Genomic DNA, 43,510 nt, shown 5'->3' with positions numbered 1-43,510 from the left:
TGACCAGGGCCGAAGGCTCCTTTCACCGCATTAGACGCGGCGAAGGGAGCCTTCATCCCATCATCGGGCCGCCCGAGAACACGCCACGTTTGACCTTCGGCTCAAATAACCCTCATTACCACTCACGACCCCGGCCAGGATCGTACATATAGACATGAACCGGACACCGCACAGTCGGAAACTGTCCCTTGTGGACACTCAGCGGCGCTTGGACGTCAGCAGAGAGGGCCCACGCCACGTTTGACCTACCCGTCAATAAGTCAGTTGATTGACTTATGCCAACAAGCCGGGCACTGTGTGAATCACCGAACCCCGCCACGCTGAAGGAGCTTCGATGACGGAGCGTCTGCCGAGTTTCCCGTTCCCGACCGAGGCCGCCCTCGAACCGCCCGCCGAATGGGCCGAGTTCCGCGCGAAATGCCCGGTCGCCAAGGTCACCCTCGCGAGCGGCGACGAGGCGACGCTGATCACCCGTTACGCGGACGTCAAACGCGTCCTTTCCGACCCTCGGTTCACCAGGCCGACTCCCGCGGACAAAGCGGCGCGGGTCGCGGACACCGAATCGGGCGGGGTCTTCAACAGCGAGATGGCGGGCGTGATCCCGCAACACGGCGAAGCGCACCTGAAATGGCGCCGAATGCTCGGAAAGTGGTTCACCGCCAAGCGGATGAACGCGCTGCGGCCGCGCATGGAGGCGATGGCCGTCCAGCTGATCGACGAGATGGTCGCGAAGGGCGAACCCGCGGACCTCAAGGCGTGCCTGGCGTTTCCGCTCCCGGTCTGGGTCATCTGCGACATGCTCGGCGTCCCGGACACCGATCGGGAGCGCTTCGCCCACTGGTCCGACGTGATGCTCAGCATGACCCGCTACACCCAGGCCGAATTCGACGTGGCGCAGGCGGAATTCGGCCGGTACATGGGCGGGCACATCGCGGCGAAGCGAGCCGAGCCCGGCGAGGACATCCTGAGCGCGCTCATCACCGACACCGATGTCGACGGGGAACGCTGGTCCGACGCATTGCTCGTCGCGACCGGGATCGGCCTGCTGATCGCCGGGCACGAGACCACCGCGAACATGATCGCCAAGATGGTGGCGATGCTGCTGGAGGACCGGAGCCGCTGGGAAGCGCTGCTCGCGGACCGGTCGCTGATCCGCACCGCCGTCGAGGAATCCCTGCGCATGGACGCGAACGCGGGTATCGGCATGTCGCGGTACATCACCGAGGATTTCGAGGTCGGCGACACGACGTTGCCTGCGGGCACCACCGCGATGTGCAGCATGGCCGCGGCGAACCGGGACGAGAACGCGTTCGAGGCCTCCGCCGACCTGACACTCGACCGGAGCCCGAACCCGCATCTGGCGTTCGGCGCCGGCGCGCACGCGTGCCTCGGACAGCCGCTCGCCCGTACCGAACTGCAGGTCGTCCTCGGTGTCCTGCTGGAAAAACTGCCCACGCTGGAACTCGCCGTCGCGGCGGCGGACCTGCGCAAGGTCGAAGGGCTCGCCGTCGGCGGACTGCGGGAACTGCCCGTGCGATGGTGATGCCCATGACGAGCGAGATCACCGGTGCCCGCGCCGAACGGGCGCACGCGACGCGGGAACTGATCCTGACCGCGGCAGAACGGCTGTTCGCCGAACACGGCGTGTACGCGGTGTCCAACCGCCAGGTCAGCGAAGCGGCGGGACAGGGCAACAACACCGCGGTCGGCTACCACTTCGGCACCAAGGCCGATCTGGTGCGCGCGATCGCCCGGCGGCACTCGGGGCAGATCGAAGAGATCCGCCGCCGGATGCTCGCCGACATCGGTGACAGCACGGCCTTGCGGGACTGGATCGGCTGCCTGGTCACCCCGGTGGCCGAGCATCTCGCGACGCTCGGGAGCCCCACCTGGTTCGCGCGGTTCGGCGCGCAGGTCATGACCGACCCCGCGCTCCGCCCGATCATGGTCGAAGAATCGCTGACCTCGCCGTCGCTGGTGCGGATCGTCGAAGGACTCCACCGCTGCCTGCCCGATCTGCCCGCCGACGTCCGCTCCGAACGCGGCGACATGGCCCGCCAGCTGCTGGTGCACATGGTCGCCGAACGCGAACGCGCCCTCGCCGAGGGCACCCCCACTCCCCGGTCCACCTGGCAGGACGCCGCGACCGGGCTCATCGACGCACTCGCCGGGATCTGGCTGGCACCGGTCACTCCCGGCCCGGACGAAGGAAAAGGACCATGAAGATCACCGTCGACCAGGACAAATGCTGCGGCGCCGGAACCTGCGTCCTGCTCGCCCCCGACGTTTTCGACCAGCGGGAGGAGGACGGCATCGTGCTCCTGCTCCAGGAAACGCCCGGCCCGGACACGCACGACATCGTCCGCGAAGCCGCCGACGTCTGCCCCGGCGCCGCCATCACGGTGAGCGAGTGACCCTGCTCGTGGCCGGCGCCTCCGCCGCCGGGACGGCTCGGTCCACGGGGTGTACGAACTGCCCGTAGCCTGGTGACATGAGCGCTGAGCAGGACGCCATCGACGAGCGGATCCAGGACGCCGGCGAGCGCGGCGACCTGGACGAACTGCGGCGGCTGGCCGACGGTGGCAGCAGTGACGCGGCGGATCAGCTGATCGAAACGGCGACCGAATTGGGCGCGCTGGACGAACTGCGGCGGCTGGCCGCAGGTGGAAACCGGGACGCCGCGGATCAGCTGGCCGAACTCACCGAGGAGTAGGCCGGTCCCGCATCGCCGGGATCAGCACCGGAAGCGCGGCCAGGAGCGCGAGGCCGCGCGCTACACCCGCGACCGGGTAGGGAACGCGAAGCCCGAACCTGTGCGCGAGCAGCCCGCCGGTCAGCGCGCCGAGCGGCATCAGTCCCCAGCCGAGCAGCCGGTAAACGCTGTTGACCCGGCCGAGCAGAGCCGACGGCACCTCCCGCTGCCGGACGCCGACAGTGACGACATTCCAGATCGTCGTCACGAAACCGCTCAACGCCAAGAACGCACCGAGTACGGCGACGTTCGGGCTGAATCCCATTCCGACGAAAACGACGGCGTTCACGGCGAGCGAGACGAGCAACGCGCGGAGGTCACCGAGCCAGGCGACCAGCCGCGTGATCACCAGTCCGCCCACGACGCCTCCGATCGCCGCACCGGCGAGCAGCAGGCCGAACACCCCCGCGCCGAGATGCAGCACGTCGGTCACGAACAGGACGAGGGTCGCGTTCCCGAGCTGACCGCAGAAGGTGTTGATGCCCAACAGGAACGCAAGAGTACGAAGCAAGCGATGGTTCCTCAGCCAGCGGAGTCCATCGAGGACCTTCACGCTTTCCGCCTTGCCACCTCGTCTGGGCAGCTTCGCCAGAAGCACGGCGGCGAGGACGAACGACACGGCGTCGACGGCGAAGGGCAACGTCCAGGCGAGTGCGAAGAAGAGGCTCCCGAGAGGCGGACCCAGGAACTGCCTGCCGACGATCATCGCCACCTGCTGACTGCCGTTCGCCTGGTGCAGCAAGCCTTTCGGGACGAGATCCGGAACCGCCGTTTGCGCCGCGTTGTCGTAGAAGACATCGCACGCCCCCAGAGCGAACGCGAGTAGGACGAGCACGGGCACGGTGACGGCCCCCGCCGCGACGAGCACGGTGAGCACGCCGACGATCAGCGCTTGGAGCGTCTGCGTTCGCCACATGAGCGTTGTCCGGTCGACCCTGTCGACCACGGAACCGGCGGTGAGCGACAACAGAAGCCACGGTAGGTACGTCGCGGCGGAGACCAGGGCGACGTCTCTGGCGTCATGGCTCACCGTCACGACAAGCAGGGGCAGCGCCGCCGTGAAGACGCCGTTGCCGAGGCTGTCGATCCCGGTGGCCCACCAGAGTCGCCGGTAGACGCCGGGTAGTTCGGGCATGGTCGGATCGTGGCGACGTCCGGGGTTCCGGAGACACCATTTAGCTCATGCCTACATACTCGGGCGATGCCGATGACCATCGAGCTGGGCGTCGCCGAACTGGCCGCGACCCGGTTCGCGATCTCGCCGCTGTCCGAGACCGTCGCCTGCCTTCTGCAGCTCGCCGGCCTCGACCGGAATCCGGTCAATCTGCCCTGGCTGCGGTGGGCGCGGGAAGAACTCGATCGCGAACCCCTCGATCTTTCCTGGACGTGGCCACTGCTCGTCAACGGCAGGCTCAGCTGGCCGGAGTTCCTTGTGCCGGCTCCGCGGGACTCAGGAGCTTCCCTCGAAAATGACCTCGACGCGGTGCGGCGAACCCCCGAAGCACGAGTAAGGGCCAGTCTCGACCGGGTCTTCGGCGCGAAACTTCCCAGCACCGCCGCGGCACTGGCCGACGATCCCGGATCCGGTCTGCGGAAGATCGCCGGCGAACTGCGCGAAGCCCACGACCGCCTCGTCGCTCCACACTGGCCGCGGATGCGGGCGGTGCTGGATGCCGACGTCGGGTTCCGCGCGCGGCAACTGGCCGCGGGCGGTACCGAGCGATTGTTCACGGATCTGCATCCGGATCTGCGCTGGCGCGCCGACCGGGTGACGCTGGCCGGCGAGCGCTGGCGGAATCGGCACGGTGTCGTCACGCGAGGACCTGGCGGTCTCGTGTTGATGCCTGTCGTCCTTGGCTCGCCCTATGTCTTGATCAAGAAGAACACTTCCACCCAGACCACGATCCGCTATCCGGCACGCGGAACCGGCGCGCTGTGGACGACGGGGACCCGCTCACCCGGGCCTGGCACGGTGCGGCTCCTGGGCCGGATGCGAGCCACTCTCCTGACGGCGTTGTCCTCCCCCGCGACCACGACCGACCTGGCGCGAGCCTTGGGTGTGACACCGAGCGCCGTCTCCCAGCACCTCAAGGTCCTGCGGGACAGCGGACTCGTCGCGCGTGAACGCTCCGGCCGCGGCGTCCTCTATCTGACGACGCCGCTCGGTGAGCGCCTGCTCTGATGGTCAGAGGTCGATCAGCTCGACGGTCACTTTCGCGATATCACCCTCCTCGATCCCTTCGGCCTTCCTGACCGCTTTCTTGACCGGCAACACGTAGGCGCCCCGTTTGGAGTCCGGGAAGATCGACGTCTTCCATTTGCTGCCGCCGATACCGACCTGGACGCGGACCGCACCGAACCCGCGGCGCGGGCCATCGGTGATCTCGCGGATCTCCTCGGAGATGTCCTGGGGCAGGCTGACGAAGGTCCAGGTCTCCCCGCGGCGGGCGTCCCAGACCCAGAGTTCGGCATCGAACACGACGATCATCGGTGAAGCGTCGCACAAGGGACCGACAGTTCCGCGCTGCCTGGGTAGCCGAGACCACCGCTACCGTGGCCGAGTGGACTTCGTCGTGATCTTCGGACCACCCGCCGTCGGCAAGATGACCGTCGGCGAGGAACTGTGCAAGCTCACCGGCTTCAAGCTGTTCCACAACCACATGGCCGTCGAGCCGGTGCTCGGCATCTTCCCGTTCGGCTCGCCGCCGTTCGGCAGGCTCGTCAACGAGTTCCGCCGCCGCGTCATCGAGGAGGCGGCCGACGCCGGGCTGCCCGGCCTCGTCTACACGAACGTCTGGGGGCTGGACCTCCCCGAGGACGCCGAGCTCATCGGCTCGTACGTCGACATCGTCCAGTCGCGGGGCGGCCGGGCGCGGTTCGTGGAGCTGTATGCGGATCTCGACGAACGCCTCGAGCGGAACACCACCGAGCTGCGCCTCGACCGCAAGCCCAGCAAGCGCGACCTCGACTTCTCCCGCGCCAATCTGCTCGAACTCGACCGCGACTACGTCATGAACACCGACGGCACGCGGCGCACCCACGCCCAGGACCTGATCGAGCGGCACGATCACGTGCGCATCGACAACACCCGCTTGAGCCCGGCGGCGACCGCGGCCTTAATTCTGCGAAGGATGCCGCAGTGAACGGGTCGTCGTCGCGCCGAGCACCCGCGAAGCCATCCATGCCAGGGCGTCGGCCGTGCGCGCCGGGGTGTCCGACGGCTGCATGATGTGACTCAGCACGGTCCGGACCACGACGTCGATCGCCACATCCAGCTGCGAGGCGTCCAGCGGCGGTCCGTAGGCGCGGACACGGCCGCGCAGCATGACCGTCGCTTCGCTCAGCAGGCTCCCGGCCCGCGACGTCAGCAGCGGCAGCAACTCGGTGTCGGCGCCGTGCGTGGCAGAGACGATGGCGCGCAACAGGAGATTGTCGTCGGCGAGTTCGAGGACACCGCGGACGGCGTCGTGGATCGCCTCGACCAAGTCCACGGGGTGCCGCTCGAAGGCTTCCCGGACAACCGAAAGAAATCGGGCGAGTTCGTGCGAGATCATCGCTTCGGCCAGCCGGCTCTTCGAGCCGAGTTCGTTGTAGACGGTCTGGCGGCTGACGCCGACGATCTCCGCGAGTTTGCTCATCGTCACCGAGGACCAGCCGGAGCGCACGGTCAGCTCGATCGCCGCCGCGACGATCGGTTGACGGTACGGACCTCCCGTAACCGGTGCCTCACTCATGATCGTCATTCTAAGCTGTGCCTTTCCCAGCGCGCTTTCGGATTTTCGTAGCCGGGCCGCGACATTCGCCGGTCACTCACTCAGCCACATCGGCGGCCCGCCTCCGGAAATCCGAGACCTTCGGCCGAAAGAAGACGCGCGCGCGTTCCCGCCGCGAACGCCAGCGCCTCCGGCCACGGCGCCCGCCCGGCGATGTGGCGACGGTACTTCATGATCTCGCGCGGCCGGTCGACGGTGAGCGCCCCGACGATCCGGTCCCCGCGCCGGTACAGCGCGGTGAAGCCGCTGGACTCCGGGACGGCGGCCACCACCTCGTCCGCGCGCGGGGTGCCGACGAATTGGATCCGGTGGTCGTACCAGTCCGACCAGAAGTACGGCACCGGCGAAAGCGCCCGCGCCGCTTCCGGGGCGAGCGCGTGACGAGCGGCCGCGGCACCCTGCTCCGCGGCGTTCGTCCAGTGCTCCAGCCGCATCAGTTCGCCGTCGAACAACGGATTCGAGGCATGTGCGACATCTCCGGCGGCGTACACGCCGGGCACCCCGGTCGCGAGCGTGGCGTCGCACACCACGCCGCCGTCGCGCTCGTGCAGCGGCACCCCGCTTCCGGCCAGCCAGCCGGTGGCCGGGACGACACCGATGCCGACGACCACCAAGTCCGCGGGCAGCACCTCGCCGGTCGAAAGCCGGACACCGGTCACCACACCACCGGCGGACTCCAGGCCGGTGACCGTGGTGGACAGCCGCAGTTCCGTGCCCGCCTCCCGGTGCAGAGAGGCGCACACCGCACCGGCCTCGGCGCCGACGGACCGGACGAGCGGGACGTCGAGCGCCTCGACGATCGTCGACGGCAGCCCGCGCTTCCGTGCCGCGGCGGCGACCTCCGAACCGATGAAACCCGCCCCGATCACGACCGTGCGCGCCCCGTCGTCGAGCGCGGCACGGACGGCCAGCGCGTCTTCGGCGGTCCTCAGCGTGTGGACGCCGGCGATCCCCTCGCTTCCAGGTAGTCGCCGCGCGGTGGCGCCGGTCGCGATCACGAGTGCCTCGTAGGGAACCGTCGTCCCCGCCACCGACACCTCGCGGGCGGCGGTGTCGAGCCCGTCCGCGGGCGCGCCGAGCATCAGCTCGACGCCGAACTCGTCGCACAACGCGTCCTCGCCGTGGAACGGCTCGATTTTCCCGGGACCTTCCGCGTCGAGGAACGACTTCGACAGCGGGAGCCGGTCGTACGGCGGGTGGTCCTCCGCGCCGATCAGCACGATCCGCCCTCGGTATCCGTCCCGGCGCGCCGCCTCCACCGCGCGCAACCCGGCCAGCGACGCTCCCACGACGACCAGTGTCATGGTCAGTCCCGCAGCTTCAGGGCGAGGACCGGGCAGGCGTCGACGGCGGCCGACAGGTCCTGGCGGTGTTCCTCACCGGGTCGCTCGTCGAGCACCACGACCGTTCCGTCGTCGCCCACCTCGAAGAAGTCGGGCGCCATCGCCTCGCACATGCCCAGCCCGTCGCATTTCGCGCGGTCCGCCTCGATCTTCATCATGCTCCGACCCTTCCCGCTGCCACGAAATCGACCTTCTCCCGCACCCCGCAGTCCGGGCAGCACCACGAATCCGGGATCGCCGACCACGGCGTTCCGGCCGGGAATCCCTCGCGCGGGTCGCCGAGTTTCTCGTCGTACACATAGCCGCAGCCGGGGCACATCCCACCCTCGGTCGCGTCGCCGTGCGTGTCGGCGACGTGCCGCGACGCCGGGGTGACACGCGTTCCGTGGCGCGCGAGGATCTTGGCCCGCTTCGACGGCTGGATGTTGGCGCGGGAGATGTCACCGTCGAAATGCGCGAGCACCCGCGGATCCATCACGCGGCGCCACACCGGCGGGACCAGCGCCAGCACGATCATCCCGGCGTAACCCGTCGGGAGGACCGGCGATTCCGCGAAATCACGCAGCGTCTGGTAGCGGCGGGTCGGGTTGGCGTGGTGATCGCTGTGCCGCTGCAGGTGGTAGAGCAGCACGTTGGTGGCGATGTTGTTGGAGTTCCAGCTGTGGCTGGGATCGACCCGTTCGTAGCGGCGCCGGTTCGGCGGGCCGACCTTCTGCCGTCGCATGCCGTAGTGCTCCATGTAGTTCACGACCTCCAGCAGCGAGAAGCCGATCACGGCCTGGATCACCAGGTACGGCAGAATCCCCGGGCCCAGCCACACGGTCATCGCCGCCCACAGCACGGCCGACATCAGCCAGGCGTTGAGCACGTCGTTGCCGATCCGGAACGGATGCCGGTCGCGGCGGGCGTACCGCTTGCGCTCCAGCCCCCATGCCGATTTCAGCGAGCCGAACACGGTGCGCGGCCAGAACCGGTAGAAGCTCTCCCCCACCCGGCTGCTGGCCGGGTCCTCGGGAGTGGCCACCCGGACGTGGTGGCCGCGGTTGTGCTCGATGTAGAAGTGGCCGTAGAAGCTCTGCGCCAGCGCGATCTTCGACAGCCAGCGCTCGTGGCTCTCCTTCTTGTGCCCGAGTTCGTGCGCGGTGTTGATACCGATGCCGCCGATGCAGCCGATCGAGATCGCCAGGCCGATCTTGTCCGCGACGGACAGGTCACCGCGGGCGATCAGCCAGAACGCGACCACGAAACCCGCGTACTGGATCGGCAGGAACGCGAAGGTGATCCACCGGTAGTAGCGATCCTTCTCCAGCCGCTCGATCACGTCGTCGGGCGGATTGCCGCGATCCAGCCCGGCCACCAGGTCGATCAGCGGCACGATCACCAGGATCACGATCGGCCCGATCCAGAACCACACCCCCCAGCCGGTGGCCGCGTGCAGCCCGATGGCCAGGAACGCGAGCGAAGGCACCACCAGTCCGATCAGCCACAGATATCGCTTGCCGTCGGTCCAGCGTTCGGTCGAGCCCGCCGGGATCGTGCCCGTCATCTCGCTCATCGCACCCTCCTCCGTTGGCTGGGTTTACAAAACAGTAGGTGATGTACACCGGGTTTGACAAGAGTCCACCTTTTGTAAATCCGACGTTGCTTCATTTCGTGAGAACTTGGCGATATCTTGTGTTCGTAAGGAAACTTACTTAACTTGTGACGACACGCCGCGACCCACTTCGTCCGCCCCGAAGGAGCGCGAATGCCCCGATCACCTCGCCGGATCCGACCCGCCGCCGTGGCCACCGTCGCCGCGGCCCTGCTGGTCCTGCCCGCCGCCACCGCCACCGCGACCACGACGGCGAACAGCCCGTGGCCGGGCGCTTCCGCCGTCACGAACGCCGACGGTTCGAACGTCCTCGGCGGCAACATGAGCGGCCTGTCGTTCGGTGACCCGAACGTCCTCTGGGCGGTCAAGAACGGCCCCGGCACGCTGTACCGCCTCGTGCGCAACGGCACGAAGTGGCAGCCGGACACCGCCAACGGCTGGTCGTCGGGCAAGCAGCTGCGCTACCGAAGCGGCAAGGGCGACCCCGACGCCGAAGCCGTCGTGGCCACCCCCGACGGCGTGGTCGCGGCCACCGAACGCGACGGCGACAACGGCAAGACGAGCGCGCTCAAGGTGCTCCGGTACGACGTCTCCGGCACGGCCAAGACCCTCAGCGCCAAGGCCGAATGGGATCTGACGGCCGACCTGCCGAAGGTCTCGGCCAACGACGGTCTCGAAGCCGTCTCGTGGATCCCGGACAGCGCCCTCACCGCCAAGGGGTTCGTGGATCAGCGCACGAAGGCGGCGTACGACCCGGCCGCCTACCCCGGCCACGGGACCGGGCTCTACCTCGTCGGCCTCGAGAGCAACGGGATGATCTACGCCTACGCGCTCGACCAGGCGGGCGGCAAGTACACCCGGGTCGCGAGTTTCGCGAGCGGGCTCAGCTCGATCATGGAACTCGAGTACGAGGCTTCCAGCGGCAAGCTGTGGGCGGTCTGCGACGACAACTGCGGCGGTGACTCGACGACGCTCGCCGTCGACACGCAGGGCAAGTTCGCCGTCACGGCCACCTACGACCGTCCGAGCGGGATGCCGGACTACAACAACGAAGGCTTCGCGATCTCACCCACGTGCTCATCCGGGAGCAAGCAGGTCGTCTGGGCCGACGACGGGAACGAAGGCGGCCACGCGCTCCGCGCCGGCACCCTCTCCTGCGGCTGAATGGGTCGCGCCATGAAATCAGCCTCACTCGCGATTCTTCCCGCACTGGCCATTCCCCTGCTCCTGCCGTCCGCGGCGCTCGCCGGCGACGGCTGGGCATCCATCGGCACCGGGATGACCTCGGGCGCCAGCGGCCTCGCCGTCCTCGACCGGGACGACGAGCGGATCGACGCGCTCGTCTTGCGGGACAGCAAGAAACCCGGCCAGAACCGGGCGGCCCGGGTCCGGCTCGAGCACGGCCAGGTGTCCGAAGTGGACTCGATCGACTGGCCAGGTGAACTCCCGGTCGATCTGGAAGCGGCCGAAGGCGTGCCGGGAAAGGCCGGCGAATTCGTCGCGCTGGCCAGCGACGGCAAGGGCTTTCACTTCACGCTGAAGGACCGGCGGCTGAAAGTACTCGGTACTTTCCAGGTACCGAAAGGCGACCCGGAAGACAATTACGAGGGTTTCGCGCTGAAGAAGCTGAATGACCGGTTGTTCGCGGTCTGGGCGGACCGCGGGCAGGACGCCCGCCCGGCCACGCTCTACTCCGCGGAGTTCTCGGTCTCGAAGCTGTCGTTCAAGCAGCCGAAGTCGATTCCCTTCCGGGTCCCGTACCCCGCGACCGACGTCCGGCACACCTCGGACGTCGAGATCGCCGCGGACGACCGCGTCCTGGTGTCGGCCGCCTCCGACCCCGGTGACGAAGGCCCGTTCGACTCGGCCGTGTACGCGGCGGGGAAGCTCCGCCCCGACGGTTCGATCGCCCTCTCCCCCGTTCCGGTGAAGATCGGCGACTTCCCCGGACACAAGATCGAGGCCATGACCTGCCTCTCGCGCTCGTGCGGCAGCCTGCTCTACGGGACCGACGACGAGGCCGCGGGCGGTAGTCTCCGGATCGCGACCAGGAACGACCCGGAGGACCAGTGATCAGCGAAGACCTGCGCGAGCGCCGCCACAAGATCATCGAAGAGCATATGGACACCGAGGTGGCCCACGAGTTCGACCGCACGCTGGGCACCTTCAACGGTCATCCGCACTACGAGATCATGGCGACCGGGCAGATCTTCGACGGCGACGAAGAGGTCATGGCGTACTACCGCATGACCCGCACGGCCTTCCCGGACCAGCGGCACGACAACGTCCGGTACCACTTCGCCGACGAGTCGGTCATCGTCGAATTCGACCTGCTCGGCACCAACCTCGGCGAGTTCTACGGCCGTCCGCCGACCGGCAAGGCGTTCCGGGTGCCGATCATCGCGGTGTTCTTCTTCGACGAGGACAGGATCACCAACGAGCGCATCTACTTCGACGCCGCCAGCCTGATCACCCAGGCCGGCCACGCCGAGCTGCTGACGCTGCTGGCGTCGGGCGAGGTCTGAAAGAAGTCCGGGCCCGCCGCGGAAGCGACGGGCCCGGACTTGTCAGACCTGGATCACGCCACGTCGTAGCGGTCGAGGTTCATGACCTTGTCCCACGCCGCCACGAAGTCGCGGACGAACTTCTCCTTGGCGTCGTCGCTGGCGTAGACCTCCGCCACCGCGCGAAGCTCGGAGTTCGACCCGAACACGAGGTCGGCACGGGTACCGGTCCACTTGACCTCGCCGGTCGCGGAGTCCCGGCCTTCGAAGACCTCGGCGTCGGCGGACGTTGCCGTCCACTGCACGCCCATGTCGAGCAGGTTCGCGAAGAAGTCGTTGGTCAGCGACCCCGGCTTCTCGGTGAACACGCCGTGCTGGGACTGCTGGGCGTTGGCGCCGAGGACACGCAGGCCGCCGACGAGGACGGTCATCTCGGGCGCGCTCAGGTTCAGCAGGTTCGCGCGGTCGAGGAGCAGGTACTCCGTCGGGAGACGGTGTCCCTTGCCGCGGTAGTTGCGGAACCCGTCCACGGTCGGCTCCAGCGGGGCGAACGACTCGACGTCGGTCTGCTCCGCCGTCGCGTCGGTGCGGCCCGGCGTGAACGGCACGGTGACCTCGTGGCCGCCGTCCTTGGCTGCCTGCTCGACGGCGGCGACGCCGCCCAGCACGATCAGGTCGGCGAGCGAGACCTTCTTGCCGCCGGTCTGGGCGCTGTTGAACGCCTCCTGGACCCCTTCGAGGGTCCGCAGCACCTGAGACAGCGTCTGCGGGTCGTTGACCTCCCAGTCACGCTGCGGCTCGAGGCGGATGCGGGCACCGTTCGCGCCACCGCGCTTGTCGCTGCCGCGGAAGGTCGAGGCCGACGCCCAAGCGGTGGAGACCAGCTGCGAGACCGACAGGCCCGAAGCGAGCAGCTTCTCCTTGAGGGCGGCGATGTCGGCGTCGTCGATCAGCTCGTGGTCGACGGCGGGCACCGGGTCCTGCCAGATCAGCGTCTCCTGCGGCACCAGCGGACCGAGGTAACGCTGGATCGGGCCCATGTCGCGGTGGGTCAGCTTGAACCAGGCACGGGCGAAGGCGTCCGCGAACTGGTCCGGGTTCTCGTAGAACCGGCGCGAGATCTGCTCGTAGACCGGGTCGAAACGCAGCGCCAGGTCGGTGGTGAGCATGCCGGGCGCGCGGTTGAGCTTGCCGTCCTCGGGATCCGGCACGGTGTTCTTCGCCTTGCCGTCCTTCGGGACCCACTGGTGGGCGCCGGCCGGGCTCTTTGTCAGCTCCCAGTCGTACTCGAAGAGGTTGTGGAAGAACCAGTTGCTCCACCGGGTCGGGGTCGGCGTCCAGGTGACCTCGAGGCCACTGGTGATCGCGTCGCGCCCCTTGCCGCTGCCGAAGCTGTTCTTCCAGCCCAGGCCCTGCTCCTCGATCGAAGCGCCCTCGGGCTCGGCCCCGACGTACTTGTCCGGGTCGGCCGCGCCGTGCGTCTTGCCGAAGGTGTGACCGCCGGCGATGAGCGCGACGGTCTCCTCGTCGTTCATCGCCATGCGGCCGAACGTCTCGCGGATGTCGCGGGCCGCGGCCAGCGGGTCCGGGTTACCGTTCGGGCCTTCCGGGTTCACGTAGATGAGACCCATCTGCACGGCGGCCAGCGGGCCCTCGAGCTGGCGGTCACCGCTGTAGCGCTCGTCGCCGAGCCAGGTGCGCTCGGGACCCCAGTACACGTCCTCGTCCGGCTCCCAGACGTCCGCGCGGCCACCGGCGAAGCCGAAGGTCTTGAAGCCCATGGTCTCCAGCGCGCGGTTGCCGGTGAAGATCATCAGGTCGGCCCACGAGATCTTGCGGCCGTACTTCTTCTTGACCGGCCAGAGCAGGCGCCGGGCCTTGTCCAGGTTGCCGTTGTCCGGCCAGCTGTTGAGCGGGGCGAACCGCTGCATGCCCGCGCCCGCGCCACCGCGGCCGTCCTCGATCCGGTAGGTGCCCGCGCTGTGCCACGCCATGCGGATCATGAAGCCGCCGTAGTGGCCGAAGTCCGCGGGCCACCAGTCCTGCGAAGTCGTGAGGACGGCGTCGACGTCCTTGGCGAGTTCGCCGAGGTCGAGGGTCTTGAACTCGGCGGCGTAGTCGAACCCGGCGTCCATCGGGTCGGAAGCGGCGGAGTGCTTCCGGAGGATCTTCAGGTTGAGCTGGTTCGGCCACCAGTCGCGGTTGCCCGCGCCTTCGGTCGGGTGATTGCGGCGGCCCGACGAGACGGGGCAGCCGCCCGCGCTCTCTTCGTTCATTTCGCCGATGACGGCGTCCGGGCTGTCAGACACGGGAATCCTTCCGGGAATCAGAACTGCAGGGCTCAGGAACGGGGTTCGATCGCGCAGTCGGGGCACAGGCCCCAGTAGATGACCTCGGCCTCTTCGATCAGGAAGCCTTGGTCGTTCGACGCGGTCAGGCAGGGTGCGGGACCGACGGCGCAGTCGACGTCGGCGATGGCACCACAGGATCGACACACGACGTGGTGATGGTTGTCCCCGACCCGGGACTCGTAGCGTGCCACGGAGCCCGACGGCTGGATCCGCCGAACGAGACCCGCGGCGGTCAGTGCCCGCAACACGTCGTAAATGGCCTGGTGAGAGACCTCGCCGAGCTCCGTACGCACGGCACCGATGATCGAATCGGTGTCGGCGTGCGGGTGGTCGCGTACCGCTGTCAGCACGGCCACCCTGGGACGCGTCACGCGCAGGGAGGCCCCGCGCAGCATCCGCTCGAACTCCTGGGTCGTGGGCACGGCCGCAGTCTGGCTCATTTTCTGGAATGAATCAAGTTCTTGCATCCCGGGCGTGTCTCCGCCCCGACGGAGGCCCTGCCCCGGCGTGCCCGTGCACGGCACACGCGTGACCAGAGCCGGATCTCGCGTGTCTGGAGCCGGAACTCGCGAGTCAGGGAAGGGCGGTCACCCTTGCCGACGTCGTCGCCGTGGCTTTTGTTACGGATTCTCGTGAAGAATTTCACTCTTCGCGATAACCGCGAACTGGTCTGGACCGCCCACACACCCGAAGGTGCGAAATTCGGATGAAACTTGCACCCACGAAAAGGAATATCCATCGTCGCGGCAGGTTTTCCGCGACTCCAAACACAAACCGGTGCCCCCGCGATACCCTGGACGAGTGAGGGACCGCGCCGGAGCGTTGCCGAAACGACCACGCCGACCCTCTTCCGAGGGGCGCAACCCGTTGCCAGAGCACGATTCTCCGAATTTCCGCTGCTCCGACGCCATCCGCACACGTGCCCACGCGGTGCTTCCACCGTGGTAGCGTCTGCGCCCTGTTCCCCACAGTCCGGCTTCACCCATCGTGCATCCAGCAAGGGAAAAACCATGCCCGAACAAGGCCTCGGCACCGTCGTCGCGGTGGACGGTCCTGCGGCGGCGGGCAAGACCACCACCTGCCTGGCACTGGCGAGATCGTTCGACCTGCGTTATCTCGAAAGCGGCAGAACTTATCGCATCATCGCCTTCGAAGCGCTTGAACGCCGCATTCCCGTCGACAATGCCACGAAAGTCACCTGGCTCTGCGATGAATTGATCACGGCGAGCCGTTCCGTGAGCCTGTTGACTTCCGACCGCTACGCACCGGACAACCTGCGCGCGGCCCCGGTCAACGTCGCCGTTTCGACCGTCGCCAAGATCGCGGCCGTCCGTCAGCGGGTCACCAGCCTCATCAGGCTTTGGGCTGGCGCACAGCCCCGGTGCGTCATCGAAGGCCGGGACATCGGGACCACCATCTTTCCCGCCGCGACCGTGAAGTTCTACTTGACCGCCAAGGCCGAAGTCCGGGCGATGCGGCGAGTACGCCAAGAGCGGGCGGCATCCTATGAGAAAGTCCTCGACGACGTGATCCGCCGCGACAAGGCCGATATGTCCCGGACGACCTCGCCGTTGGTCCCCGCCGAGGACGCGATCAGAATCGACACCTCCGAGCTCACCCTCGAGCAGGTGCTGCGGTTGATGACGTCGGCGTGTCGCGACAGAGGCTTAGAGCTCGACCGTTAGTGCGAGTACGCTTCTGCTTTGTCTGCGACGAAGCTAAGTTGACCTTGGGTATGACTTCAGGTGATCGATCAATGACGAGGAGTATTGGCCATGAAACCGGCTATGGCGAAGGAAAACGAAGCCGAACCGGTGACCGCCGATTGCCTATTCTGTCATTTCGATGACACCTCGGTGAATGACTTACTGTTCACCGGAGACGAGATCTATGTCCGCTGGGACAACTTCCCGGCCGCCAAGGGGCATGTCGAGGTCGTCCCGAAAAGACACGTGGAGTCCTACTTCGCGCTCACGCCGAGCGAGCACGCCGAAGTCTATGTGCTGATCAAGCGTGCATGGCGCCGGATCCAGGACCAGTTCCAGCCGGACGGTTACACCATCGGCGTGAACGAAGGACAAGCGGCGGGCAGGACGATCGACCACCTGCACATCCACCTGATCCCACGCTACGAGGGCGACGTGGCGGATCCGCGAGGCGGTATCCGTCATGTCCTGCCAGGGACCAATCCCGACGAATGGCTCGGTCGCTGATTCTTCCTCGCCTCCACCACGAACCAGCTGCCGCGTCCGCTCGGCCACACCCGGGCCGAAACGAAGCCGACGGCTGCCAGCTCGTCCACCACGGCTTCGGGCCTGCGCAACGAAAACCAGCGCGGGGACGGCAGATGGACGCCTCGCGTCCACCCTTCGCCATCCCCTTCCTTGAGGCTGATCGCCGTGACACCACCGGGCGCGAGGACTCGATGGATCTCGGAGAAGGCGTGCGGGTGTGTGTCGCTCGGCAGATGCAGGACGCTGGCACACGCCCAGACGCCGTCGAACACCCCGGCGGCCAGCGGTAAGGCCAGGAGATCGCAGAGCACCGCGCCGGCTACCCCGCAACGACATCGTGTGTGCCGGAGCAACTCCTCGCTCAGGTCGCCCGCCACCACGGTCGCGCCACGTCCGATCAGATACTCCGCATCACGACCCGAGCCACAGCCGAGGTCCAGCACCGAACCACCAGGCAGGGCATCGAAGAATCGGTCCAGCTCATGGTCGAGGCCGGGAAACAGGTCGAGCGTGCCGGTGGTCCGGACGTAGGCCGCGGCGCTCTCGTCGTAGGTTCGACGAGTACGCGCTACCAAGGCGCGCAGGTTCGCGTCGCTCAGGTGCATTCGAAGTCCTCGCGACCGATGGCCATGCCCAGATTGGTCATCTCCTCCAGCAGTTCCCGCCGGTCGAGCACCTCGTAGCCGCGGCCGGCATCGACGCTCACGCAGCCGACGAACTTGTTGCGCCCGCTTCTGATCGGCGTGACGAAGAGCGCGGTCCGGTGCTTGAGAGCCTGGAACTCCTCCCATTTCAGATTCATCACCGATTCCGACCCGTGCTGTGCCACGTGATCGTCGTACTTCGCCTTGTCGGTGAGGCGATCCGCCAGCGGCGCGACATCGAACGTCACCTCACGATCGTGTTGCCAGCACAATCCCACCGCGCCAATCCCGCGCACCGGCGCGAAACTCCGGGTCGCCGGAAAGGATGACATCCGATAGGAGGACAGTCGTTTCAGCACGCCGTGAATCGGATGTCTCAGCGTGCGCGTCTTCCGCCACACGTGGAGCGCGAGATCGCCGGTGTCCAGCGGAGGATCGATCTTCGCACTGATGTCGAGCAATCGGCCGAACGTGGACAACACGCGACGGCGCATCATGACGTTCCGGTCCACGAAGGCACGTCGTTGCCAGCTTTCGAACGGCGCGAAAGCACCGAACACCCCGGCCGCGACGAGGACGACCAGCAGCAGATACGGGCGGCCGTTCAGGAGGCCGTCCCAGAAGGCCTTCGACGGTACGTTGTACGCCTTGCCCGCCAGGAACAGGGTGGCCGACAGCAGGATCGCCTTGTCCGCGATCTTGGCCGTCCTCCGGCTCATGCCTTTCCGTCGCGCTGGTGCCGCCACGCTTTGCCCGGCAGGCCCGTCCGCTCGCCGTTCTTCCCGCTCAGGACCACCTCGGGATTCTCGGTGACCACGCCGATCCGGTGGAAGCTCACCGCTTCGGCGAGATCGTCCACCTGGGCGGGCGGCACGGTGAAGACGAGTTCGAAGTCGACGGAGTCGCCCATGACGAGGCTCAACGGCTCCACCTCCACGTGAGCGGCCACGGCGGCCACCGCCTTGGGAACGGGGATGGACCACTCGTCGACGTCGATCCCGACACCGCTCGACTCGGCGATGCTCAGCAAGGTGGCCTTCAGCCCGTCCGAGGTGTCCTGGCAACTCGTGACCACCCCGCTGGCGCCGAGCGCGAGCCCTTCGTCCACTCTGGCCACCGGCCGCTTCCAGTTGGCGAGCAGCGAAGGAAGCATGCTGTCGATGACCAGGTCCGGGACGCCGGAACGCAGATACGCCATCGCCGCGCCCGCGGGTCCGGTCGGGGCCGTGAGACATACGACGTCGCCGGGTCGCGCGCCGGACCGCAGCAGTGCCCGGCCGGCCGGGCACACCCCCAGAGCCGACGCCGAGAGGATCAGGCGTTCCGCGCCGCCGATGTCCCCACCCACGTTGAGGCAGCCGAAGGCGGCACACGCGTCCCGGATGCCGCGCATGACGAGGCCGAACAGCGCATCGTCCATATCGGACGGATACCGCACGACGGAAAGCAACCCGATCGGCTTCGCACCCATCGCCGCGATGTCGCTCAGATTCGCGGCGACCAGGTAGTAGCCCAGGTCGTATTCGTCCAGATGCCCCATCTCGTAGAGCCTGAACTTGGGACCTCGGACGTAATCGGTGCCCACCACGAGATCCTGCTCCCCGGCCAGCCGGAAGACCGCGCAGTCGTCTTGGGCATCGGCTCCCGCGGTCAGTTCCACCCGGCCGCCGTCCGGAGACGAAACCGGGACGAACTCGCCCGCCTGCCGGGCGAACAACGGCACGATCATCCGAGCCAGTCTCGTCGGTTCGTCCGAGAATTTCTCACTCACCACAGGACAGCTCCACCTCGGCGGCCGTGACGTCGCCACTCAGTTTTCCCGGCCAGTAATCCACCCTTCGCACGGTCTCGCGAAGATCCCTTTTCCGCATCACCACCGCGTAGTCCCATTCGGGGTCCTCGATCGCCAGCACGGTTCCGACGATCGAGCGAAGATACTGTCTTTTCTGCCCACCTGTCGGCAGGTATACCCGGACTTTCCCCCGGTACACCCGGAGGAAATACGCGGAAGACGTCCATGGCGGGAGCGCGAGTTCGCCGAGCGAATCCAGATCCCGATAGCCGAGGTCGTCTCGGATCAGGAGATCGTCCACGGCGTCACCATCGACGGGGAGAAAGTGCAGATGCGCGTGCGTGATGCACGCGTGGCTCTCCTGCCCGGCACTCGAACCGTGCTCGAGGATCAGCGGCTCGCCGAAGGTCTCCCGGTACAGCGGGATGAAGTCGTCGACAAGACCGCACACCTCCTCCTGATGGAGAGAAAGCACCTGAGCGAACGACAAGTGATGATTCGACGGAAGGAGCAGGAGATGTCCGAGCACAAGCGGCGACATATCGGCCAACAGGGTCAAGTTTTCTGTTGAATGTATTCGTCGAGACGGTGGGTCGCCTTCGTAGAAACGGGCGAAGGAAGTGTCACTCGAGCCCGAAAGCTCTTCGCAGAAGTCCGCACCCGCGCACTGCATGGTTTCGATCATGTCTCCCCCTGCCGCCTCGCTTCGTCCTGGTCTTCGCCGAGCAGAGCACCTGGATTTTTGCGCACGGTCATGGCCGAATTGAACGGCCGATGCGGAGGTTAACTCGAACGTCGTAACCCGCTCACGGATTCGTGACGACGGAAATTTGGACAAAAGCAGGACACATCATGGCCGATACATACCCGCCTGCCTCACGACGTGAAAAAGCGCCCGCCACCCGATGGATGACGGACGCTTTCCGGCGGTCACTATCCGTTCGAATTCACGGCGATTTCGGCGAAATCCGCACTCACCGGCCTTCGCGCGCCAAGAGTTCCCGGACCCGTTCCTGCAGCGCCTCCCTCGGGTACGCGTTCACCTGGGCGCCCGCCATCCGCACCGGGTCGCCGAAGAAGAAGTACTCGTACAACGACTCCCGCCCGGCGAAGCTCGACACCGACGCGTCGAACGCCAGCTTGAACAGCCGCGCGCGGTCCTTGGCCGGCAGGGTGGCCGACTGGAGGTAGGTGTCGATATCGGGACGACCTTCGGCCTCGAAGTCCGCCTCGCCCGGCAGCGCCATGAGCCCGGAGGCGGAGAACTTCCGGATGATCTCGGTCAACCGCGGCGAGACCTTCGTGGGATACCAGTTCCGGGCGGCGTTGAGGACTTCCCACTTGGGCAGGAAGACGCCGTCCTCGCTCAGCTTCCCGTCGGCCTCCGCGGCGCGCAGCACGGCCTTCTCGATCTCGACGTAGGAGATCAGCTCCGAGAGATCCTGCTGGATGTGCTGGAAACCGCCGATGCCGATCGCGGCGGCGATCTCGCTGGCGAGCCCGAGGTAGAACTCCGTCTTGGCCAGTGTCCGGGTGACGACCTGGTGGGTCATGAGCGCGCCGGCGCCGGTCTCGGAGTACCAGGCGTTGCACAGTTCCGGATGTCCCAGCAGGAAGACCCGCTCGTTCGGGACGAAGACGTCGTCGAACACCACGACCGCGTCCATCTCCTCGAACCGGGAGGCGAGCGGTTCGTCGAAATGCGAGCGGCCGTGGTCGAGGCCGGCGCGGCAGAAGTACTTCAGTCCGGGCGCGTCGTTCGGGACGGCGAAAGCGTAGGAGTACGGGGCGTCCTCGGGGGTGCCGCGCAGGACGGTCGACGGGAAGACCAGGAGCTCGTCGGCGATCGGCGCGATGGTGGCGAGCATCCGCGCACCGCGGACGACGATGCCGTCCTCCCGTTCCTCGACCACCTTCGCCGACAGGTTGCCCCCGCCCTGCTGACTGCCCGACACCGAACGGTTGACCTGCGGCGGGATCAGGGTGTGCGTCGCGAGCAGATCGTTCTCGCGCGCCATCTCGTAGTACTTCTCGATGCGCTCGCCGTAGACGGGATCGGCCTGGGAGAAGAACTTCTTCGCGGTCGAGAGCGCGGTGAGCGACGAGTTCATGTAGTCGCCGGTGCGGCCGAGGAAGCCGTTGGAGTACTCGGCCCACACGGAGAACGCGGCACGGCGGCGCTTGAGGTCTTCTTCGCTGCGCGGCACCAGGAACGACGTGCCGACCCGCTCCCCCGTGGTCGGCGACTCGTAGGTCAGGACGTCACGGTGCGCCGGGTCGTGCTGGAGGTCGAACAGCTTCGCGTAGGTCAGCGCGTTGTCGCGGAACGCCGGGTGCTCGGCGACCTTCGAAGTCACCTTCTCGCCGTCGACGTACAACTCCGGCGTCATCGCGTTGAGCTTGTCGAGGTACTGCTGTCCGGTACGGGCTCCCATGTCGTGCTCCTTCTCGGGGTGGACGTCGTTGTCAGAACAGGGATTCGTGGCCTTGCGCGGATTCGTGGATGGTCGAGAACTGCCCGTTGACGAAGCCCAGCGCGTCGCCGGAGCGGTAGTCGAACTCCCGCACCTCGCCGAGGAACAGGGTGTGGTCGCCGCCGTCGTAGGCGGCCCACGGCGTGCAGTCGAACCAGCTCAGCACGCCGCCGAGCCTGGGCGCGTGCCCGCCTTCGACCCACGTCGGCGCGCCTTCCGGACTCGGGCGGCCGGCGAAGTTCATCGCCAGTGCCTCCTGCTCGGCGCCGAGCACGTTGACCGCGAACGGGCGGCCTGCCAGCAGGTCGTGACTCTTGACCGTGCGCTGGATCGAGACGAGCACGAGCGGCGGATCCATCGAGACCGCGGTGAAGGAGTTCACCGTCAGGCCGTGCCGTTTGGTCGCGGCGTCGAAGGTCACCACCGCGACACCGGTCGCGAACCGGCCGAGGCAACCGCGGAAGAACTGCGCGGGCGGCCGATAGAGGCTCGATCCCGGCGAGAAACTGGTTTCGCGTGACATCATCGTCTGTTCCTGTTCTATAATCGAACAGCCAGTTCAACTATCGAAATGGATCGTATACGATGGTTTCGGACTCCCGCAAGACCGCGAGCACGTCCCAGACGCTCAGCCGCGGCATCCGCGTCCTCGAAGTCCTTGCCGACGCCCAAGAACCGCTCAGCGTCGACGGGATCGCCGAACGGCTCGGCGTGCACCGGTCGATCGCGTACCGGCTCATCCGCACCCTTGAAGAGCACGGGCTCATCAGCCGGGAACCCGCCGGGAAATACGAACTCGGCGCGCGGCTGGCCGCACTGGCAGCCGGGATCAAACACGATCTGCAGGCCGCGGCGCTGCCCGAACTGACCGCGGTCGCGAACGAGCTCGGCATGACGTGTTTCGTGGCGGTGATGGACCGCGAGGAATGCGTGACCCTGGTCAGCGTCGAACCCCGGCACGCCGTCGCGTCGGTCGCGCAGCGCCCGGGGTCCAGGCATCCGTTCACCGCGGGCGCACCGGGCCGCGCGATTCTTTCCCAGCTGCCACAAGAGGAACGGCCGGTGGACGTACAGGAAGTGGCCGACCGCGGTTACGCGGACAGCCATGGCGAGGTGATCGAGAACCTCAGCTCCGTCGCGGTGCCGCTCCCCCTGCGCGGCCAGACCCCTGCGGCACTCGCGGTCGTCTATCTGTCGAGCACGCGAACCCCCGCCGAGCTCGCCGAGCGGCTCAAGGCGGCGGCGAAGGCCGTCCGTGACGCCCTCGGCGGATGAGCGTCACGGACGGCTGGATCACTTCGAGAAGCGGAGCGGGCTCACCGCTTGCTCGTCTTCGTGGTCAGGACCGAGCGGGATCCCCGACCGGTCTCGCAGCAGCAAGGTGGCGATGAGGCCGACGACGGTCATCCCGGCCAGGTAGACGGCCACGGACACCGACGTGCCGGTCGCGTCGACCAGCGCGGTGGCGATGGTCGGCGCGAACGCACCACCGAGGATCGCGCCCAGCGCGTACGAGATCGAGACCCCGGAGAACCGGATGGACGCGGGGAACAGCTCCGCGTAGAACGCCGCCTGCTGGCCGTAGGTGAACCCGAGCCCGACGCTGAGGATGATCAGGCCCAGCGCCAGCAACACGATGTTCCCGGTGTCCACCAAGGGAAAGAGCACCGCGACGCCGGCGAGCTGGGCGATCCAGCCGACCACGTACGTACGCCGCCTGCCGATCCGGTCGGACACCGCGCCCGCCGCCCACGTCGAGATCAGCCAGGTCGCCGCCGACGCGGTCACGGCCCACAGCACCGGGCCGCGGTCGAGCCCGATCGGGCCCTTCGGGTTGGTCGCGTAGTTCTGGATGTAGCCGCCGGTCGTCATGTAGCCGACGGCGTTGTTGCCCGCGAACACCAGCGCGGCCACCACGACGAGCACGGCGTGCTTGCGGAACAGCTGGATGATCGGGGTCCGGGTCTGCTCACGGCGTTCGGCGATCTCGCGGAAGACCGGGCTCTCCTCGACCCGGCGGCGCACGTAGTGACCGACCAGGATCAGCCCGACGCTGAGCAGGAACGGGATCCGCCAGCCCCAGTCGAGGAACGCCTGTCCCGGGACGAGCAGGCTGGTCAGCGCCAGCACGCCGGAGGCCAGCAGCAGGCCGAGCGGGACGCCGATCTGTGGTGAGGCTCCGAAGAGTCCCCGTCGCTTGGACGGCGCGTGCTCGACGGCCATCAGGACGGCTCCGCCCCATTCCCCGCCCGCCGAAACACCCTGCAGGACCCGCAGCAGGATCAGCAGTACCGGTGCGAGGACACCGATCTGGCCGAACGTCGGGAGCACGCCGATCAGCGTGGTCGCGGCGCCCATCAGGATCAGGGTGAGCACCAGGACCACCCGGCGGCCGTACTTGTCACCGAAGTGCCCGGCGAGGAACGCGCCGAGCGGGCGGAAGAGGAAGCTCACGCCCACCGTGGCGAACGAAACGAGAGTGCTGTTCGCGCCGAGGCCGGAGAAGAACAGCTTGCCGAAGACGAGACCGGCGGCGGACGCGTAAACGAAGAAGTCGTACCACTCGACCGTGGTACCGACGACGGTCGCGAAGGCGACCCGCCGCCGGTCGGAGGACGGTGGGGCGGTCCGACCGGTCGTGCGTTCATCCTGGGCTGGGTTCGACACGTGGACTCCTTTGTCGTCGGCCACCTTGCCACTGTGGCACGGAATCATATACGTTATTAGATACGAAGCAAGGGTCGAGGATTCAGGGGAACATGGGCACTTACGAGGCATCAGCGCCTTCCGGCCGCACGTCCGGTCCGTTGGACACCCGGCCGGGCAAGATCATCGCCGTCCATCTCAGCTACGCGTCACGCGCGGAGCAGCGCGGGCGGCGTCCGGCGAACCCGTCGTACTTCTTCAAGCCGTCGAGCTCGATCGGCACGTCCGGCGGCACGGTCGAACGCCCGGCGGGCACCGAACTGCTGGCCTTCGAAGGTGAGATCGCGCTGGTCATCGGCACCACCGCCCGGTGGGTCAAGCCCGACAAGGCGTGGGAGCACGTCGCCGCGGTCACCGCCGCGAACGACTTCGGCCTCTACGACCTGCGTGCGGCGGACAAGGGCTCCAACGTCCGGTCCAAGGGCGGTGACGGCTACACCCCGCTCGGCCCAGGCCTCATCGACGCGCGCGACATCGATCCGTCCTCGCTGCGCGTCCGCACCTGGGTGAACGGCGACCTGGTGCAGGAGGACACCACGGCCGGACTGCTGTTCCCGTTGCGGCAGTTCGTTTCCGATCTCTCCCAGCACTTCACCCTCGAACCGGGCGACGTCATCCTCACCGGCACCCCCGCCGGTTCGACGGTGGTCTCCCCCGGCGACGTCGTCGTGGTCGAAGTGGACGTTCCCGGCACCTCCGCCAGCAGCGGGCGGCTTCACACCACGGTCACCCAGGGGATCCGGTCCTTTTCGGACATCGGCAGCCTTCCCGAGGTCGACGACAAGCAGCGCGCCGAGGCTTGGGGCACGCCGGTCGAGGAACCTGCCGAAGAGGACGCTCCCGCGCTCAGCGAGGAACTACGCACCAAGCTCCTTCGTGCCCCCGTCGCGGGCTTGTCCGCCCAGCTGCGCAAACGCGGGCTGAACAACGTCGCGATCGACGGTGTGCGGCCCAATCTGCCCGGCTCGAAGGTCGTCGGCACGGCACGGACCCTGCGTTTCGTCCCGAACCGCGAGGACCTCTTCAAATCCCACGGTGGCGGTTACAACGCGCAGAAGCGCCTTTTCGACTCGGTCGGTGCCGACGAGGTGATCGTCATCGAAGCACGCGGTGACAAGGGTTCCGGAACGCTCGGCGACATCCTGGCGCTGCGGGCGCGGTACCTCGGCGCCGCCGGGGTGATCACCGACGGCGGGGTCCGCGACTTCGACGCCGTCGCCGCCACCGGGCTCCCGGTGTTCTCGCAGGGCCCGCATCCGGCGGTCCTCGGCCGCAAGCACGTGCCGTGGGACACCGACGTCGCGGTCGCCTGCGGCGGGGCCACCGTGCTGCCCGGCGACATCATCGTCGGCGATGACGACGGCGTGGTCGTCATCCCGCCGTCGCTGGCCGAAGAGATCGCCGACGCGGCGCTCGTCCAGGAAGACGAAGACTCCTGGATCGCCGAGCAGGTCGGACAGGGCCGCCCGATCGAGGGGCTCTTCCCGCTGAACCCGTTGTGGCGGGAAAGGTATGAGGCATGGCAGAAGAAGCAGTGAAGACGGCCAGCAAGTCCGAACTCGCCTACGAATGGCTGCGTGAGCGGATCGCCCGGCACGAGTACGGACCCGGCTACCGGCTGGTGCTCGCCGAGATCGCCGGCGCGCTCGACATGAGCGTGGTCCCGGTGCGCGAGGCGATCCGGCGGCTGGAGGCCGAACGGCTCGTGACCTTCGAACGCAACGTCGGCGCGCGCGTGGCGATGGTGGACCAGAACGAGTACGTCCACGCGATGCAGACCCTCGGCGTGGTGGAAGGGGTCGCCACCGCGCTGTCCGCGCCGGGACTGACCGAAGCGGACATCGCGAAGGCGCGCAGGGTGAACGAGCGCATGATCGCGCTCCTGGACCACTTCGACGCGCACGAGTTCACCGCGCTGAACCAGCAGTTCCACTCGCTGCTCTTCGAATGCTGCCCCAACCCGCAGATCCTCGATCTCGTGCACCAGGGCTGGACCAGGCTGTCCGGGCTGCGCGATTCCACGTTCGCGTTCGTCCCCGACCGCGCGCACCGGTCGGTCGAGGAACACGAAGAGATCCTCCGGCTGATCTCCGAGAAGGCCGATCCGCTCGACATCGAATTCGCCGCGCGCAATCACCGCTGGGCCACCATGCAGGCCTTTTTGGACGCTCGAGAGCGCGCTAAGCGTTGACTGAGGAGGAATCTTGACCAGCACGACTCCCCGGCCGATCCCGGACGGTGTCCCGGAGCGGATCCGGCACTACATCGGCGGCGAACTCGTCGATTCGGCCGACGGCGCCGTCTTCGACGTGCTCGACCCGGTGACCAACGACGTCTACGTCCAGGCCGCCGCGGGCAAGAAGGCCGATATCGACCGCGCCGTCGCCGCCGCGCGGAAAGCGTTCACCGAAGGACCGTGGCCGAAGCTGCTGCCGCGTGAGCGATCCCGCGTGCTGAACCGCATCGCCGATCTCGTCGAGTCGCGGGACAAGCGGCTGGCCGCCCTGGAAAGTTTCGACTCGGGCCTGCCGATCTCGCAGGCGCTCGGCCAGGCGCGCCGGGCGGCGGAGAACTTCCGGTTCTTCGCCGACCTGATCGTCGCGCAGGCCGACGACACCTACAAGGTGCCCGGCCGCCAGGTGAACTACGTCAACCGCAAGCCGATCGGCGTCGCCGGGCTGATCACGCCGTGGAACACGCCGTTCATGCTGGAGTCGTGGAAACTCGCGCCCGCGCTGGCGACCGGCAACACCGTCGTGCTCAAGCCCGCGGAGTTCACCCCGCTTTCCGCGTCGCTGTGGGCGGAGATCTTCGAGGAGGCCGGGCTGCCGGCGGGCGTGTTCAACCTCGTCAACGGCTTCGGCGAGGACGCCGGTGACGCGCTGGTGAAGCACCCGGACGTCCCGCTGATCTCGTTCACCGGCGAGAGCGGCACCGGCAGCCTGATCTTCGGCAACGCCGCGCCGTTCCTCAAAGGACTGTCGATGGAGCTGGGCGGCAAGTCGCCCGCGATCGTCTTCGCCGACGCCGATCTGGAGACCGCGATCGACGCGACGATCTTCGGCGTGTTCTCGCTCAACGGCGAACGCTGCACCGCGGGCAGCCGGATCCTGGTCGAGCGCGCGATCTACGACGAGTTCGTCGAGCGCTACGCCGCACAGGCCAAGCGGGTCAAGGTGGGCGACCCGAGCGACCCCGCGACCGAGGTCGGCGCGCTGGTGCACCCCGAGCACTACGACAAGGTCATGAAGTACATCGAGATCGGCAAGACCGAAGGCAGGCTGGTCGCCGGCGGCGGCCGTCCGGACGGCTTCCCGACCGGGAACTACGTGGCGCCCACGGTGTTCGCCGACGTCAAACCGGACGCCCGGATCTTCCAGGAGGAGATCTTCGGCCCGGTCGTCGCGATCACGCCGTTCGACAGTGAGGAAGAGGCGCTCGAGCTCGCGAACAACACGAAGTACGGGCTCGCGGCCTACGTCTGGACCAACGACCTCAAGCGGGCGCACAACTTCGCGCAGTCCGTCGAGGCGGGCATGGTGTGGCTCAACTCGAACAACGTCCGCGATCTGCGCACGCCCTTCGGTGGGGTGAAGGCGTCCGGACTGGGGCACGAGGGCGGCTACCGCTCGATCGACTTCTACACCGACCAGCAGGCGGTGCACATCAATCTCGGCGAGGTGCACAACCCCGCCTTCGGCAAGGGCTGACCTCGGTCCCCCGTCCACAAAGGATGCTGTCATGAACAAGATCCCCACCCCGTCCTCGCCGCCACCGGACGTCCTGCGCTGCGCGTACATGGAACTCGTCGTCACCGATCTGGCGCGTTCGCGCGCGTTCTACGCCGACGTCCTCGGACTGACGGTGACCGAAGAGGACGAAACGACGGTCAGCCTCCGCACGATCGACGAGTTCATCCACCACAACCTCGTGCTGCGCCAAGGACCGGTCGCCGCGGTCGCCGCTTTCTCGTACCGGGTGCGGTCGCCGGAAGACCTGGACAAGGCGGTCGCGTTCTACACGGAGCTGGGCTGCCGGGTCGAGCGCAACGAGAACGGGTTCACCAACGGCATCGGCGACTCGGTGCGGGTGCAGGACCCCCTCGGCTTCCCGCTCGAGTTCTTCCACGACGTCCAGCACGTCGACAGACTCAGCTGGCGCTACGACCTGCACGTCCCGGGCGCGCTGGTCCGGCTCGACCACTTCAACCAGGTCACCCCGGACGTCCCGCTCGCGGTCAAGCATATGGAAGACCTCAACTTCCGTGTCACCGAAGACATCCAGGACGACCAGGGCGTCACGTACGCGGCCTGGATGCGGCGCAAGCCGACCGTGCACGACACCGCGATGACCGGCGGCGACGGGCCGCGGATGCACCACGTCGCGTTCGCCACGCACGAGAAGCACAACATCCTGTCCATTTGCGACAAACTCGGCTCGCTGCGGATGTCGGACCACATCGAGCGCGGACCCGGCAGGCACGGCGTCTCGAACGCGTTCTACCTGTACCTGCGCGACCCGGACGGGCACCGCGTCGAGATCTACACGCAGGACTACTACACCGGCGACCCCGACAACCCGGTGGTCACCTGGGACGTGCACGACAACCAGCGCCGCGACTGGTGGGGCACGCCGGTGGTCCCGTCGTGGTACACCGACGCCTCCCTCGTGCTCGACCTCGACGGCAAACCGCAGCCGGTGGCCGCGAGGACCGAGGACAGCGAGTTGGAGGTCACCATCGGCGCCGACGGCTTCTCCTACACCCGCAAGGGTGACGACGAAGGCGAACTGCCGGCCTGGAAACAGGGCGAGTACAAACTCGGCAACCAGCTCTGAGGCGGGGACGATGCTCGAACAGGAAACGATCACCGCGATCGCCGACGAGCTGGCGGCCGCGGAGGAAGCCCGGGAGACGATCCCGCTGCTGACGGCGCGCTATCCGGACATGACCGTCGAGGACTCGTACGCCGTGCAGAACGAATGGCGGCGGCGGGGTATCGCGGCGGGTCGTCGTCCGGTCGGCCGCAAGATCGGGCTCACCTCGAAGGTCATGCAGGCCGCCACCGGGATCACCGAACCCGACTACGGCGCCATCTTCGCGGACATGGTGTTCGAGAACGGTTCCGTGATCGAGCACAGCCGGTTCTCGAACGTGCGCATCGAGGTCGAGCTGGCCTTCGTGCTCCGTGATTCCCTCGCCGGCCCGGACACCACGGTGTTCGACGTGCTGCGGGCGACCGAATACGTCGTGCCCGCGCTGGAGATCCTGTCGTCGCGGATCGAGATGGCGGGGCGGACCATCGTGGACACGATCAGCGACAACGCGGCCATGGGCGGGATGGTCTACGGCGGCAACCCGGTCGCCGTGGACGCCATCGACCTGCGCTGGGTTTCGGCACTGTTGTACCGCAACGAAACCATCGAGGAATCCGGCGTCGCCGCCGCGGTGCTGAACCATCCCGCGAACGGTGTCGCCTGGCTGGCGAACAAACTCGCTCAGCACGGCGACAAGCTCGACCCGGGCGACATCGTGCTGGCAGGCTCGTTCACGCGGCCGATGTGGGTGCACCCCGGCGACACCGTGACCGCCGACTACCGGAACCTGGGGGCGATCACATGCCGCTTCGTCTAGACCCGCCGTTCCGGGCACAGTTAGCCGAGCGGCCGCGGATCGGCATGTGGGTCACGTCGGGAAGCCCGGTCGTCGCCGAGATCTGCGCGGGATCCGGGCTCGACTGGCTGCTCGTCGACACCGAGCACTCCCCTGCCGGGCTCGAGACCGTGCAGTCGTTGTTGCAGACGATCGCCGCGTATCCGATCACCCCGATGGTGCGCGCTCCGTCCGGCGATGCGGTCGCCCTCAAGCAGCTGCTCGACCTGGGCGCGCAGAACCTGCTGGTGCCCATGGTCGACAGCGCGGAGGAGGCCGAGGCCGTCGTGCGGGCCGTCCGCTATCCGCCGCGAGGCGTACGCGGTGTCGGCAGTGCTCTCTCCCGGTCCGCGCGCTGGAACCGGGTCGAGGACTACCTCGCGAAGGCAGAGGAGTTCACGTCGCTGTTCGTCCAGATCGAGTCGACGGCGGGGGTCGCGGCCGCCGCCGAGATCGCCGCTGTCGACGGCGTCGACGGGGTGTTCGTCGGACCGTCCGATCTGGCCGCCTCGATGGGCCTGCTCGGAAAACAGACGCACCCCGATGTCACCGCGGCCGTCCTGAGCACCTTCGAGGCCGTCCGCGCCCAGGGAAAACCGGTCGGCGTCAACGCTTTCGACCCGGCACAGGCTCAGCGCTACCTCGACGCCGGCGCTTCGTTCGTACTGGTCGGCGCCGATGTCACGCTGCTCGCTCAAGGTTCGGAGGCGCTTGCGCGGCGGCATCAGGCCTGAGGTTTCGGAACACCCTTCGCGAGTCGGGCATGAACGCCGCGGCCCTGCGCGGGACCGCCGAACTCCTCGCCGAGAACAGCCGGTGGGAGTACGACGATCTCCCGTACCGGGGTGGCGAGGTCGATTGCTGCATCAACGCGGCGTTCGTCCGTGCACTCGACCCTGAACTCGCTCAAGGGCCTCCTCGCCTTCGAGTCCGCGACCGGCGGCACGCCGGCTTCGCGGGCCGCGCGGCGCTCGGGTGAGGAGTATCTGCTGGAGCGAGGCTTGTTCCGGCGGCTGTCGACCGGCTCGGTCATCGCGCCGTGGATCACGGTCTTCGCTTACCCGTTCCGCTGGTTCTACGACGTGCTGAACGCGGCCGACTACTTCCGCGAGGCTTCGCTGCACGACGGCACGGCTCCGGACCGTCGGATGGCCGAAGCCGTCGAACGCATCCGTGCCGCGCGGCAGCCGGACGGGACCTGGCTGCAAGCCCACCGGCATGCCGGGCGGGTGTGGTTCGTGGTCGACGTCGCGGCGGGCGAGCCTTCGAAGTGGCTGACGCTCTATGGCACCCGGGTGCTGAACTGGTGGGATTCCGCTGCTTAGGTCGCAGTTGGCGATTCGGTCGCCAGCCGAGGGGTTCTTCGGTATCTACCGGATTTGGCTGCGGTCGGCCGCGAGGGCGTCAGTACCGAGTCGGTCGTGAGGGCGATTCGGGTTATTTGAGCCGAAAGTCAAACGTGTCGTGGCGCGGGGTCAGTGTCGCTCCTGCGTACGCGTTCTCCTGGTGGTGAAGGCCTCCTTGCCTACTCTGACGGTAGTGAAGGTGGCTTTCGCTACCGTCGGATGTGATTCCTGGTGACAGTGGGGCGGCTGTGACCTCGGCGGCCGGTCGTGAAGTAAGGCGTGACTCGCGTGCTTGGGGACGTGACTCGCGTGTCTGGATGCCGCACTCGAGAGTGCGGAGTCTGAACACGCGAGTTCCGTCTACGAACACGCGAGATCCGGGTCTGAGCACGCGAGTGCGGTGTCACGTCACCCCAGCCCACCGTCTCGCCCAAGACACGACACGTTTGCCTTACCCCTCAAGAGAAGACGAATCGCCACTCATGACCCTTGTGTTGTCCGTTGGGCATGCCGAGGGGCCCGTCGCCGATGTGGCTGGCGGGCTCCTCGGTGGTCAGACGTGATGCAGGGTGTTGCGCCGGGGTTTTCGCAGCGGGTCCCGGTATTGGGGTGGGATGAACTCCGGTAATCCATCGGCCGCCATCCGTACTTCCCAGTCACCGTGATGAATCAACCTATGGTGGAAACCGCACAGCAGCACGAGATTCCGCAGATCCGTGGGCCCACCGTCCACCCAGTGATGAATGTGATGGGCGTGGCAGTTCTTCGGCTTCCGATGACACCCGGGGAACGCACAACCCCCGTCCCGGATGTTCAACGCGCGTCTCTGGCCCGGGGTGACGAACCGTCGCAGGCGACCCACGTCCAGCGGTTCACCCGCCGCGCTCATCACGACCGGCAACATCAGGCAGTCGCAGGCGGCGAGCCGTGCTTCCCGGGCGGTCATCGTCCCGACGAAGTCGAGGCACGCTGTCCCGAGACCCGATTTCAGTTCCTCAAGCCCGATAGTGACATGCAGGAGGGTGCGGTAGCCGTTGGTGCCGGGCTGGTCCGGGCAGGCGATCGCCAGGTCGAGGATGTCGACCCACGCGTCGCCCATACGTTCGCATTTCATCCGCAGATCGGCTTGCCCGAATTCGTCGACGGGGCGTGGCCGGGCGTAGGCCTCGAGGACGGCGGCGGTGCGGGCACCGGTCTCGTCATCGAGCAGGCCGGTCAGCTTCCAGAAGCCGTCCTTGCGGCGTTCCAGGGTGATCTCGCGGCGCGGCTCTTTGGGCTCGGGATCCTTGGGCTCCTTGCCGTCCGGGTCGAGCCAGCCCAGCAGGTTCGCTTCGGCGTCGGCGAGCTGACGGGGACCGGCATTCGGAGCCAGGTTCGCCAGGATCTTCTCAGCACTCTCTCGATCCTCAGTAGAGGTGTCGGCGGGGAGTCTCTTCAAGATCTCCAGGATCTGATCGATCCGCTCATCCCCGACCAACCCCTCCGCAGCTACCGCAGCGGTCGCAGGAGCGACAGGCGGAAGCTCCGTGCCGTCCAATGCCCGCGTCGGATTCAGGGCAAGGGCCCGCTTCACCACCACACTCGCCTCACCGGCCGACAACCCCGCTATATCGGCGAACCAAGCAGCCGTCCGCCCGTAGCCGTACAAGTCTTTCGCGCCCCGAGCCTCGATCTCCGCCAGAAACTGCCCCAACCCGGCGGTCGCCATCCGAATCACCTGCAAGGACTGCTGCACACCCTGGGCAAGCTCCAGCTTGCCAGCGCGCCACAACTCCTGCGGCAACTCGGGGAGGAAGGTCTCGGACACACCCCCATAATACCGCAAACCTGCCGAACATGTGTTCGCACTTTTAAGCGACATTCAAAGCGTGCATTTACCACTAAAGGGTGCTTTAAATCAGTTCGCGGCGACCTCCGCGGTCACCCTTACGTTCCGCGAAAGTCGTAGCACAGCCACAACACCAAACCCAGCGCCGGTCGCCGCCACGTGTTCGAATCAGTCCGCCGCGACCGGCTCGATCACCCCACGTTTCCCGGAAGCCGAAGCGCCGCCACAAGACCCCCAACCGCAACAAGGCCAACGGTCCCGAACACAACGCCAAAACCCAACGCCGGCCTTGCTTCGAGTCCCGCCAGGATCGCGCCGGTCACCGCCACCCCGGCCACCGCGCCCACCTGCCTGACCGTGTTGAACAGGCCGGAGGCGCCTCCGGCCGCATCCGGATCGACGGACGCCATCGCGATCGCGGACAACGGCGACCACGCCATCGCGTTGGCGGCGCCCAGCAGCGCGGCCCCCACCGAGATCCACCAAGGATTCAGACTCAGAACCACGACCAGCCCGATGAGCAGCAGGCTCACCGCGAGCAGGCCCATGCCGAGGATCGCCGGCCGGCGCCCGCCCACCCGGTCGACCCAGCGACCCGCCGGTGGCGACAGCAGGATCGCGACGACGGCGTCCGGCGCGAGGACCATCGCGGCCTCGACCGGCCCGAAGCCACGCATTTCTTGGATGTAGAGCATGATGGGAAGTGCCATCGCGAGGACTGTTGCGCCGAGCGACGCCATCGCGAGGCTCGCGAACAAGTATCCGGATGAGCAATAGAGGCGTAGGGGCGCGAGCGCGTCCGCGCCTTGCCCGCGTTCTCGGAACCAGAAACCGACCAGCAAAACGACGGCGAGAGCGGCCGCGGGCAACGAAAGCGGGCTCCAGGACAGCAACGCCCAGACGAGGAGGCTCAAACCCGCCGTACTCGACGCGGCGCCGAGCAGGTCGAAGCGGGTGGCGCCGCCCCGGCTTCCCGGTATCAGGCGAACGCCCATGGCGACGGCGATGACACAGAGCGGCACGTTGACCCAAAAGATCCAGCGCCAATCCAGGCTCGCCGTCAGCAGTCCACCCAAGATGGGGCCGAGCAACGTCGCGGCGGCCGCGACCGACCCCCAGATACCGAACGCACGACCTCGCTCGTCGTCCGCGAACAGCCGCCGGATCAACGTCAGCGGTTGCGGGGACATCGCGGCCGCCGCCAGGCCTTGCAGGATCCGGAACACGATGAGCCAGCCGATCGACGGCGCGAGCCCGCACAGCGCGGAGGCGACCCCGAAGCCTCCCATCCCGAAAAGGTAGACCCGCTTGGGGTCGAGGAGGTCGCCGAGCCGCCCGGCGACCAGCAGCGGGACCGAGAAGGCGAGCAGGTAGCCCGCCGTCACCCAGAACAGCGCGGCGACGTCGCCGCCGAGATCGGCTTGAATGCTCGGGCTCGCCACCGCGACAATGGTCGTGTCGAGCAGGAGCACGAAGAAGCCCGCGAGCAGAGCGGCGAGCCCACCCCATTTCGACGGACCCATAGCGCACACCTTAACGACGATCGCGGTTTAGGGTTTTGCCATGACCGCACTTCCGCGCGGCGGAGCACCCGCCGAGGCCTTGGCCGCCGTCGAAGCGAGCATCGAGGACCGGTGGCGGTCGTTCCTCGCGGAATACGGCGTCGCAGCCGGATCGGAAGAGGAGACCGGCCTCGCCGAATCGGTCGTCGCCGACACTTCCGTTTTCGAGTGGCGGGTGGTCGACGCCGCTTACGACAGGTTGACCTGCGCCGGCTGCGGCAGCCGCCTCGGCTCGGGTCCCGTCGGCTGCGAGAAATGCGACCAGGCCGACGGATTCCGCTTCGCGGCCATCGAAACCGACCGCCCCGCGACTCCGCCGGGCACCGAGCACGGGCTCCGCGTCGCCACCGCGGTCGCCCGTGCCCGGCATCGATACGGAGCTCGCGCCCGTTGCGGTTTCGAACTCGGGCTTCCGTCCCTCCTCGGCGGAGAGCTGCCCGGCACGGCTCGAGCGCAGGCGTACCGGGCAGCGATCAACAAGCTCACCGAAGAGGAATGCGAATGGGTGACCTCCTTCGAGGAGGTCACCCGGATCAGTAGTCGTCGCGTCCGGTGAACTGCTGTTCCAGCAGCTCCGCCGAACCCGCGACGAGTTCGAGCGGGTCGGTGAATTCGTTGATGTCGAGATTCACCAACGGCAGGGAATGCCGCAGCACCAGGTGCTCTCCCATGACCACCAGCCCGCCGACGACGATGGTGTTGCCGATCTCGGTCAGCACGGTCGCCAGGTCGACCTCGTCGACCCGGGCGAAAGGCGTCGCGATCTGCACCCAGTCCTCGCGACGGTCGAAGATCTCCCGCGCGATGACGACGGTCTGGGCCCGCTCCTCGTAATCGTCGTCGCCGTAGGACAACCGGATGCGAATTTCGTCCGGTTCATCCTTTACCACCCGATATTCGTGCCGTACGAACGCGACCAGATCGGCCCATTCCGCCATGAATTCCTTCTCCCTCGCAGTCGAAAATCAAGACTATCGACTGCCGCAACTCGTGAGTGGTAAGGACGGTTCCAACCGTCCTTACCACTCACGAGGCCCGAGGGTCAGCCGCCGGTCGGCAGCCCCGCCCGCGCTTCCTGCTGCGTCAACGGCCGAAGCGACAGCGTGTACTCGTAAGTGCTGTCCGGCTGGACCTGGCTGCGCTCCCGCACCGGGTTGGGCGTGTCCCCGACGCCGGTCACCGCGTGGCTCGCGTGCAGCGTGAACCAGCCTTTGTTGCGCCGCAGCTGGAACGGGTACGCCGCCCGATCGAGATCGTCGAACGGCGTCACGCTGACGTCGCTCGCGCCTCCGACCAGCAGGCCACCGGTCCGGCCGTCGGTGAGCAGCGCCCACCGGCTGTCGGTGTGGTTGCCATGATCCTGCGGCCGGTGGTACTCGACGTACTGCTCGTCCACCGTGCTCGACTGCACGCCGATCGGCGTCCCGTCCTTGCGGTCGACGTAACTCTCGGCTTTCCTTCCGTACCAGGCGAACCGGTCATATCGGTCCGGCACCGCCAGGGACACACCGATCCGCGGCAGATACGGCAGAGTGCGCACGCTCCCCTGCGGAATCACCCGATTGCCGAGGCTCAGCGTCCCGGTCCGGTCGACGGCGTAGGTCATCGTCTGGTCGAACCACGCCCCGGCGACGTCCGGCGCCGCGACCCTGCTGTCGACGATCACCCGGACGCCGCGCGAGCCGTCCTTCTCGACCCGGACACCCGTGACCGTGGTCTTCAACCGGTCCAGCCCGGCCTTGCGCCAGTCCTCGCCCTCGGCCCGGCCCCAGGCGAAGGTCTCATTGCTGATGGGTGCCCGCCACGCGTCGAGCTTCGGCCCGCCGCTCAGCAGTTCCTTGCCCTGGTGCCGGATCGACGTCAGCGTGCCGGTCGCCTTGTCCACCCGGTACGTGACGCCGGCCGCCGACGCGGTGACCGAACCCGCGTCCTCGACGACGCCCACGGACTTCCCGTCGAGCGGCGTCCGGTCCAGGCCCGGAACCCGTTTCCCGCCCAGGGAGAACTGGTCGTGCGCCAGGACATGTCCCCGCGCGAGCATCGGCTCGCCCTGGGTCGTCACCGCCTCGACGGTGAGGAACCGTTCACGGTCCGCGGGATTCGGCGGCACCGGGACGGCGACGGTTCCGGTCGACGCGGCGCCGACCCGCAACGGCTGCTCGCCGCGCGCGACGACCCGTGAGCCTTCCTGGATCCGCCACCGCAGGTTCAGCTCGTCGGTGCCCTTGAATTGCCGCTCATTGGTCACCGAAACCGTGCCGCCGGCGTAGGCGAACCGGAGTGGCTGGTGCGCCCACGCCATCTGAGCGGTTTCCGGCTGTACCGAACGGTCCGAGCCGATCAGACCGTCCACACCGGACAGACTGGAGCCGTACGACAGGTGGCTCCCCTGATCCTTGACACTGTCGAAATCCAGTGCCAGAAGGGCCCCGCCCGCCGGAGTGGCGCCGGACAGCTCCTCTGCGGACAACGGCTTGTCGTAGATGCGGACGTCGTCGACGGCGCCGCGGCCCATCCAGCCGATGCTCGACGGGTCGTTCCACGACGTCTCGAAGTCGCGGCCGACGTTGACCTCCGCCGAAGACGAGTCGATCGCGCCGGTGAACGGTTTGCTGCCGACCTCCTTGCCGTCGAGGTAGAGCCGCAGGGCCGTGCCGTCGTAGGTGCCGCTCACCCGGTGCCAGTTTCCGTAGAAGTCGGTGGGCACCTTCGCCTGCACCGCCTGCCACGTTCCACTGTGGATGAAGAACTCCAGCGTGTCCTGCGTCTTCATTTTGAGCGCGTACTGGTGGTCGCCCTTGCCGAGGATGCGGAAGTCGCCGGTCCATTTGCCCGGCTTCACCCAGGCGTCAAGAGTGAGCGCCTTTCCAGTGATGTCGAGTTTCCGGTCGCGGTAGACCTCGACGAAATCGTCCAGTCCGGACAACGCCAGCGCCTTGCCGCGATGCCCTTCGACAAGATCCGGCTTTCCGCTGATATGCGCGGAGATGTCGTTGCCCGACGTATCGGGCGTGATCCGGATCGGCTGCCGGATGTTCTGCTCCGCCCAGTCCCAGATGAACCCGCCCTGGGTCTGCGGATTCGCCCGGATCGTGTCCCAGAATTCCCGGAAGTTGCCGAGGCTGTTGCCCATCGCGTGGGCGTACTCGCCGAAGATCAGCGGCTTCGTGGTGTTCTTCGCCTGCTCCGCGAACTTCTCCGGCGACGGATACCGCGGCCCCCAGACGTCGGCGAACGGCGCGTCGCCGTCCGGGCTGTTCGACTGGTGGTAGATCGGCCGGGTCGGCTCGTTCGCGTCCAGCCATTCCGCCAGCGCGAAGTGATGCGCGCCGAGACCGGCCTCGTTACCGGTGTCCCACAGGAAGACGCTCGGATGGTTCTTGTCCCGTTCGACCATGCCGATCATGCGGTCGAAGAACGCGTCCCGCCAGGCGGGATCGTTCGCCTGGCAATAGCGCGCGCAGTTCTCGTGGTTGTGGGTCTCGATATCGATCTCGTCGTCGATCCAGAGCCCGTGCCGGTCGGCCAGTTCGTAGAAATAGGGATCCGACGGGTAGTGCGAGGTGCGGACCGCGTTGACGTTGAGCTGCTTCATCAGCGCGACATCGCGTTCCTGCGCGCGCCGGGGCACGTGCCTGCCGTGGTCGGGATCTGTCTCGGCGCGGTTGACGCCCTTGAACAGCACCCGTTTCCCGTTGACCAGTAGCTGTTTGTCGCGGATCTCGATCTCGCGGAATCCGACCGTCTCACTGGTGATGTGCGTGACGCGGCCATCGGGCGCGGTCAGCGTGAGGACGACCGTGTACAGGTTCGGTGTCTCGTCCGTCCACTTGGCCGGGTTCCGGACGGGCAGGCTCAACGCGGTCTTGCCGCCCGCGTCGACCTCCCCGCTCGTGCTACCGACCTCCTTGCCCGCCGCGTCGCGCAGGCTCAGCCCGGCACGGTGCTTGCCCGTGGTCCCGCCGGGTTTGGTGGCGACCTCGACCGCGGCCTTGAGGGTGGCGTCCGTGTAGGTCGCGTCCAGGTCGGTCGTCAGCCCGACGTCCTGGATGAAGGTCTTCGGCGCCGAATGCAGGGTCACCGAGCGGAAGATGCCCGAGTACCGCCACTGGTCGACGTCCTCGAGGTACGCACCGGCGCTCCAGCGGTGCACCTGCACGGCGATCCGGTTCGGGCCCGGCCGCAGCGCGGAGGAGATGTCGAACTCCGCCGGCGTGTAACCGCCCTGGTCGTAGCCGACGTACTTTCCGTTCACCCAGACGAAGTAGGCCGACGTGACGCCGTCGAAGCGCAGGAAGGTCTCGCGTTCCGACCACTGGGCGGGCAGGGTGAAGTCACGGACGTAGGCGCCGGTCGGGTTGACGTCCCGTGGCACGCGCGGCGGGTCGTCGGGCTGGATCTCGGTGGCGATGTTGCGGAAGATCGGGTGGTCCAGACCGTCCGTCTGCCAGGTGTGCGGCACCGATACCTCGCGCCAGCTCGACGCGTCGTAGCCGTCGTCGTGGAACCCCTTCGGTACCTGAGAGGGGTTGTCCGCCATGGCGATCCGCCACTTGCCGTCGAGCGACTGTGTGTACGGACCGCGTTCGTCGCGGCGAGCCGCCGCACCGACGTCCGCGTAGGGACGCAGGAATGCGTGCGGAGGCTCCTGTCCTTCGGAGACTTTTCGTGGATCGTCGAGATAGGACTGGACGTCGGCGGCCGCCGGAGACCCGGTCGCGACGAGGGTCCCGGCGAGCATCGCCAGGACCAGAACCATGGGGCGTGTTCGCAGCACTGCGTTCGACCTCCCAGAGAGTTCAGCTGAGCCGGAAGCTGACCCGTTGACGATCCCGCACCGCGGTACCGGGACGGAAGACCAAGATCCTTCCCTTGTCGTGGGCCAAATAGGTGGCAGGATCACCCGAGAGGCGGAACGACACCGCCAGCCGGTCGGAAAGACCCGGCACCTGGGTGAAACTCGCCGCCCGGCCGTAGGCGTCGCTTTCGTCGTACGGATCGATCCGCACGGTCGTGGCGTCCACGACCCGGACGTACCGGTCCGGGAAGTTCACCGACTGCAGCGCGACGGTGCCCGCCCCACGGAAACCCGCGACGATCCGGAACTGCGAGTCGGCCAGCTCACGGACATCGCCATCGGCGGTCAGCCGGTACTCGAAGTGCCGCACGAACAACGCGGGATCGTCCAATGGGGACAGTCGCACGCACGGGCCGCCTTTGCCGACCGGGACACCGAAACTCGGCGTCCCGTCGGCGTTCCAGTACAGCCGCTGCACCCGGGTGTGCCGGTTCGGGTCGTACAGCGGGTCGCCGGTGATGTCGCGGTAGTCGCGGGCGTGGTAGACCAGCACATCGGAGCCGTCTTCCGCGACCGTGAACGAGTTGTGTCCGGGCCCGTACTGCCGGGTGGCCTCGTTCGTGGTGAATACGGGCTGCGGTGACTTCGTCCACGAACGCGGGTCGAGCAGATCCGACCGTTCGTCCGCCGTGAGCAACCCCATGCAGTACCGGGCGTCGGTGGCGCTCGCGGAGTAGGTCATGAACACCCGCCCGTTGCGGACGAGCACCGCCGGCCCCTCGTTGACCTTGAACCCCTGGATCTCCCACGGCAGCGTCGGCACCGCGAGCCGGACCGGCTCACCCTTGAGCGCGAGCGGTGACGCCATCTCGGCGAGGTACAGGTTGCTGTTGGTCGCGATCCCGGGTTCGCTCTGCGCCCAGGCGAAGTACCGCTTGCCGCGATGCTCGAACGTCGTCGAATCGAGGGTGAAGGTGTCCCATTTGGTCACCATCTGCCCGCGCAGCACCCACGTACCCGTGCGCGGATCGTCCGAAGTGGACTCCAGCACGTAGGTCCGGATACGGAACACGTCGTCCGAGTCGCCCGCGGCGAAGTAGACGTACCAGCGCCCGTCGATCCGGTGCAGTTCCGGCGCCCAGATATGGCCGCCCATCTTCCCGGACGACGGACGTCGCCAGATCGTCGTCTCCCTGGCGGTGGCCAGGCCGTCGATCGTGGCGGCGCCGCGTACGACGATGCGGTCGTATTCGGGCACCGACCCGGTCAGGTAGTACATCCCGTCCACCGGCCGGGTGATGAACGGATCGGCTCGCTGCTCGACCAGCGGATTGCGGGTGGTCAACGAGGTGGGAGCGGCTTCGGCGGCCTGAGCCGTACCCGGTGCCAGGCTGCCGACGGCGGTGGCGGCCAGCAAGCCGCCGCCCGCTCTGAACAGGTCACGACGGTCGATGGTCATGGTCATCCCCTCACTCGGGCCGGGAAGCGCAGGAACGTCACGGAGTTCGGCGGGAAGGTGTAGGTGAAGGTGTTCGACACGCCGGAGAACCGCGATTCGCGGGGTGCGATCGGCGTGGCGAAAGCGGTGTTGACGTCGTCCGGTGCGCCTTGCAGCGTCGTCACGCGGGCGGTCGAGCCCGGCTGAACGCGGGTGCCGAGATCGACGCGGGTCCGGGCGGCCGAGGCCTGCGCGTTGACCACCTTGACCACCAGTTCGCCGGTCTTGAGGTCGCGGGTGACGACCTGGCGGAACGGTTCGGCGAGCTTGTCGTCGGTGAACGAGCCCCACTTCTGCCCGTCGAGGAACAACGTCACCTGACGGCCCCGGACCTCGACCCGCAGGTCGTACTGCCTGCCGGTCTCGATCTTGGTGTCGTTCTGGAGCAGGGTCTGCTTGCCGCCGGCTTCGGTCTTCTCGACGGCCGAGACGGTGTTGTTCCAGCCGCCGAGGTTCCACCAGTAGTTGTTGCCGGTGTCCTTCACACCGAACGCGACCAGGAAGCCTTCCTTGCCGCCCGTCTTGGTCGCCTTCACCGAGAAGTCGTAGTTGCTCCACGACGGATCACCCGCGGTCACGAGGGTGTTCTCGGCGGCCTGGTCCGACTGCACGTAGGCGCCGTTCGACACCGCCCACGAACCGCGTCCGGCCACCTTCGACCAGCGCGAGTCGTCGCCGGAGAAGTCGTCCGAGAACAACTGCGCGCCGTCGGCCGACGTGACCTTGACGTCGTCGTAGGCCGCGCTCGTGGCCCAGGTGGACAGTCCGATCGCGCCCGAGATCGGCGCGACAGTCGACGGCGTGGCGGAGGCCCGGCTCGGAACCACGTGGTCACCGACGTTCGTCATGAACAGCTTCTGCGTCTCGTAGCTGGCCGAACCCCACGAGCGCTGGTTGTCGAACCAGATCATGTCCGGTTTCCACTGCACGTAGTCGGTGTTCGCCAGCAGCGGCGCGTACGACGCGAGCTTGACGACGTCGGCGTTCCGCTCCAGCCCGGTCATGTACGTGGCCTCGGCCAGCGCGTTGCCGAACTTGTTGTCCAGCGACGCGTACTCGCCGAGGAACACCTTCGGGCCGTTGCGGTCGTAGGTGTCGTAACGCTGGTTGTTCTGGAGGAACCACTGTGGACTGTTGTAGTAATGCTCGTCGACCATGGCGACCTTCGCGTTCCGGTTCAGGTCCCACAGCCGGTCGAACGTCGTGCCGGTGTCGTCCGGTCCCGAGTTGCTGATCACCGTGATCCCCGGGTACTTCGCCGCGATCGCCTTGCGGAACTCGGTGAAGCGGGCGAAGAACTCGTCGGGCAGGTTCTCTTCGTTGCCCACGCCGACATGCGTCAGGTTGAACGGCGCCGGATGTCCCATCTCGGCCCGCTTCTTGCCCCAGGTCGAGGTGATCGGGCCATTGGCGAACTCGATCAGGTCGAGGGTGTCCTGGATGTGCCGCCGCAGCAGCGCAGGGTCGTCGGTCGCCTTGTTCTGCCCGCAGCCGGTGACCAGCGCCGGCACCACCGGGAGCGGCATCGCGCCGACGTCCTCGGAGAACTGGAAGTACTCGTAGTAGCCGATACCGTAGGACTGGTTGTAGCCCCAGAAGTTCGCGTTCGTGGCCCGCTGCTCGACCGGCCCGATCGTGTCCTTCCACTGGTACGAGCGCTTCCGCTCCCAATTCGGCGCCTCGTAACCCTGGTGGCTGCCGGTGTTGACGAGGCAGCCGCCGGGGAACCGGACGAAACCCGGTTTCAGCGCGGCGACCTTCTCCGCGAGGTCCGCCCGCATGCCGTTGGGCCGGTTCTTGTAGGTGTCGCGCGGGAACAGCGACACCATGTCCAGCCGCAGGGTCCCGCCGCCGGACGCGGTCAGCGCGAGCCTGCCCAGCGCGCTCGACTCCCGCGCCCGGACGGTCCCCGTGTACTTCACCCAGCCGTCGCCGCGGACCTGCACCCGCAGCGGATCGGCGAGCGCCTTGCCCGCCGGATCGGTGACGGCCGCCGTCAGCGGGGTGCCCGCCGCCCGATCGGTCCGGGCGAACACCGAGAAGTCGTACTGCTTGCCCTTCTCGACCCGGATTCCTGAGTTGTAGCCTGAATTCGCGACGCCGTACTCGCCTTGAGCGAGGTCCAGCTTGAGATAGCGCCGGTTGCGTTCGTTGAGCCGCTGCCCGTCGTCGGCGACCGTCGCCGTTCCGGTTCCCCCATTGAGCGACGTGGGTGCCCACGACGTCAGCGGGGTGTACGACGCGTTGTCCGCCTTGTCGTACTCGAACGACCTGTTCTGCACGAGTTCCGCGTACAGTCCGCCGTCCGCCGCGCGGTTGATGTCCTCGAAGAAGACGCCGTACATCGAACGGTCGATCGTGGCACCGCGTCCCGCCGCGTCCACGGCGAGGCTGTAGTCGGTCGCCGGTGTCTGGCCCGAAGCGGTCTGAACGGGCACGAGGACACCGGCGGCGATGGTCAGGGACAGCACACTGATCCGGGTTGACCTGCTGCGCACAGCACTTCCTTTCGCGACATTGCGAGGAGTGGGTCAAGCGGGTCGTGAGTGGCGTTTCGGGTTAGAAGCCGATGTGCTGTTTCAGGACCTCACGGACAGATGTGTTTCAGGACTTGTCGGACAGTTTGGTGTTGAGTGGTTGGTAGCGTACTGCTCGGTTGAG

The 43,510-nt window shown here is 67.4% G+C and carries 40 protein-coding genes and 1 pseudogene; 20 read left to right on the top strand and 21 right to left on the bottom strand.

The genetic code is table 11. From position 1 onward, the window contains the following. Positions 1–334 precede the first annotated feature (334 nt). The 4 genes from ACIRGA_RS34715 (at position 335) to ACIRGA_RS34700 (ending at position 2,713) form a co-directional block, all read left to right on the top strand. Complete coding sequence (locus tag ACIRGA_RS34715; protein WP_400949504.1) at positions 335–1,543, top strand: cytochrome P450; 1,209 nt, start codon at positions 335–337, stop codon at positions 1,541–1,543. 5 nt (positions 1,544–1,548) lie between these two features. Further along, positions 1,549–2,223: a TetR/AcrR family transcriptional regulator gene (locus tag ACIRGA_RS34710; RefSeq protein ID WP_400949501.1), complete on the top strand. Its 675-nt coding sequence runs from the start codon at positions 1,549–1,551 to the stop codon at positions 2,221–2,223. Next, positions 2,220–2,414, top strand: a complete 195-nt coding sequence (locus ACIRGA_RS34705) for a ferredoxin (protein ID WP_038512896.1) — start codon at positions 2,220–2,222, stop codon at positions 2,412–2,414. Before ACIRGA_RS34710 ends, ACIRGA_RS34705 begins: the two co-directional genes overlap by 4 nt. Positions 2,415–2,491: 77 nt before the next feature. Next, positions 2,492–2,713, top strand: a complete 222-nt coding sequence (locus tag ACIRGA_RS34700; protein WP_400949499.1) for a hypothetical protein — start codon at positions 2,492–2,494, stop codon at positions 2,711–2,713. Here the strand turns inward: ACIRGA_RS34700 and ACIRGA_RS34695 are convergent. Next, positions 2,700–3,887, bottom strand: a complete 1,188-nt coding sequence (locus ACIRGA_RS34695; RefSeq protein WP_400949497.1) for an MFS transporter — start codon at positions 3,885–3,887, stop codon at positions 2,700–2,702. The two genes, ACIRGA_RS34700 and ACIRGA_RS34695, sit on opposite strands and share 14 nt — an antisense overlap. 66 nt (positions 3,888–3,953) lie before the next feature. Here ACIRGA_RS34695 and ACIRGA_RS34690 point away from each other — a divergent pair, with 66 nt between their 5' ends. Next, positions 3,954–4,934, top strand: a complete 981-nt coding sequence (locus ACIRGA_RS34690) for a DUF5937 family protein (protein ID WP_400949494.1) — start codon at positions 3,954–3,956, stop codon at positions 4,932–4,934. A 3-nt stretch (positions 4,935–4,937) separates the two neighbouring features. Here ACIRGA_RS34690 and ACIRGA_RS34685 read toward each other — a convergent pair whose 3' ends face one another. Then, entirely contained in the window at positions 4,938–5,240 is a 303-nt protein-coding gene (locus tag ACIRGA_RS34685; RefSeq protein WP_400949491.1) for a DUF1905 domain-containing protein, read from the bottom strand. A 73-nt stretch (positions 5,241–5,313) separates the two neighbouring features. Between ACIRGA_RS34685 and ACIRGA_RS34680 the strand changes: the two genes are divergently transcribed. Next, positions 5,314–5,895: an AAA family ATPase gene (locus ACIRGA_RS34680; protein ID WP_400949488.1), complete on the top strand. Its 582-nt coding sequence runs from the start codon at positions 5,314–5,316 to the stop codon at positions 5,893–5,895. On the opposite strand, the gene ACIRGA_RS34675 is transcribed toward ACIRGA_RS34680, so the two are convergent. The 4 genes from ACIRGA_RS34675 to ACIRGA_RS34660 form a co-directional block, all read right to left on the bottom strand. Beyond that, complete coding sequence (locus tag ACIRGA_RS34675; protein ID WP_400949485.1) at positions 5,869–6,495, bottom strand: TetR family transcriptional regulator; 627 nt, start codon at positions 6,493–6,495, stop codon at positions 5,869–5,871. The genes ACIRGA_RS34680 and ACIRGA_RS34675 overlap by 27 nt on opposite strands. Before the next feature lie 71 nt (positions 6,496–6,566). Then, on the bottom strand, positions 6,567–7,829 hold the full coding sequence (locus ACIRGA_RS34670) for an NAD(P)/FAD-dependent oxidoreductase (protein WP_400949482.1): 1,263 nt from the start codon (positions 7,827–7,829) through the stop codon (positions 6,567–6,569). A gap of 2 nt (positions 7,830–7,831) precedes the next feature. Further along, positions 7,832–8,026: a ferredoxin gene (locus tag ACIRGA_RS34665; protein ID WP_007029462.1), complete on the bottom strand. Its 195-nt coding sequence runs from the start codon at positions 8,024–8,026 to the stop codon at positions 7,832–7,834. Continuing rightward, positions 8,023–9,423, bottom strand: coding sequence for a fatty acid desaturase (locus ACIRGA_RS34660; RefSeq protein WP_400949479.1), 1,401 nt, complete (start codon positions 9,421–9,423; stop codon positions 8,023–8,025). The genes ACIRGA_RS34665 and ACIRGA_RS34660 overlap by 4 nt, the downstream gene beginning before the upstream one ends. Positions 9,424–9,615: 192 nt before the next feature. On the opposite strand from ACIRGA_RS34660, the gene ACIRGA_RS34655 reads away from it, so the two are divergent. Genes ACIRGA_RS34655 through ACIRGA_RS34645 form a run of 3 tightly spaced genes read left to right on the top strand, consistent with a single transcriptional unit; the run spans position 9,616 to position 11,987 of the window. Further along, positions 9,616–10,626 carry a hypothetical protein gene (locus ACIRGA_RS34655; protein WP_400949476.1) on the top strand — a complete coding sequence of 337 codons (1,011 nt, stop codon included), beginning with the start codon at positions 9,616–9,618 and terminating at the stop codon, positions 10,624–10,626. Positions 10,627–10,638: 12 nt separating this feature from the next. Then, entirely contained in the window at positions 10,639–11,535 is an 897-nt protein-coding gene (locus ACIRGA_RS34650) for a hypothetical protein (protein WP_400949474.1), read from the top strand. Further along, positions 11,532–11,987: an ester cyclase gene (locus ACIRGA_RS34645; RefSeq protein ID WP_016334614.1), complete on the top strand. Its 456-nt coding sequence runs from the start codon at positions 11,532–11,534 to the stop codon at positions 11,985–11,987. The genes ACIRGA_RS34650 and ACIRGA_RS34645 overlap by 4 nt, the downstream gene beginning before the upstream one ends. A 53-nt stretch (positions 11,988–12,040) precedes the next feature. Here ACIRGA_RS34645 and katG read toward each other — a convergent pair whose 3' ends face one another. Beyond that, a complete protein-coding gene (gene katG, locus ACIRGA_RS34640; RefSeq protein ID WP_400949470.1) occupies positions 12,041–14,275 on the bottom strand; it encodes a catalase/peroxidase HPI in 2,235 nt (744 codons plus the stop codon). A 32-nt stretch (positions 14,276–14,307) separates the two neighbouring features. After that, a complete protein-coding gene (locus ACIRGA_RS34635) occupies positions 14,308–14,739 on the bottom strand; it encodes a Fur family transcriptional regulator (RefSeq protein WP_400949468.1) in 432 nt (143 codons plus the stop codon). Between the two features lie 588 nt (positions 14,740–15,327). Between ACIRGA_RS34635 and cmk the strand changes: the two genes are divergently transcribed. Both cmk and ACIRGA_RS34625 read left to right on the top strand, forming a co-directional pair. After that, positions 15,328–16,002, top strand: a complete 675-nt coding sequence (gene cmk / locus ACIRGA_RS34630; protein ID WP_400949465.1) for a (d)CMP kinase — start codon at positions 15,328–15,330, stop codon at positions 16,000–16,002. Between the two features lie 90 nt (positions 16,003–16,092). Further along, positions 16,093–16,530 carry an HIT family protein gene (locus ACIRGA_RS34625; RefSeq protein ID WP_400949462.1) on the top strand — a complete coding sequence of 146 codons (438 nt, stop codon included), beginning with the start codon at positions 16,093–16,095 and terminating at the stop codon, positions 16,528–16,530. On the opposite strand, the gene ACIRGA_RS34620 is transcribed toward ACIRGA_RS34625, so the two are convergent. The 6 genes from ACIRGA_RS34620 to ACIRGA_RS34595 form a co-directional block, all read right to left on the bottom strand. After that, the gene (locus ACIRGA_RS34620; protein ID WP_400949459.1) at positions 16,485–17,156 is read right to left on the bottom strand and encodes a class I SAM-dependent methyltransferase; all 672 of its coding nucleotides are present in this window, start codon (positions 17,154–17,156) and stop codon (positions 16,485–16,487) included. The two genes, ACIRGA_RS34625 and ACIRGA_RS34620, sit on opposite strands and share 46 nt — an antisense overlap. After that, positions 17,147–17,914, bottom strand: a complete 768-nt coding sequence (locus ACIRGA_RS34615) for a hypothetical protein (RefSeq protein ID WP_400949456.1) — start codon at positions 17,912–17,914, stop codon at positions 17,147–17,149. Before ACIRGA_RS34615 ends, ACIRGA_RS34620 begins: the two co-directional genes overlap by 10 nt. Next, on the bottom strand, positions 17,911–18,966 hold the full coding sequence (gene thiL, locus ACIRGA_RS34610; protein WP_400949453.1) for a thiamine-phosphate kinase: 1,056 nt from the start codon (positions 18,964–18,966) through the stop codon (positions 17,911–17,913). The genes ACIRGA_RS34615 and thiL overlap by 4 nt, the downstream gene beginning before the upstream one ends. After that, a complete protein-coding gene (locus ACIRGA_RS34605) occupies positions 18,959–19,672 on the bottom strand; it encodes a hypothetical protein (protein ID WP_400949450.1) in 714 nt (237 codons plus the stop codon). Before ACIRGA_RS34605 ends, thiL begins: the two co-directional genes overlap by 8 nt. Before the next feature lie 289 nt (positions 19,673–19,961). Continuing rightward, a complete protein-coding gene (gene hpaB / locus ACIRGA_RS34600; protein WP_400949447.1) occupies positions 19,962–21,422 on the bottom strand; it encodes a 4-hydroxyphenylacetate 3-monooxygenase, oxygenase component in 1,461 nt (486 codons plus the stop codon). A 31-nt stretch (positions 21,423–21,453) separates the two neighbouring features. After that, positions 21,454–21,987 (bottom strand): flavin reductase family protein, encoded by a 534-nt coding sequence (locus ACIRGA_RS34595; protein ID WP_400949445.1) that lies wholly within the window; start codon positions 21,985–21,987, stop codon positions 21,454–21,456. A 59-nt stretch (positions 21,988–22,046) separates the two neighbouring features. Here ACIRGA_RS34595 and ACIRGA_RS34590 point away from each other — a divergent pair, with 59 nt between their 5' ends. Continuing rightward, entirely contained in the window at positions 22,047–22,736 is a 690-nt protein-coding gene (locus ACIRGA_RS34590; RefSeq protein WP_400949442.1) for an IclR family transcriptional regulator, read from the top strand. An 18-nt stretch (positions 22,737–22,754) separates the two neighbouring features. On the opposite strand, the gene ACIRGA_RS34585 is transcribed toward ACIRGA_RS34590, so the two are convergent. Then, entirely contained in the window at positions 22,755–24,128 is a 1,374-nt protein-coding gene (locus ACIRGA_RS34585) for an MFS transporter (protein ID WP_400949439.1), read from the bottom strand. 92 nt (positions 24,129–24,220) lie between these two features. On the opposite strand from ACIRGA_RS34585, the gene ACIRGA_RS34580 reads away from it, so the two are divergent. The 7 genes and pseudogenes from ACIRGA_RS34580 to ACIRGA_RS34550 all read left to right on the top strand — a co-directional run. After that, positions 24,221–25,705 carry a fumarylacetoacetate hydrolase family protein gene (locus tag ACIRGA_RS34580; RefSeq protein WP_400949436.1) on the top strand — a complete coding sequence of 495 codons (1,485 nt, stop codon included), beginning with the start codon at positions 24,221–24,223 and terminating at the stop codon, positions 25,703–25,705. Then, positions 25,687–26,358, top strand: a complete 672-nt coding sequence (locus ACIRGA_RS34575) for a GntR family transcriptional regulator (RefSeq protein WP_400949434.1) — start codon at positions 25,687–25,689, stop codon at positions 26,356–26,358. The genes ACIRGA_RS34580 and ACIRGA_RS34575 overlap by 19 nt, the downstream gene beginning before the upstream one ends. Before the next feature lie 13 nt (positions 26,359–26,371). Next, positions 26,372–27,877, top strand: coding sequence for a 5-carboxymethyl-2-hydroxymuconate semialdehyde dehydrogenase (hpaE, locus tag ACIRGA_RS34570; protein ID WP_400563546.1), 1,506 nt, complete (start codon positions 26,372–26,374; stop codon positions 27,875–27,877). Positions 27,878–27,908: 31 nt separating this feature from the next. Continuing rightward, positions 27,909–29,003, top strand: a complete 1,095-nt coding sequence (gene hpaD, locus ACIRGA_RS34565; protein WP_400949430.1) for a 3,4-dihydroxyphenylacetate 2,3-dioxygenase — start codon at positions 27,909–27,911, stop codon at positions 29,001–29,003. Positions 29,004–29,013: 10 nt separating this feature from the next. Further along, positions 29,014–29,799, top strand: a complete 786-nt coding sequence (hpaH, locus tag ACIRGA_RS34560; RefSeq protein WP_400949427.1) for a 2-oxo-hept-4-ene-1,7-dioate hydratase — start codon at positions 29,014–29,016, stop codon at positions 29,797–29,799. After that, positions 29,784–30,551 carry an HpcH/HpaI aldolase/citrate lyase family protein gene (locus ACIRGA_RS34555; RefSeq protein WP_400949424.1) on the top strand — a complete coding sequence of 256 codons (768 nt, stop codon included), beginning with the start codon at positions 29,784–29,786 and terminating at the stop codon, positions 30,549–30,551. Before hpaH ends, ACIRGA_RS34555 begins: the two co-directional genes overlap by 16 nt. 8 nt (positions 30,552–30,559) lie before the next feature. Further along, positions 30,560–31,142, top strand: a pseudogene (locus tag ACIRGA_RS34550) (squalene cyclase); the annotation flags it as partial. A 574-nt stretch (positions 31,143–31,716) separates the two neighbouring features. Here ACIRGA_RS34550 and ACIRGA_RS34545 read toward each other — a convergent pair. Together ACIRGA_RS34545 and ACIRGA_RS34540 are read right to left on the bottom strand one after the other, a co-directional pair. Further along, a complete protein-coding gene (locus ACIRGA_RS34545; RefSeq protein WP_400949421.1) occupies positions 31,717–32,970 on the bottom strand; it encodes a DUF222 domain-containing protein in 1,254 nt (417 codons plus the stop codon). Between the two features lie 212 nt (positions 32,971–33,182). After that, a complete protein-coding gene (locus tag ACIRGA_RS34540; protein WP_400949418.1) occupies positions 33,183–34,514 on the bottom strand; it encodes an MFS transporter in 1,332 nt (443 codons plus the stop codon). 40 nt (positions 34,515–34,554) lie between these two features. Between ACIRGA_RS34540 and ACIRGA_RS34535 the strand changes: the two genes are divergently transcribed. Then, positions 34,555–35,109 carry a hypothetical protein gene (locus tag ACIRGA_RS34535; RefSeq protein ID WP_400949414.1) on the top strand — a complete coding sequence of 185 codons (555 nt, stop codon included), beginning with the start codon at positions 34,555–34,557 and terminating at the stop codon, positions 35,107–35,109. On the opposite strand, the gene ACIRGA_RS34530 is transcribed toward ACIRGA_RS34535, so the two are convergent. From ACIRGA_RS34530 to ACIRGA_RS34515, 4 genes are all read right to left on the bottom strand, one after another. Then, on the bottom strand, positions 35,087–35,491 hold the full coding sequence (locus ACIRGA_RS34530) for a hypothetical protein (protein ID WP_037338675.1): 405 nt from the start codon (positions 35,489–35,491) through the stop codon (positions 35,087–35,089). The two genes, ACIRGA_RS34535 and ACIRGA_RS34530, sit on opposite strands and share 23 nt — an antisense overlap. A gap of 104 nt (positions 35,492–35,595) precedes the next feature. Next, entirely contained in the window at positions 35,596–39,312 is a 3,717-nt protein-coding gene (locus ACIRGA_RS34525; RefSeq protein WP_400949410.1) for a glycoside hydrolase family 2 TIM barrel-domain containing protein, read from the bottom strand. A 40-nt stretch (positions 39,313–39,352) separates the two neighbouring features. Then, a complete protein-coding gene (locus tag ACIRGA_RS34520; protein WP_400949407.1) occupies positions 39,353–40,810 on the bottom strand; it encodes a family 43 glycosylhydrolase in 1,458 nt (485 codons plus the stop codon). Between the two features lie 2 nt (positions 40,811–40,812). Beyond that, entirely contained in the window at positions 40,813–43,347 is a 2,535-nt protein-coding gene (locus tag ACIRGA_RS34515) for an alpha-L-arabinofuranosidase C-terminal domain-containing protein (protein ID WP_400949405.1), read from the bottom strand. Positions 43,348–43,510 lie beyond the last annotated feature (163 nt).

It is taken from the genome of Amycolatopsis sp. NPDC102389 (genome assembly GCF_044765885.1).
Classification (GTDB): Bacteria; Actinomycetota; Actinomycetes; order Mycobacteriales; family Pseudonocardiaceae; genus Amycolatopsis.
Note: the sequence above shows the minus strand (reverse complement) of the source record. Positions and strands in the feature narration are given on the sequence as shown.

Excerpts from the sequence above, each read along its gene's own strand:
- ACIRGA_RS34590 (WP_400949442.1), top strand. The coding sequence starts at position 22,047 with ATGGTTTCGGACTCCCGCAAGACCGCGAGCACGTCCCAGACGCTCAGC.
- hpaD (WP_400949430.1), top strand. The coding sequence starts at position 27,909 with ATGAACAAGATCCCCACCCCGTCCTCGCCGCCACCGGACGTCCTGCGC.
- ACIRGA_RS34530 (WP_037338675.1), bottom strand. The coding sequence starts at position 35,491 with ATGGCGGAATGGGCCGATCTGGTCGCGTTCGTACGGCACGAATATCGG.
- ACIRGA_RS34710 (WP_400949501.1), top strand. The coding sequence starts at position 1,549 with ATGACGAGCGAGATCACCGGTGCCCGCGCCGAACGGGCGCACGCGACG.
- ACIRGA_RS34615 (WP_400949456.1), bottom strand. The coding sequence starts at position 17,914 with ATGAGCCGGAGGACGGCCAAGATCGCGGACAAGGCGATCCTGCTGTCG.
- ACIRGA_RS34675 (WP_400949485.1), bottom strand. The coding sequence starts at position 6,495 with ATGACGATCATGAGTGAGGCACCGGTTACGGGAGGTCCGTACCGTCAA.
- ACIRGA_RS34650 (WP_400949474.1), top strand. The coding sequence starts at position 10,639 with ATGAAATCAGCCTCACTCGCGATTCTTCCCGCACTGGCCATTCCCCTG.
- ACIRGA_RS34660 (WP_400949479.1), bottom strand. The coding sequence starts at position 9,423 with ATGAGCGAGATGACGGGCACGATCCCGGCGGGCTCGACCGAACGCTGG.
- ACIRGA_RS34690 (WP_400949494.1), top strand. The coding sequence starts at position 3,954 with ATGCCGATGACCATCGAGCTGGGCGTCGCCGAACTGGCCGCGACCCGG.
- ACIRGA_RS34715 (WP_400949504.1), top strand. The coding sequence starts at position 335 with ATGACGGAGCGTCTGCCGAGTTTCCCGTTCCCGACCGAGGCCGCCCTC.
- ACIRGA_RS34625 (WP_400949462.1), top strand. The coding sequence starts at position 16,093 with ATGAAACCGGCTATGGCGAAGGAAAACGAAGCCGAACCGGTGACCGCC.
- ACIRGA_RS34620 (WP_400949459.1), bottom strand. The coding sequence starts at position 17,156 with ATGCACCTGAGCGACGCGAACCTGCGCGCCTTGGTAGCGCGTACTCGT.
- ACIRGA_RS34655 (WP_400949476.1), top strand. The coding sequence starts at position 9,616 with ATGCCCCGATCACCTCGCCGGATCCGACCCGCCGCCGTGGCCACCGTC.
- ACIRGA_RS34695 (WP_400949497.1), bottom strand. The coding sequence starts at position 3,887 with ATGCCCGAACTACCCGGCGTCTACCGGCGACTCTGGTGGGCCACCGGG.
- ACIRGA_RS34685 (WP_400949491.1), bottom strand. The coding sequence starts at position 5,240 with ATGATCGTCGTGTTCGATGCCGAACTCTGGGTCTGGGACGCCCGCCGC.
- ACIRGA_RS34665 (WP_007029462.1), bottom strand. The coding sequence starts at position 8,026 with ATGATGAAGATCGAGGCGGACCGCGCGAAATGCGACGGGCTGGGCATG.
- hpaB (WP_400949447.1), bottom strand. The coding sequence starts at position 21,422 with ATGGGAGCCCGTACCGGACAGCAGTACCTCGACAAGCTCAACGCGATG.
- ACIRGA_RS34705 (WP_038512896.1), top strand. The coding sequence starts at position 2,220 with ATGAAGATCACCGTCGACCAGGACAAATGCTGCGGCGCCGGAACCTGC.
- ACIRGA_RS34520 (WP_400949407.1), bottom strand. The coding sequence starts at position 40,810 with ATGACCATCGACCGTCGTGACCTGTTCAGAGCGGGCGGCGGCTTGCTG.
- ACIRGA_RS34555 (WP_400949424.1), top strand. The coding sequence starts at position 29,784 with ATGCCGCTTCGTCTAGACCCGCCGTTCCGGGCACAGTTAGCCGAGCGG.
- ACIRGA_RS34580 (WP_400949436.1), top strand. The coding sequence starts at position 24,221 with ATGGGCACTTACGAGGCATCAGCGCCTTCCGGCCGCACGTCCGGTCCG.
- ACIRGA_RS34525 (WP_400949410.1), bottom strand. The coding sequence starts at position 39,312 with ATGGTTCTGGTCCTGGCGATGCTCGCCGGGACCCTCGTCGCGACCGGG.
- ACIRGA_RS34670 (WP_400949482.1), bottom strand. The coding sequence starts at position 7,829 with ATGACACTGGTCGTCGTGGGAGCGTCGCTGGCCGGGTTGCGCGCGGTG.
- ACIRGA_RS34700 (WP_400949499.1), top strand. The coding sequence starts at position 2,492 with ATGAGCGCTGAGCAGGACGCCATCGACGAGCGGATCCAGGACGCCGGC.
- cmk (WP_400949465.1), top strand. The coding sequence starts at position 15,328 with ATGCCCGAACAAGGCCTCGGCACCGTCGTCGCGGTGGACGGTCCTGCG.
- ACIRGA_RS34540 (WP_400949418.1), bottom strand. The coding sequence starts at position 34,514 with ATGGGTCCGTCGAAATGGGGTGGGCTCGCCGCTCTGCTCGCGGGCTTC.
- ACIRGA_RS34575 (WP_400949434.1), top strand. The coding sequence starts at position 25,687 with ATGGCAGAAGAAGCAGTGAAGACGGCCAGCAAGTCCGAACTCGCCTAC.
- ACIRGA_RS34595 (WP_400949445.1), bottom strand. The coding sequence starts at position 21,987 with ATGATGTCACGCGAAACCAGTTTCTCGCCGGGATCGAGCCTCTATCGG.
- ACIRGA_RS34605 (WP_400949450.1), bottom strand. The coding sequence starts at position 19,672 with ATGATCGAAACCATGCAGTGCGCGGGTGCGGACTTCTGCGAAGAGCTT.
- ACIRGA_RS34535 (WP_400949414.1), top strand. The coding sequence starts at position 34,555 with ATGACCGCACTTCCGCGCGGCGGAGCACCCGCCGAGGCCTTGGCCGCC.
- hpaH (WP_400949427.1), top strand. The coding sequence starts at position 29,014 with ATGCTCGAACAGGAAACGATCACCGCGATCGCCGACGAGCTGGCGGCC.